The sequence below is a fragment of the Sorangiineae bacterium MSr11954 genome (genome assembly GCA_037157815.1).
Lineage (GTDB): Bacteria > Myxococcota_A > Polyangia > Polyangiales > Polyangiaceae > Pendulispora > Pendulispora albinea.
The window spans coordinates 5,954,530-6,012,200 of the sequence record CP089984.1; the positions used below are offsets into that span (position 1 = coordinate 5,954,530).

General features: G+C 67.0%; 45 protein-coding genes and 2 pseudogenes (2 of these 47 only partly in view). 32 read left to right on the forward strand and 15 right to left on the reverse strand.

Features of this window, described 5'->3' with window-relative positions; all coding sequences use genetic code 11:
- A protein-coding gene (locus LZC94_22920; protein WXB20064.1) for a M4 family metallopeptidase crosses the window boundary here: on the forward strand, nucleotides 1-218 show its 3' portion. The gene continues 1,246 nt to the left of window position 1, outside the view; only the last 218 of its 1,464 coding nucleotides appear in the window; its start codon lies off the left edge, out of view; it ends in the stop codon at nucleotides 216-218.
- Nucleotides 219-284: 66 nt separating this feature from the next.
- Here LZC94_22920 and LZC94_22925 read toward each other — a convergent pair whose 3' ends face one another.
- Nucleotides 285-1,541 carry a hypothetical protein gene (locus LZC94_22925; protein WXB20065.1) on the reverse strand — a complete coding sequence of 419 codons (1,257 nt, stop codon included), beginning with the start codon at nucleotides 1,539-1,541 and terminating at the stop codon, nucleotides 285-287.
- 498 nt (nucleotides 1,542-2,039) lie between these two features.
- On the opposite strand from LZC94_22925, the gene LZC94_22930 reads away from it, so the two are divergent.
- From LZC94_22930 to LZC94_22965, 8 genes and pseudogenes are all read left to right on the forward strand, one after another.
- Complete coding sequence (locus LZC94_22930; protein ID WXB20066.1) at nucleotides 2,040-4,232, forward strand: VCBS repeat-containing protein; 2,193 nt, start codon at nucleotides 2,040-2,042, stop codon at nucleotides 4,230-4,232.
- A 534-nt stretch (nucleotides 4,233-4,766) separates the two neighbouring features.
- Nucleotides 4,767-6,413 (forward strand): DUF3556 domain-containing protein, encoded by a 1,647-nt coding sequence (locus LZC94_22935; GenBank protein WXB20067.1) that lies wholly within the window; start codon nucleotides 4,767-4,769, stop codon nucleotides 6,411-6,413.
- Entirely contained in the window at nucleotides 6,410-7,864 is a 1,455-nt protein-coding gene (locus tag LZC94_22940; protein ID WXB20068.1) for an NAD(P)/FAD-dependent oxidoreductase, read from the forward strand. Before LZC94_22935 ends, LZC94_22940 begins: the two co-directional genes overlap by 4 nt.
- Nucleotides 7,865-8,072: 208 nt before the next feature.
- Nucleotides 8,073-9,956: a M4 family metallopeptidase gene (locus tag LZC94_22945; protein WXB20069.1), complete on the forward strand. Its 1,884-nt coding sequence runs from the start codon at nucleotides 8,073-8,075 to the stop codon at nucleotides 9,954-9,956.
- A gap of 291 nt (nucleotides 9,957-10,247) precedes the next feature.
- Complete coding sequence (locus tag LZC94_22950) at nucleotides 10,248-12,704, forward strand: phospholipase D-like domain-containing protein (protein WXB20070.1); 2,457 nt, start codon at nucleotides 10,248-10,250, stop codon at nucleotides 12,702-12,704.
- Nucleotides 12,705-13,152: 448 nt separating this feature from the next.
- Complete coding sequence (locus LZC94_22955) at nucleotides 13,153-13,539, forward strand: transposase (protein WXB20071.1); 387 nt, start codon at nucleotides 13,153-13,155, stop codon at nucleotides 13,537-13,539.
- Nucleotides 13,540-13,790: 251 nt separating this feature from the next.
- Nucleotides 13,791-14,858: pseudogene (locus LZC94_22960) on the forward strand (recombinase family protein).
- Nucleotides 14,859-15,378: 520 nt separating this feature from the next.
- Nucleotides 15,379-15,504 (forward strand): annotated as a pseudogene (locus LZC94_22965) (IS5/IS1182 family transposase).
- Nucleotides 15,505-15,591: 87 nt separating this feature from the next.
- Here the strand turns inward: LZC94_22965 and LZC94_22970 are convergent.
- Complete coding sequence (locus tag LZC94_22970) at nucleotides 15,592-16,689, reverse strand: beta-eliminating lyase-related protein (protein WXB20072.1); 1,098 nt, start codon at nucleotides 16,687-16,689, stop codon at nucleotides 15,592-15,594.
- 825 nt (nucleotides 16,690-17,514) lie between these two features.
- Here LZC94_22970 and LZC94_22975 point away from each other — a divergent pair.
- Both LZC94_22975 and LZC94_22980 read left to right on the forward strand, forming a co-directional pair.
- The gene (locus LZC94_22975; protein ID WXB20073.1) at nucleotides 17,515-19,020 is read left to right on the forward strand and encodes a hypothetical protein; all 1,506 of its coding nucleotides are present in this window, start codon (nucleotides 17,515-17,517) and stop codon (nucleotides 19,018-19,020) included.
- Nucleotides 19,021-19,030: 10 nt separating this feature from the next.
- On the forward strand, nucleotides 19,031-19,930 hold the full coding sequence (locus tag LZC94_22980) for a hypothetical protein (GenBank protein ID WXB20074.1): 900 nt from the start codon (nucleotides 19,031-19,033) through the stop codon (nucleotides 19,928-19,930).
- A 116-nt stretch (nucleotides 19,931-20,046) separates the two neighbouring features.
- On the opposite strand, the gene LZC94_22985 is transcribed toward LZC94_22980, so the two are convergent.
- Nucleotides 20,047-21,264, reverse strand: a complete 1,218-nt coding sequence (locus tag LZC94_22985; GenBank protein ID WXB20075.1) for an MFS transporter — start codon at nucleotides 21,262-21,264, stop codon at nucleotides 20,047-20,049.
- A gap of 193 nt (nucleotides 21,265-21,457) precedes the next feature.
- On the opposite strand from LZC94_22985, the gene LZC94_22990 reads away from it, so the two are divergent.
- The 5 genes from LZC94_22990 to LZC94_23010 all read left to right on the forward strand — a co-directional run bounded on the left by LZC94_22990 (nucleotide 21,458) and on the right by LZC94_23010 (nucleotide 26,148).
- On the forward strand, nucleotides 21,458-22,870 hold the full coding sequence (locus tag LZC94_22990; GenBank protein WXB20076.1) for a sigma-54 dependent transcriptional regulator: 1,413 nt from the start codon (nucleotides 21,458-21,460) through the stop codon (nucleotides 22,868-22,870).
- 128 nt (nucleotides 22,871-22,998) lie between these two features.
- The gene (locus tag LZC94_22995; protein ID WXB20077.1) at nucleotides 22,999-24,051 is read left to right on the forward strand and encodes a HAMP domain-containing histidine kinase; all 1,053 of its coding nucleotides are present in this window, start codon (nucleotides 22,999-23,001) and stop codon (nucleotides 24,049-24,051) included.
- Nucleotides 24,048-25,232, forward strand: a complete 1,185-nt coding sequence (locus LZC94_23000; GenBank protein ID WXB20078.1) for a response regulator — start codon at nucleotides 24,048-24,050, stop codon at nucleotides 25,230-25,232. The genes LZC94_22995 and LZC94_23000 overlap by 4 nt, the downstream gene beginning before the upstream one ends.
- 33 nt (nucleotides 25,233-25,265) lie before the next feature.
- On the forward strand, nucleotides 25,266-25,538 hold the full coding sequence (locus LZC94_23005) for a hypothetical protein (GenBank protein WXB20079.1): 273 nt from the start codon (nucleotides 25,266-25,268) through the stop codon (nucleotides 25,536-25,538).
- Between the two features lie 244 nt (nucleotides 25,539-25,782).
- Entirely contained in the window at nucleotides 25,783-26,148 is a 366-nt protein-coding gene (locus LZC94_23010) for a hypothetical protein (protein WXB20080.1), read from the forward strand.
- 365 nt (nucleotides 26,149-26,513) lie between these two features.
- Here LZC94_23010 and LZC94_23015 read toward each other — a convergent pair whose 3' ends face one another.
- The 5 genes from LZC94_23015 to phhA all read right to left on the reverse strand — a co-directional run bounded on the left by LZC94_23015 (nucleotide 26,514) and on the right by phhA (nucleotide 32,843).
- The gene (locus LZC94_23015) at nucleotides 26,514-27,359 is read right to left on the reverse strand and encodes a hypothetical protein (protein WXB20081.1); all 846 of its coding nucleotides are present in this window, start codon (nucleotides 27,357-27,359) and stop codon (nucleotides 26,514-26,516) included.
- An 810-nt stretch (nucleotides 27,360-28,169) separates the two neighbouring features.
- A complete protein-coding gene (locus LZC94_23020; GenBank protein WXB20395.1) occupies nucleotides 28,170-29,681 on the reverse strand; it encodes a hypothetical protein in 1,512 nt (503 codons plus the stop codon).
- Between the two features lie 96 nt (nucleotides 29,682-29,777).
- Entirely contained in the window at nucleotides 29,778-30,809 is a 1,032-nt protein-coding gene (locus LZC94_23025) for a hypothetical protein (protein WXB20082.1), read from the reverse strand.
- A gap of 327 nt (nucleotides 30,810-31,136) precedes the next feature.
- Nucleotides 31,137-31,862 (reverse strand): class I SAM-dependent methyltransferase, encoded by a 726-nt coding sequence (locus LZC94_23030; protein ID WXB20083.1) that lies wholly within the window; start codon nucleotides 31,860-31,862, stop codon nucleotides 31,137-31,139.
- 75 nt (nucleotides 31,863-31,937) lie between these two features.
- Nucleotides 31,938-32,843 (reverse strand): phenylalanine 4-monooxygenase, encoded by a 906-nt coding sequence (phhA, locus tag LZC94_23035; protein WXB20084.1) that lies wholly within the window; start codon nucleotides 32,841-32,843, stop codon nucleotides 31,938-31,940.
- A 104-nt stretch (nucleotides 32,844-32,947) separates the two neighbouring features.
- Here phhA and LZC94_23040 point away from each other — a divergent pair, with 104 nt between their 5' ends.
- The 3 genes from LZC94_23040 (at nucleotide 32,948) to LZC94_23050 (ending at nucleotide 34,741) form a co-directional block, all read left to right on the forward strand.
- Nucleotides 32,948-33,433 (forward strand): Lrp/AsnC family transcriptional regulator, encoded by a 486-nt coding sequence (locus LZC94_23040; protein ID WXB20085.1) that lies wholly within the window; start codon nucleotides 32,948-32,950, stop codon nucleotides 33,431-33,433.
- 276 nt (nucleotides 33,434-33,709) lie between these two features.
- Nucleotides 33,710-34,123: a hypothetical protein gene (locus tag LZC94_23045; GenBank protein WXB20086.1), complete on the forward strand. Its 414-nt coding sequence runs from the start codon at nucleotides 33,710-33,712 to the stop codon at nucleotides 34,121-34,123.
- A gap of 129 nt (nucleotides 34,124-34,252) precedes the next feature.
- Nucleotides 34,253-34,741, forward strand: coding sequence for a hypothetical protein (locus tag LZC94_23050; GenBank protein ID WXB20087.1), 489 nt, complete (start codon nucleotides 34,253-34,255; stop codon nucleotides 34,739-34,741).
- 26 nt (nucleotides 34,742-34,767) lie between these two features.
- Here the strand turns inward: LZC94_23050 and LZC94_23055 are convergent, their stop codons facing one another.
- Nucleotides 34,768-35,691: a transcriptional regulator gene (locus LZC94_23055; protein WXB20088.1), complete on the reverse strand. Its 924-nt coding sequence runs from the start codon at nucleotides 35,689-35,691 to the stop codon at nucleotides 34,768-34,770.
- A 73-nt stretch (nucleotides 35,692-35,764) separates the two neighbouring features.
- Between LZC94_23055 and LZC94_23060 the strand changes: the two genes are divergently transcribed.
- The 10 genes from LZC94_23060 to LZC94_23105 all read left to right on the forward strand — a co-directional run bounded on the left by LZC94_23060 (nucleotide 35,765) and on the right by LZC94_23105 (nucleotide 49,362).
- Complete coding sequence (locus LZC94_23060) at nucleotides 35,765-36,907, forward strand: serine/threonine protein kinase (protein ID WXB20089.1); 1,143 nt, start codon at nucleotides 35,765-35,767, stop codon at nucleotides 36,905-36,907.
- Nucleotides 36,908-36,918: 11 nt separating this feature from the next.
- Complete coding sequence (locus tag LZC94_23065; protein ID WXB20090.1) at nucleotides 36,919-38,409, forward strand: protein kinase; 1,491 nt, start codon at nucleotides 36,919-36,921, stop codon at nucleotides 38,407-38,409.
- Nucleotides 38,390-39,535 carry a PEGA domain-containing protein gene (locus tag LZC94_23070; GenBank protein ID WXB20091.1) on the forward strand — a complete coding sequence of 382 codons (1,146 nt, stop codon included), beginning with the start codon at nucleotides 38,390-38,392 and terminating at the stop codon, nucleotides 39,533-39,535. The genes LZC94_23065 and LZC94_23070 overlap by 20 nt, the downstream gene beginning before the upstream one ends.
- Nucleotides 39,532-40,962, forward strand: a complete 1,431-nt coding sequence (locus LZC94_23075; protein ID WXB20092.1) for a formylglycine-generating enzyme family protein — start codon at nucleotides 39,532-39,534, stop codon at nucleotides 40,960-40,962. The genes LZC94_23070 and LZC94_23075 overlap by 4 nt, the downstream gene beginning before the upstream one ends.
- 15 nt (nucleotides 40,963-40,977) lie before the next feature.
- Nucleotides 40,978-43,545 (forward strand): circularly permuted type 2 ATP-grasp protein, encoded by a 2,568-nt coding sequence (locus tag LZC94_23080; GenBank protein ID WXB20093.1) that lies wholly within the window; start codon nucleotides 40,978-40,980, stop codon nucleotides 43,543-43,545.
- Nucleotides 43,542-44,492 (forward strand): transglutaminase family protein, encoded by a 951-nt coding sequence (locus tag LZC94_23085; GenBank protein ID WXB20094.1) that lies wholly within the window; start codon nucleotides 43,542-43,544, stop codon nucleotides 44,490-44,492. Before LZC94_23080 ends, LZC94_23085 begins: the two co-directional genes overlap by 4 nt.
- Nucleotides 44,493-44,569: 77 nt before the next feature.
- Nucleotides 44,570-44,971 carry a hypothetical protein gene (locus LZC94_23090; GenBank protein WXB20095.1) on the forward strand — a complete coding sequence of 134 codons (402 nt, stop codon included), beginning with the start codon at nucleotides 44,570-44,572 and terminating at the stop codon, nucleotides 44,969-44,971.
- An 819-nt stretch (nucleotides 44,972-45,790) separates the two neighbouring features.
- Nucleotides 45,791-46,825: a dihydrodipicolinate synthase family protein gene (locus tag LZC94_23095; GenBank protein ID WXB20096.1), complete on the forward strand. Its 1,035-nt coding sequence runs from the start codon at nucleotides 45,791-45,793 to the stop codon at nucleotides 46,823-46,825.
- A gap of 122 nt (nucleotides 46,826-46,947) precedes the next feature.
- Nucleotides 46,948-47,922 carry an MBL fold metallo-hydrolase gene (locus LZC94_23100; protein ID WXB20097.1) on the forward strand — a complete coding sequence of 325 codons (975 nt, stop codon included), beginning with the start codon at nucleotides 46,948-46,950 and terminating at the stop codon, nucleotides 47,920-47,922.
- 42 nt (nucleotides 47,923-47,964) lie between these two features.
- Complete coding sequence (locus LZC94_23105) at nucleotides 47,965-49,362, forward strand: amidase (GenBank protein ID WXB20098.1); 1,398 nt, start codon at nucleotides 47,965-47,967, stop codon at nucleotides 49,360-49,362.
- 77 nt (nucleotides 49,363-49,439) lie between these two features.
- Here the strand turns inward: LZC94_23105 and LZC94_23110 are convergent, their stop codons facing one another.
- Nucleotides 49,440-50,021, reverse strand: coding sequence for a carbonic anhydrase (locus LZC94_23110; protein WXB20099.1), 582 nt, complete (start codon nucleotides 50,019-50,021; stop codon nucleotides 49,440-49,442).
- Nucleotides 50,022-50,687: 666 nt separating this feature from the next.
- Here LZC94_23110 and LZC94_23115 point away from each other — a divergent pair.
- Nucleotides 50,688-51,113 carry a VOC family protein gene (locus LZC94_23115; protein WXB20100.1) on the forward strand — a complete coding sequence of 142 codons (426 nt, stop codon included), beginning with the start codon at nucleotides 50,688-50,690 and terminating at the stop codon, nucleotides 51,111-51,113.
- Nucleotides 51,114-51,121: 8 nt separating this feature from the next.
- On the opposite strand, the gene LZC94_23120 is transcribed toward LZC94_23115, so the two are convergent.
- Together LZC94_23120 and LZC94_23125 are read right to left on the reverse strand one after the other, a co-directional pair.
- A complete protein-coding gene (locus tag LZC94_23120) occupies nucleotides 51,122-51,916 on the reverse strand; it encodes a helix-turn-helix domain-containing protein (protein WXB20101.1) in 795 nt (264 codons plus the stop codon).
- A 12-nt stretch (nucleotides 51,917-51,928) separates the two neighbouring features.
- Nucleotides 51,929-54,133 carry a cation:proton antiporter gene (locus LZC94_23125; protein ID WXB20102.1) on the reverse strand — a complete coding sequence of 735 codons (2,205 nt, stop codon included), beginning with the start codon at nucleotides 54,131-54,133 and terminating at the stop codon, nucleotides 51,929-51,931.
- Nucleotides 54,134-54,339: 206 nt separating this feature from the next.
- On the opposite strand from LZC94_23125, the gene LZC94_23130 reads away from it, so the two are divergent.
- Nucleotides 54,340-54,774, forward strand: a complete 435-nt coding sequence (locus LZC94_23130) for a MarR family transcriptional regulator (protein WXB20103.1) — start codon at nucleotides 54,340-54,342, stop codon at nucleotides 54,772-54,774.
- Between the two features lie 175 nt (nucleotides 54,775-54,949).
- A complete protein-coding gene (locus tag LZC94_23135; GenBank protein ID WXB20104.1) occupies nucleotides 54,950-55,822 on the forward strand; it encodes an SAM-dependent methyltransferase in 873 nt (290 codons plus the stop codon).
- On the opposite strand, the gene LZC94_23140 is transcribed toward LZC94_23135, so the two are convergent.
- The 3 genes from LZC94_23140 to LZC94_23150 form a co-directional block, all read right to left on the reverse strand.
- On the reverse strand, nucleotides 55,788-56,366 hold the full coding sequence (locus LZC94_23140) for an NUDIX domain-containing protein (protein WXB20105.1): 579 nt from the start codon (nucleotides 56,364-56,366) through the stop codon (nucleotides 55,788-55,790). The genes LZC94_23135 and LZC94_23140 overlap by 35 nt on opposite strands.
- Before the next feature lie 411 nt (nucleotides 56,367-56,777).
- Complete coding sequence (locus LZC94_23145; protein WXB20106.1) at nucleotides 56,778-57,194, reverse strand: hypothetical protein; 417 nt, start codon at nucleotides 57,192-57,194, stop codon at nucleotides 56,778-56,780.
- Between the two features lie 57 nt (nucleotides 57,195-57,251).
- Nucleotides 57,252-57,671 carry the 3' portion of an O-methyltransferase gene (locus LZC94_23150; GenBank protein ID WXB20107.1) on the reverse strand. It continues 249 nt past the right edge of the window, so the window shows 420 of its 669 coding nt (coding positions 250-669); its start codon lies off the right edge, out of view — the gene reads right to left on this strand; the stop codon is at nucleotides 57,252-57,254.

Below are 57,671 nucleotides of genomic sequence, written 5' to 3' on the forward strand. Positions count from 1 at the left end.
GAAAACACCCGCGCGGCAAGTCGACCACCGTGGTCACCGGCATCGGCATCGAAAAAGCGGCCCGCGTCTTCTACCGCGCCAACGACGTTTACTTTACGTCCAACACCACATTTGCGCAGGCCAAAAAGGCAATTGCATTCGCCGCCGCGGAGCTCGGCTACACCCCCGCGGAAATTGCGTCCGTGAACGACGCGTGGACGGCGGTCGGCGTTCCTTGATCGTCTTTCTCGTCTTTCGCGTCGTTTGCTTCTCTTCGTAACGGAGACGAGCGGCGCGCCGCACGTTCAGGGGAGCCACCATCCCACGAGCGGCGCGCTCATGCTCACCAGGATGGCAAGCGAGAACAGGATGGTCGCGCGCTCGCGCATCTCGGTGTTCGCCAGAAGATGGTTGCGGCAGCCCACGATGGGCGTCACGGCCACGACGGGCACCGCGCTGCTTCGATAGACGTGCACGAGCACATCCGAATGCATATCGCACAACGTGCAGGGGGTTCCGATTGGAATATCCGGCACGATGCTCGCGCGGACCCTTCGCGCGCCGGCCAGAACGAACATCCCCGCCCCGTCGTACGTTGCCTCGATGCCCGACAGGAGCTTCGTGCGAAGAACGCGCGCACGTCGCACCGCGCCAAGCAAGGCAAAGGCGCCACCGAGCCCCGCGAACCCGCCGACGATCCAGCCGAGCGGCGGAGAAAGGTACGCGGTAAAGCCCCCGATTCGTGTGCTCGGCAAAGGAAACGCATCGCCGTTGCGCGGTACGTGCCAGGCGAGATCCCGAATCAGCGTGCGGCCCACCCGCGCAAACACGAGCGAATGCTCCCGATCGACCCAGTAGCGGGTCGGCTCGCAGTTCGCTTTGTCCACGGGGGAAACGATGGCGCCTCCAGAGCCCTCCATGAAACGCGGGGATGCGGGGAGCTCCAGCTTCGTTTCGACATTTCCCCAATTGACGACGAGAACGCACGGGTTCGAGGACTCTCCCACATCGCCGTGGAGATCGGGAATGGGGCCTCGAACCACCATGGATGCCTTCATCGCAAGGGTGTCGCGCCCCCACTCGCTCGGTTGTTCTCTCGGGTCGTCTCTCTGTTCTTGGCTCTCGTTCAGGAGAAGACGATCTTGGTACGCATCGGGGCTGGGCAATGTCAGCGACTGGAACGTGCTCCGAATCAAGAGCGCCCATGAAGCAAGGAGGACCGCCAGCCATACCATGTGCAGCGCGCGCAAACCCAGCAGCTCGAGCAGCTCGAGCCCGCTCGCCCCAAACCACGCCGCCGCCGCGCGCACGAACAGCCCGAGCAAATAGATGATGCCCGCGAGGAGCAAATACGCGGCCCCCGCACCGAACGGGTAGATGATGGCGTCGATCGGCTCGGATCCCTGAAACCGCCAGGGCCAGAGCGGGCAGTGAATCGGCCATGAAAGGACCGCGCGGGCCGAGAGCAACGGGTACAGAGCCCACGGAATCAACGCCACGAGTGGCGCAAAACGCACCTCGTTTCGGAGCGACGACAGGTAGACCACCGTCAGCAAGATCACGGTGGGTATTCCGATCCAATCCACGAAAATCACGGCCAGGTCGAAGAGCTCATCGCCACCACCGATCGTGAGCTCGAAATAGGGTTCACGGCAGCATGCACGGGAAACGCACCTCCGAAGAAAGGTCGGAGTTAGAGCACATTCCGTTCCAGCCGAGCCTTGCGCGGGGCGCGACCGCACGCGGCCATCGCGTGAGGCACACACCGTTTTCATGCGGCGATGTGCGATCCGGGCGATCACCCGATGCGATCGTCGCGATCGCGTGCGACGTGCGCGCGGCGCGCTTTGCCGATTTGGTGTGATTCGTATGGCTCATCCGCGTCGCGCGCGGCGCGGATTGCCGTGTCACCGACGCCGAACGAAATCGTGCGACAGCGTCGGGCTTCGCGGCTCCAAGCGATGAAAGGAAGGTTTGGCAAAATGGAAAGGTCCAATGACCGCTCCTCGAAGGGTTTCGCTCATCCTGGTGGCAGGGTTGCAATCTCCCTCGTTGCATTCGTGAAAGGCTGCTGCCGTCTCGAACGAAGATGGCGCGTTCGTTCGCTCGGCCCGATCCTTCTCACCGGCGCTCTGGCCGCCGCGTGCTCGGCGGCCGACACCACCCAAGATTCGAGCCCGAGCACGGAGGCCATCGCCGCGATCCCGGCGGATCCGCTCTGCAACAATGCTTTGTTCGCGCCAGGGATCACGATCCCCGTCGCCAGCGCGAAGGGAGCGATCACCAAAGGCGACTTCAACGCGGACGGGCGGCTCGATCTCGTCGTCCCGGACTACTACAATCACAAGATCAACCTGTACCTGGGGAACGGGAGCGGTGCGTTCGCGGAGCCGCGCAGCTTTCCCACCGGCCGCTACCCGCGTGAGGCGGCGGTGGCCGATTTCAACGCCGACGGCAAACCCGATCTCGCGACGGTGAACTCCGAGGACGTGAGCATTCTGCTCGGCACCGGCAGCGGGGGCTTCGCGCCGGCCATCGCGTACGCCACGAACGAGAGCCCCACGTCGATCACGGCGGGCGACTTCAACGCCGACGGCTCGATGGATCTCGCGGTCTCGAGCCGGACGGCCCAAGGTTTCGGCATCCTCGCGGGCAGCGGAGACGGCACCTTTCATGGCACCACGCACTATCCGTTCGCCAACCCCGACGGCATCCGCGCGGCCGACTTCAATCGGGACGGCAAGTCGGATCTCGCCATCGTCAGCAACGGCCAATTGAACGTCCTGACGGCAAACAACGACGACAGTTTCACGGTCGCCGCCACCTATCCTGCCACCGCCTACGAGCTGGCCATTGGTGACCTCAATGCCGATGGCAATCCCGACCTGGTGGGCGCCGACAAAAGCAATATCCATGTCCTTTTGGGCCTCGGAAACGGGACGTTTGCCCCACGAGCCACCTACTCGGCGGGGAGCAACCCGCTGGATATCGCGATGGGGGATTTCAACGGCGATCACAAGCCCGATCTGGTCGTTTCGAGCTACGAGAGCGGCGACGCGAGCATCCTGTTCGGTCGGGGGGACGGCTCATTTTCGTCCCCGAACAGTTATCCCTCGGGCGGCACCGAGTCCGAGTCGATCGTGGCGGGTGATTTCAACCTGGACGGCCGCTCCGACTTTGCGGTCTTGAACAACGATCCGGCGACCCGACCTACCATCCACGTCTTTCAGTGGGCTCGACTCGGGACGCTCTCGCAGAAGACGAGCTACCCGCTCTCCGCCAACGCAAACGACGTCGCGACGGCCGACTTCGACGGGGACGGGAACCTCGATCTCGCGGTCGCGGGCTCCTACCAGCTGATGATCTATCCCGGAAAGGGAAATGGGACGTTCGGGACCCAGCGCGCGTATTCGCTCAGGGACATACCGGGGGCCGTCCGCGCGGCCGATTTCAATGGGGATGGTAAGCCCGATCTCGTACTCGCCTATCCCAACGCCAAAAACGTGAGCGTCTTGCTCGGAAACGGCGACGGGACCTTTGGCGCCGCGGCCAACTTTCCGACCTTCACCCGCACCGGAGCCATCGCAACCGGCGACTTCAACGCGGACGGCAAACCGGACCTGGCCGTCACCCTGGCCAGCACCGACAGCGTCGGCATTCTGCTGGGGAACGGGGCGGGCCGATTCTCCCCGATCACCACATACCCGGCCGGGGACATGCCGGGGTCGATCGCCGCCGCCGACGTCGACTCCGACGGGAAGCTCGATCTCGTGCTCTCGACGACGGGGAATGTGAGCGTCCTCTTGGGCAATGGGGCGGGGCGCTTTGGCCCCCCGCTCCACACCCCGACCGGGGGTCAAACATACCGGCTGACAACAGGCGATTTCGACGCGGACGGTAAGATCGATCTCGCTGTCACCGTATCGGAGGCCGTCGCCATCTTGCAGGGCAACGGAAATGGGACATTCTCGGTCTCGCCCACGCGATATGCGGTCGAGCGCTACACGGGAGATATCGGGGCGGGCGATATCGACGGCGATGGAAAGTTGGACGTGCTCGCGATCGGCAACAACAAGGTGAGCATCCTCCTCGGGGACGGGAGCGGCTCCTTTCAGCAGCCGATCCATCACCTGGTCGACCGAATCGTGTGGAACCTGGCCGTCGGCCGCTTCAACGGGGACAACCGCTCGGATATCGCCATCGTCTCCGGCGGCCATGTGAACGTCTTCCTCGGCGCCAACTGCGCCCTCTAACCAAATCGCCACTCCCCGCGGCGCGGCCTCGCTCGACCTCCGGGAGTGCCGTACGCACCTCCACCTGGCGAGACCTCGCGCGAACGCCTCCGGTCCCTCGTCGACCGGCGCCGCCGTGAAGACCTCGTCGATTCCCGCCGGTGACGTGCGCACCTCCAACCGACGAGCCCCTTACGCAAACGCCTCCGCTCCCTCGTCGACCGGCAGCGCCGTGAAGACCTCGTCGATTCCCGTGACGTGCGCACCTCCAATCGACGAGACCTCGCGCGAACGCCTCCGGTCCCTCGTCGACCGGCAGCGCCGTGAAGACCTCGTCGATTCCTGCCGGTGACGTACGCACCTCCAATCGACGAGACCTCACGCAAACGCCTCCGGTCCCTCGTCGACCGGCGCCGCCGTGAAGACCTCGTCGATTCCCGCCGGTGACCTACGCACCTCCGACCGACGAGACCCTCACGCAAACGCCTCCGGTCCCTCGTCGACCGGCGCCGGCGTGAAGACGTCGTCGAACACCGCCGGTGCTATCCTACCGCGATGAGCTTCCTGGCTCCCACACCCCCACCCTACGATCCGCTGGCGTGGGCGAAGCTCCCGCTCCCCGAGCGCGCGCGAATGGTGTGCGAAGCCTGGAGCATCCAGGGATACGGCACGCCCCTGGGCGTGTTCGTGTTTTATGCGCTCAAGGTGGCGCTCTATGTTGGCGTCTGGATCGCGTTCTGCAGCGTGAGCCCCGCGCTGGGACCGCCCTCCGCGATCGCAGCGTGGTGGCTGCACCCGCTGGCGTTTCAAAAGGCCATCGTCTGGAGCCTGCTCTTCGAGGTGCTCGGATTGGGCTGCGGCAGCGGGCCGCTCACGGGTCGCTATGCGCCTCCCGTGGGCGGCTTTCTTTATTTCCTGCGCCCGGGGACGACGAAGCTCCCGCTCGTTCCAAAGCTGCCCCTGCTGGGCGGCCGCACGCGCGGCGCGATCGATGTGCTGCTCTATGCGGCGCTGCTGATCGCGTGCGTCCGCGCGCTGCTCGCCCCCTTGCCGGCCCCCGCCGATTTTCTGCCCATCGCGGCGCTCGTGCCCTTGCTCGGCGTCGCCGATAAGACGATCTTCCTGGCGGCGCGCGCCGAGCATTATTGGGTGACCGTCCTTTGCTTTGCGTTTGCCCCCTCGTGGATCGCGTGCGCCAAGGCCGTGCAGCTCGCGCTGTGGTTTTGGGCGGGGTTCTCGAAGCTCAATCATCACTTTCCAACTGTGGTCTGCGTGATGACCAGCAATGGCCCCTTCACCCGGTTTCCATGGCTGCGCCGCCGCATGTACCGGAGCTACCCGCACGATCTGCGGCCGTCGGCGCTGGCCACCGCGATGGCGCACGTCGGCACCGCCCTGGAGCTCGGCGTTCCGCTCGCGTTCCTCCTCACACCGCTCGGCGCCACGCCCCTGGTGGCCATCGTGCTGATGCTCCTTCTCCATGGGTTCATCACCAGCAATGTGCCGATGGGCGTCCCCATCGAGTGGAACGTGGCGGTCGTCTACGGTGGGTTCGCGCTCTTTTGGGCCCACCCGGACGTGTCGCTCATGACCATGGCGCCGCCGGCCATCCTGATTTTCTTGCTGGTGATGCTGGTGGCCCTGCCGCTCGCCGGAAACCTGGTGCCCGAGAGCCTCTCGTTTCTCTTGGCCATGCGCTATTACGCGGGCAATTGGGCGTATTCGATCTGGCTCTTTCGCGGCGAGGCGTATCGGAAGCTCGATCGGCTGGTGGGGAGCAGCCGCTGGGTGTACGAGCAGCTCGCGCGCTTTTACGATCCGGCCACCGTGGTGGGCCTGTTTGGAAAGGTCATGGCGTTTCGCATGATGCATTTGCACGGCCGCGCCTTGCCCATCTTGGTCCCCAAGGCCGTCGATCGGCTCGAAGACTACGAGTGGTGCGACGGCGAGATCGTCGCGGGCCTCGCGCTGGGCTGGAATTTCGGCGATGGGCACCTCCACTCCGAGCAGCTCCTCGCCGCGATTCAGGAGCAATGCAGCTTCGAGGCTGGCGAGCTTCGGTGCATCTTCGTCGAGTCGCAGCCGGCCTTTCGCTCGACCCTCGCCTATCGCATCGTCGATGCCAAGACCGGCGCCCTCGACGCGGGCCGGCTGTCCATCGCGGAGCTTCGCGCGCGGCAGCCCTGGGGTCCGCCGGCATGAGCGACGAGGCCGACGCCGTCGTCATCGGCTCGGGCCCCAACGGGCTCGCGGCGGCCATCGTCCTCGCGCGCGCGGGCGCGTCGGTCCGCGTGCTCGAGGGGACCGATGCCATCGGCGGCGGCATGCGCACGCGCGAGCTCACCTTGCCGGGCTTCCACCACGACGTATGCTCCGCGTGCCATCCGATGGGCGTCTTGTCGCCGTTCTTTCGAACGTTGCCGCTCGACGAGCACGGCCTCCGCTGGGTGCGGCCGCGCGCTTCCATCGCGCACCCGCTCGACGGCGAACCGGCCGTGATCCTCCGGCGTTCGCTGGCCGATACGTCGCGCGCGCTCGGGGTGGACGCGCGCGCCTACGAGGCGCTCCTCGCGCCGTTTCTGGGCGATCCGCACGGCCTGCTCGCCGACATCCTCGGGCCGCTGCGCGTTCCGCGGCACCCCTTTCGGATGCTCCGCTTCGCCCTGCACGCCCTGCGCTCGGCCACGGCGTTTGCGCGCGGGCGGTTTCGCGGAGCGCGGGCGCGCGCCTTGTTTGCAGGTTGCGCGGCGCACTCGGTCTTGCCGCTCGAGCGCGCCACCACCGCGGCGCTCGGTCTCGTCTTTTGCATCACCGGCCACGTCGACGAATGGCCCGTCGCGGAGGGCGGCTCCTTTGCCATCGCCCGCGCGCTGGCGAGCCTGCTCGCGTCCCACGGAGGCCGCATCGAGACGGGCCGCATGGTCCGCTCGCTCGACGATCTGCCGCCCGCGCGCGTCTACCTGTTCGACACGAGCCCCGCGCAGCTCGCCGAGATCGCCGGGCCCGTGCTGCCCGCGGGCTATGTCCGCCGCCTGCGCCGCTTCCGCTATGGGCCCGCGGTGTTCAAGATCGATTGGGCCCTCGACGGCCCCATTCCCTGGAGCGATCCGGCCGTCCTCGACGCTTCGACCGTGCACCTCGGCGGCACCCTCGCCGAAATCGCAGCCTCGGAGAGCGCCATCTGGCGCGGGGAGCACCCCGAGCGCCCCTTCGTGCTGCTCTGCCAGCAAAGCCAATGCGATCCCACGCGCGCGCCGCCCGGCAAGCACACCGGATATGCGTATTGCCATGTCCCCGAGGGCTCCACCGCGGATCTCACGGACACCATCGAACGCCAAGTCGAACGCTTCGCCCCGCATTTCCGGGACCGCATCCTCGCCCGGCACATCCTGCGCGCCCCCGATTTCGAGCGCTACAACCCGGCGTTCGTCGGCGGTGCCATCACCGGCGGCGTCGCCGATCTCGGCCAGCTCTTTACCCGCCCGGTGGCGCGCTGGAACCCTTACACCACGCCAAACCGGCGCATTTTCCTTTGCTCCGCCGGAACGCCCCCGGGCGGCGGCGTCCACGGCATGTGCGGCTATCACGCAGCCCGCGCCGCGCTCGCGCGCATCGAACGCCTGCCCGCGGCCCCGCTCGCAGACAACCGTTAACGCGCACGGCGTATTCGGTGCACGGCGGAAGAACGGCACCCGCGGTTCCATCGGCGGAAGTACGAGTTCCGCACCTGTTTTCGGGAATGCCGGCCGATTGCCGAACGTCCGTGGGGCGACATCCGGCGAGGCCTGCATCGCGCGAAAATTATCCGATGTGCGGAACATGGCAGTCTCATGGCATTGCGATTGCTGAGCGGAGCCGCTCATGAGCGTTCGCACACTACGGATTTGGATGGTGACGGCATTTGCCGGCTCGGTGCTGACCGCGTGCATCGGCATCGCGGGATGCGGCACCAAGGGGTCGAGCGAGGAGCAGGGCTCGGCGCTCCGGGCGGGCACCGGGACCGATTGGATCCTCGACGTCCACCCCGTCTTCCAAACCGTACGCTTTGCGGTGCCCAAGAGCGAAGGCGTCACCCTCCCCAGCGAGCGCACGCCGGCCGACGCCGTATTGGCCTTGCTCGATCAGTACAAAGACGTATTCGGCATGAAGGACCCCAAATCGGAGTGGAGGCTCACCTCCACCAAGCCGGGCGACCGCGGGTTCACGCATTTGCGCTTTCAACAGACGAGCCGCGGGGTGCCGGTCTTCGGGAGCGATTGGACGGCCGCCATCGATCCTTCGGGAAAGCTCACGTCGATGAGCGGTGTGTACGTCCCCGGCACGGACGCCGCCGACATTCAGCCCACCAAGAGCGCCGACGCGCTGGCCGCCGCCGTTCGAGCCGACGTGCAAAAGCGCATCCCGGGGCTGGGCGCCGCCGATATCGACACCAAGGTAAACGCGCAGCTGCTCATCTATGCCGCCGAGGGCATCGCGCCGGCCTTGGCCATGGAGGTCGCCAGCACCGCCAGGAACGGCGCCGAAGTCGATATCGACCATTACTTGGTCGACGCGCGCACCGCCGCCATCCTCCTGCGCGCGCCCGCCCTGATGAGCGAGTACGCGCAAGGGTACGGGGCGAGCCATTATCCGCCTTACAATGCCTCGAGCAGCAAGGTGAGCTTTCCGGTCAGCAAGGGCAACGGCGCGTGGAAGCTCGACGCGACCACCAAGAGCGCCAATGTCCGCATCGTGACCGACGTCAAAGACAAGGACATCGTCTCCGGAAAAGATGCGACCTTGGAGGCCTCGAAGGTGCCCGTCGATTGGGTCGACGACACCACCCCCAAAGGCGCCGCCGTCGACTCGCAAGCGCACTTCGCGGCCGTGGTGGACGCCTACAAAGACCTCTATGGCCGCAACTCGTACGATGACAAAGGCGCCGAGATCCGCGCATCCATCAACGACAACGTCGCCGGCTCCGTGAACGCGTTCTTTCTTCCGGGGAGCACGTCCGGAGGGTGCACCGGGCGCTTCGGCATCGGCGATGGCGACAAAGATTATTATCCGCTGGGCGCCTCCGTCGACGTGCTGGCCCACGAGTTCACCCACGGGGTGAGCCAATGCACCTGGGGCGGCAGCGCGGGCAGCTACACGGCGGCCGCGACCAACGAGGCGATGAGCGATATCTTGGCCGTGTTCATCAGCGGCCGCATCGAGGGTGGCAAGCCCACGTCGGTCGGCCGCAACATCAGCAAGGGCGACTCGCGCATCATCCGCCAACTGGACAATCCAAAGTGCCCGACCGTCGACGATCTCGACACCTGCGCGCCCCGCAGCCGTCGCTACGAGCACGAGGAGCACTACGCGAGCACCATCGTCTCCTATGCGTGGTACTTGATGACCTTTGGCGGCGCGCACAAGACCACGCAACAAACGGTGGCGTGCCCCATTGGATGGGAAGCCTCCGGCAAGCTTTGGTACGACGTGGAGACCAAGGATCTCTCCAAGAGCCCCGATTTCAAAGCGGTCGCCAATGCCACCTTGGCCGCGGGCAAGCGGCAGAAGCTCCCGCTCGACGCCATCGCGTGCGCGTGGGTCGCCGTAAAAGTGATCACCGCCGACGACGCGAAGAAAGACTGGAACGTGACCTGCGCGGGCGCCGACGACGCGGGCGCCTCCGACGCGGGGACCTTCGGCGATGGCGGCGTGCTGGTCAAGCCGGGGACTTCCCTCGTGTGCCCCGGATCGAGCCATTTGAACTGAGGTACGAATCGACCCTTGGGATCGCGCAGAGCTCCGAAGCGCGCGATCCCAGGATCCGCGCGATCCCAGGGTCCGCACCATCCCAGGATCCGCACCGTCCCAGGAACCGCGCGATCCCAAGGGCGCGCGGATCGGCATGGCACACGGCGACACGGTCGTATTTTCATGTGCGCTCGATGATTTGCGCGGCGGAATCCGCGCAAGCACGCGCGCCATCGCGCCCACGACGAACGGCACATCGCATGCGAAAGGCGCCCGAGCCGGCGCGCGATGCGTCGGGGGAGGTTTGCGATGGTGAAAGATCGATGGAGATGCGCGGCGCGCGTCGTTCGTGGTGGTGTGGTCACATTTGCGTTGTTGGCGGGCGGTGCGGGCTGCTCCGGCGCTGGGGACGCGGACGACGGGAGCCCCGAGGGCATCGGCGGCGCTCGCGCGGCGCTGGGCGTCGACGGTGATGGTGCTGCGGACCGCGGCGTCGACGGTGATGGGGCTGCGGATCGCGATACCGCCGGGGATGTCGTTGCGAATCGCGCCGCCGGGGGTGTCGTGGCGGAGCCGCTCAAGCTCTTCGTCATGGGCGCGAGCCTCGATGCGGTGGCCTCCGATCGCGGCCATGGGTTCGTGGCGATCGGCTCCGGGCCCGATGGATTGCTGATCGCACGGATCCGGGGCGCCAAGGTCACGGAGGAGGCGGGCCCCGATCTCGCGGCCATTTTCGGCTGCACGAAGGTGAGCATCCTCGAAATCACGGGCCTCAGCGTGACCCGTGAGCGCCAGGGCCTCGCCACCGGGACGATGATTTGCGAAACCCCCGAGTCGTGGACGAAGCGCGCGCTGGTCCTCGCCTACGACAAGGGCACATGGACACCCCTGACGTCGTTGCCCGTCGACGGCGCCTTCCGCCCGGCGGGTGTCACCTGCGACGAGCATCGCGGGTGCCTCGTGCTCGGTCACCAATTCCGCGGCGGCGTCATCCTCGACCCCACCGCCGATTCGGCGATATCCGTTTATTCATGGAAGCACGGGGTCTTCACCACCGAGCTCGATGAGTGGGAGACCAGCCCCGACACCCTCTATTGGCCGCGAACCATCGCCACCCGGGGCGACACCTGGTTCATCGGAGGCGAAGAGCTCCGCAACGACGGAGCGCACGGCCTTTCGCGGCTTCGCACCGCCGGGACATGGTCGAGCCCCGACGCCTCGCACCTGCCGTTGCTCCTTCGTGCGCACCCCGTCCAAAACCGCATTCACGCCTTGGCCGTCGGCACCGATGGCTCGACGCGGCTCGAGCGCGTGGGCACCGACGGCCGCTTCACCGACGTCGCGCGCTTCGATGCGCGCCTCTTCGATTTTACCCAGCTAGGCAGCAAAACGCTGGTGGTGGGCCAGCGCGATTTATCCCCGGGGTATGTTCCCTATGCCGCCTTGGGCACCAAGGTCCTGACCATGCCGGCCTATGGCGACGGGAGCGCCATCCACGCCGTGGCCGCGGCATCGGATGGCGACGTCGCCATGGGCGTGGGCCGGCAAACGGCCAATGAAGGCGCCCCGCGCCCGAGCGCCCCCCTCATCCTTCGCATCTCGAGCAGGCCGCTCGGCGTCGCGGACGGCGTCCTCGGTGCGGACGGCCCCGTGGAGGCCGATCCCCACGCCACCTCGCAACGAGCGATCCACACCGCATCGACCACCGTGGGCGGCTATCCGGTGCACGTTCATTTCAGCAACCCGCCCGCCTTTGGCGGCGACGATCCAACGATCCTCGACGAGGTCGTCCGCCTCCTCGATGCAACCCCGGCCGGCGAGACGGTCCGCGCGGCCATTCATAGCCTCACGGCAAACGCCGTCGCCAATGCCCTCGTGGCGGCGAAAAACCGCGGGGTGAACCTGAAGATCGTCGAAGATGGCTCCGACGAGTTCGACCCGGACACCTCCCCGCGCGAGCTGCACGCGGCGCTCGGCGCCAACCATGTCTTTTGCGGCAAACGGGTCAAAGACGGCAACTTCGGGTGCATCACCACCGATTCGAGCGGCATCATGCACACGAAGCTCATCACCTTCAGCAAAACGAAAGATCCATCGGGCGAGCTCCGCACCAATGTGAGCTGGTTCGCTTCGGCCAACATGACGTATGCGTCCGGCTCGAAGATGTTCAACAACGCCATCACCGTCTACGGCGACAAGGCGCTCTACGATCACTTCGGCGGCTACTTCGGGCACCTCTTTGCGCAGAGGCACTATAGCCAAAACGACTATTACGATGCCGCTTCGCATCGAGGCTACTTCGAGGGGACCACGGCGCGCGTCTACACGTCCCCCGAGCAAGACGGCGATCTGGTCTACAATCGACTGAACGATATCGTCGCCGACTCGAGCTGCCGCATTCGCGTCGCGCAAGCCGCCATCAACGATTCGCGCATGAAGCTCGTCGATCTGCTCGTCGCCCGTAAACGCGCCGGCTGCCTCGTTTGGGTCGTGGTCGATGGCATCGAGAAGGACGCCCTCGCCAAGTTGAAGGGCGCGAACATCCCCGTGCGCCGGCACGTCGTCCACGACAAAATGGTCCTGGTCAACTCCAAATTCGGCGACTCCACGGCCAACCGATTCCTGATCTTCACCGGATCGCACAATTGGACGTACTCGGCCAATTACCGCAACGACGAAATCTTCGTTCGCCTGGAGAGCAAAGATCTTTATGATGCATTCTACACGCACTTCAACGACGCCTACAACGCCGGCACGCCGCTCTAGGGGGTGTCCCTAGTTCAGCGAGAAAAAAGCTGGATCATCTCGATCACTTAGCGAGGCGGATGCAGGAAACTGTTGTCTCACCGCGGCAAGCATGATCAAAAATCCGGATGCACCGACACGCGCTCACCGATGCCCAGTGGCGTCGGCTGCAACGAGTCCTACCGAAACAGAAGACGGGGCCCGCCTCGGAGTTGGGTGACCGGCTCTTCATCGAGGCGGTGCTCTATCGCGCAAAAACGGGCCTACCGTGGCGTGATCTCCCGGAGCGATTCGGTCCTTGGAAATCGGTCTACAACCGCTTCTCGAACTGGGCACGGAAAGGACACTGGGCAGCGATCTTCCGCGAATTGCAGCTCGAGTTTGACGACGTCGGCTCCATCGTCGATGGATCGGTCGTCCGCGCTCACCAAGATGCGTCGGGCGGAAAAGGGGGATCAAACGAAATGCTTTGGGCCGCTCTCGAGGAGGTTTTTCGACCAAGCTTCACGCCGTCGTCGACACGAAAGGGCGGCCCATCCACATCGCGCTCACGCCGGGGCAGCGGCACGAAATGATGGCTGCGGACGAGTTGCTGCAGCACGCCAGAGGCAAGGCGCTCATCGGCGATACGGGATATGACTCGAATCGCTTCCTTCAAGCCGTACACGACAAGGGCATGAAGCCCGTCATTCACCCGAAGCCTGAGCGCCTTGTGAAGCCACGCCTCGCACGAAAGCTTTATCGGCGACGCTACCTCGTCGAGGAAGCCCAGACGCAAACCGTAAAATCTTGGTCCGCTTCGCGCTGGAGCGACGAGTTTTCAAGCTGGTTCGTCGATCGCGACATCGCGGCGTAGCCGAAAACTTGCCCTGCGGCGCGAGTCGTGATGGGGCTCCCTCGCGCGGGGAGGCCATCGGCGATGGCGAAGCGAAAATGGAAGGTCGAGTTACGCGCGAGACCGCAATCCGACGGTTTGGAACGACTCGGGCAGGTGGTGAAGCTCGTGATCGTCCGAGAGGCCGCCGCCCGCGCAATGCAAACGGACAACAACGAGAGGTCGAGGCTCCTCATCCCCACGAGCGTCGGCGTTCTCGAGGAGCGTGATGCATGAAGAACCGAGCGGCGCTGTACGCGCGCGTTTCAACGGCGCGCCAGGAGCAAGAGAAAACGATCGGCTCGCAAGTCGAAGCGATCGAACGCGCGTGCGCCGCTGGTGGCGTGAGCATCGCGCCGGATCGGCGCTATGTCGATGAAGGATTCAGCGGGTCGCGTTTGGACCGCCCCGCGTTCGATGCACTTCGCGACGCCGCGGCAGATGGATTGATAGATGTAATTTACATATATTGTCCTGATCGGCTCGCGCGAAGTTACGTCCATCAGCAGGTCATCCTCGAAGAGCTCACCAAGCGTGGGGTGCGCGTACACTTCGTTGAACATCCTGTCGGCGAGCGTGCGGAGGATCGACTGCTTGTCCAGATGCAAGGCGTGATCGCCGAGTACGAGCGTGCCAAGATCCTGGAACGTACGCGGCGAGGACGAATGCACAAAGTGCGCGAAGGTCGAATGCTTCCTTTTGGAATACCGCCGTACGGATACGCGATCGTCAGGACGAAGGCCGTGCCCGGTGGAAGCATTGTGATCGACGAGGTCGAGGCGCAGAATGTCCGTGCGATGTATCGATGGGTGCTCGACGAAGGGCTGAGTGCACGGCAAGTCGCCAAACGATTGAACGCGCTCGGCATCAAGCCGCGCCGCGCCAAGATCTGGGTCGCAGGCAGCGTGCACGTCATCCTGACCAACGCTGCGTACACGGGCATGGCGACGTACGGCAAACGCGAACCCGCAGAGCCAAAGCGTCCGCGTCGTCCTGGTGGATATCGTAAGAACGCGAAGAGCTCGCACGTCATCCGCCCGCGGGCGCAATGGCTACACGTTTCGATTCCTTCGCTCGTTACCGAAAAGGATCAAGAGTGCGTGCGGACACGGCTGGCGAAGAACAAAATCTGGGCGCCACGCAACGTGCAGCATGACTACTTGCTGCGGGCTCTCGTCACGTGCGGTGAGTGCGGTTGGAAGATGGCGTGTGGGCACCAGTCGAGCGTGTGCAAGCGCTACGAGTATTTTTACTATGAATGTGCTCGCCGCGATCCTGTCGACACCGGGCGAATGAGCAAGTGCACCGCCAAGCGCGTGCGCGCAGAGGAACTCGACGGTGTTGTGTGGGACGCGATTCGATCTTGGGTGCAGAGCCCCGCAATGCTCCAACGCGAACTCGAACTATGGCGAACAAGTCGTCAAGCCGCGTCGAGCGTTGCCAAGGAGCTCGCGCGCCTGGAAGGAGCGAGACGACAACTCGAACTCCAAGTCGAGCGATTGATCGACGCATACCAACGAGGAGCGATCAGCGTCGAGCAACTGAAGTCCCGACGCGAGAGACTCGACAGTGCCATGGACTCCGTCAGCCTCCGAGGCGAGGACTTGATTGGTCAGCAGATGGACTCCACCCGCGTTACACGCATCGCCGATGACCTCGCGGCCTTCGCCTCGACACTCCGCAAGGGATTCGACAAGCTCGACTTCACCGAGCGCCAAAGGATCGTCCGTCTTCTTCTTGAGCGCGTCGTCGTTACCGGCGACAAGCTCACGATCGAGCACGCTATCCCTCTGTCAGGACGATTTGGTGGTTTGCGTCAAGGTGATCGAAATCTTCTTCCACAGCCTCAAACGCTTCCGCGCCATCGCGACCAGGTACGACAAGAGCGCCCGCAACTATCTCGCCCTCGTGCAACTTGCCTGTGCCCGGCTCTGGCTGGAGAACTAGGGACACCCCCTAGGCGTCACGCGAGCACGGGCATGAACGCGAACGCGAGCACGGGCGCGAGCGCGAGCAGGGGCGCGCGCAACGGAGCTACGAAACCAGCGCCAACACGGCCGCAGCCATTTCATCGTCCTCGAGCCCATCGCTCGATGCGCTGAGGTGCAGCTCGGCATCGCAATATCCCGGCACGCGGGCAGGCCGGAAACCGTGGGTCACCCAGATCCGGCGCTCGCGGGCGATTCGATCGCGCTTTTCATTGAGCTCCTTTCGCTCGCCGCGCACATAAATGTGAAAGAGGTTCGTGGGGGTCGGCACCGGTGAAACGATCAGGCGCGGATCCTTCGACAGTCGCTCGCTCAGCCTCCGCGCGCGGGCCACCCACGTCGGGAGGCGGGCGAGCGTATCGTCGATGCGCATGGCCGCCGATGCCGCGTACGGAAAGAATCCGAACAGGTTGCCACCGTGGCGGTGCCGCCACACGCGCGCGTGGGCCATCAGCTCCGCCGGCCCCGCCACGATGGCTCCCCCCAGCGCGCCGATGGTTTTGTACAACGAGACATAGACCGAGGAGCAACCCGCGCAAATCTCGGCCAGGGAGCGCCCATAGCCGGGCGCGCACTCCCAGAGCCGGGCTCCGTCGAGGTGCAGCGGGATGCCTCGCTCGCGGCACGCGGCCTTTACGTCCTCGAGCTCGGCCCACGTTGGAAGGTACCCCGTCCATCGCAAGGGCAATTCGACGGAGATCACCGCGAGCGGCTCGCTCGCGTGCGCGCGCTTCACGTCCTCGGCGAGGATCCCGCGCTCCCACGGCGCGAGCAGCACGCCGTGGAGCCCACCGAGCACCTCGAACGCCGCGTCCTCGTCGAGCAAATGATGCGACGAGGGATGCAAGCCCACGGCCCGACTGGCGCCGCGCTCGGCGTGCAACCGCAAAAGAACGAGCTGCCCCATCGTGCCCGTTGGCATGAAGCACGCCGCCTCGAACCCGAGCAGCGCCGCGACCTTCTTCTCCAATGCCTGAACGAGCTCCCCTTCCCCATAACGGTCCGCCGTCACACCTTCGCGCTGGCACCATTGCCCAATGCGCACGAGCTCCGCGCCATCGGTGACATTCGCGCGAATCACCAGCCCGCCGCGGCAGCTCCGCAACAAGCGATCCCGCTCGCTGCCGGCAACGGGTGCCTTCACCGGTGGAGTCGCGGGAACGACAGCAGGAGCCGCACATGCGGCCCCCGACGAGAGTGCACCACCGATTCCGGCAGCCATCGAGAGCACCCAGTCGCGTCGAGAGAGCATCACCCCCATGGGTATGCCCACTGCGCCGCAAGCACAAGTGCCCTCCCCTGCATCGAAGCGACGATTGCGGGCGTCCGATCAACATCTACGGCCGTCCCGCGGGCAGCGGCGAAGCGCGATGACCGAAAGACGACGTCATCGGTGCAACGTCGAAACGGATCGGAGCTCTCGGCCTGGTCCTACGCGACCGGGCGCACGCGCGCTCCAAATGGCACCCAAGTCGACGTAGGAATCCAAATAAAGGATGAATACCAATGACCTCTCCGGGCTCAATATAGAATTAAAATTTTCGGTTTCCGCCCGAGCGGCTCGTCGACGCAGCGTGGAGTTTGCGCACATGCCAATCGGCGAGGCATCCATGGGTGGCCCGTTCATGCCGATCACGTGGCGGTCGCGCGCAACGAAGACGATCGGGCGCTCACGACGGGTGTCCTCGGCGCACGGTGGTCGGCGAGGATTCACGTCATGGTCGAGCGCGCGCGATGGCGCGCATCGCCCGGGCCCAGCCTGTTCGACACCGGATCCCATGTTTTCGCCAGGTGCGATGGGACGAGGATGCGACCCGCGCTCGCAATTTCGTACATGGCGAGGTGGCGGCTGACGGAATTCGCCAGGTGAGCGTCCATCTTCGACGGCTCGCCGGCTTACGCCTGGGCGGGCCGCTCGAAACGAGAGGAACAGCGTGGGAACGCGGGTTGCACCCGTGCAGTCGCACACATGGTCTGGTACGATCCGAAGCTGCAAAAGGTCATCGTTCGCGTCGTGTACGATGGCCCGGCACATGCGGGCAAAAGCACGAATGTGAGCCAGCTCGCCGCGGCCTTTACCCCACTGCGGCGAGGCGCGCTCATCGCGCCCGAGGAGCGCGACGACGGGCGCACCCTCTTCTTCGATTGGCTGCACCTCGACGGCGGCATCATCGCGGGCCACGGTCTGCGATGCCAGCTGGTGACGGGCCCCGGTCAGTCGATGCTGGCGCACCGGCGCTGGCATCTGGTGGGCACGGCCGACGTGCTCGTCTTCGTCTGCGACAGCACCCCCGAGGGCCTGCGCGAGGCGCGCTGCTCGTTGGAGTTGCTCCGAGCGCGCTATTGCGACGTCGGGCATGGCCCAGCCCTCGTCATCCAAGCGAACAAACAAGATGCGGCGGACGCCTTGGCCCCCGAAGAGGTGGCGCTCGCGCTCGATCTCGGCCCCGATATTCCCGTGGTCGGCGCCCGAGCCGTCGCGGGCATTGGAGTTCGTGAAACCGCCGTCGTCGCCATTCGCGCGGCGGCCGATATCGTGCAGCAGCTGGTGCTCACCAAGGGGATCGAGGCGCTGGAGCCGCCCGACGAAGGCGCGGACGCGCTGCTCGCCGATATGAAACGACTCCGCGCGGCGCGGCGCGCGAAGCCCCGGCGCGGCGCGCGCTCCCCCCGAGGGCTCACCGTGAGCGGAGCCACCTTGCCGCTCCCCCACGCGAACCTCCCCGAGGGCTACATCTGGCCGGCGGCGCGCGGCCGGGCCATCGTGGAGACGCTCGAGTCGGCTTATTCCGAGGCACGTATCCATCGACGCGAGGGCCGCCATCGGCGGACCGTTTATCGCGTGGGTGAGCTGATGCTCGAGCCCTCCGTGAGCGCGTACGAAGATGGCGCGAGCGCTCGGGAGGCCATGTCGGCGCTCGCGCGAAAGAAGGTTCGATTGGGCGACTTGTGCGCGAAGGATACGGCGCTGGCGATCACCGCCGATGCCGAGGGTCGGTTCTGGGTCTGGACGATCGCGCCGGCCCTGCCCGAGATGGAGGACGTCGCGGGATCCGCGGAGCGCGCCGAGCTGCTCGGCCGCGCGTTCGCCGTCTCGCTTCGAGCCGCCTACACGAGGTCCGTCGCGCTGATCGCCGATCCGGCGTGGCTGGCGAAGACCGCGGAGGGCTTCGCGTATTTCGGGGAGATCACGCTCGATGGTGAGCCCTTGAAGGCAACCCTCGCGTCCATGTTGGAGAGCTCGCGCCGCGCGGCCTCGGGCGCCGTCGACTTCGAGCGCACGGCGGCGGCCTTTTGGAGCGCGGCGAACGCCGATCGCCCTTTCGAAGAGGCGGTGCGCCGCGCGCTCGAAGCGTTTGCGGCGGAAGACGGCTCCGCGAGGGGCTCGGCCGCGGGTCGATGGCTGGCGCTTCGCGCGCCGCACGCAGGATCGCAGCACGACAAGGTCATCGTGACGTCCACCTTGGGTCGGTGAAGGGGGTACTATGTTGGAGGAGGAGCGAGAGAGCGAGAAGGAAACCGAGACCGAGGCCGAGGGCGCCGAGGTGCCGGAGAAAGAGCTGGGCTGGGCCAGCCGAATGATGGTCGACAGCCTGCGAAAGCAAGGGTGGCTGGTCGCCGTCGAGCGCCGGGCGGCGCTGGTGACCGATCTCGAGGAGCAGGCCACCACCTTGCGCCATCACGTCGCGGGGCTCGAGCAGGAGCTCATCCTGCGCGAAGCCGAAATGCGCGATCGGACGGCGGAGCTCACGAAGGTGCGCGAGGGTATGCTGCGCGATAAATCCCGGCTTCAAGAGCGCATCGATCACCTGACGCGGGAGCTCGACGTGCGCGCGCACGCGCTCGCCAGCGCCATGACCAGCCAGGAGAGCCTGGAGGACAAGGTGCTGGCCGCCGAGGCGGCGCGCACGCGCCTCGAGAGGGAGCTCGTCGATCACGCGACCACCACCATCGCGCTCCGCACGACGCTCGCGGCGCGGGAGCAGCAGCTCGTGCGCACCAGCCGCGAGCTGGAAGAGGCCAAGAAAAATGGCGCCAGGGCGCTGGGCGAGAAGACGGAGGCCCAGCGGCAAGGCGACGAGCTCACCGCAAAAGCCGCGCGCGAAAAGGCGGAGCTCACCGGCCTGCTCGCCGCGCGCGACGCGCGCATCGCGGAGCTCGAAGAGGCGCTCGTGGACGCGCTCGCGGCCCGCGAAGCCGAAGAAGCCCTGCCCGATCCGGACGAGCGGATCGCCAGCCTCGTCGTGGAGCTCGAGGAGCGCGACGCGCTCGTGGAGGAGCTCGAACGCGCCCTCACCGCGCAGCGCATGGCCATCGCCAAACGCGACGCAACCTTGGCCGCGCTGGGGGCCTCGCCCGAGAGCGCGCTCCCCGACGCGTTCTAACTCCTTCTGACGTCTTCTGACGTCTTCGAACGCTTTCTAACGCCCTCGAACACCTTCTGACGTCTTGTGACGTCTCGTAACGTCTTCGAGCACCTTCGAGCTCGAACTGGTTTCCTCTAACCCTGAATCGGCGGCTCGGTGGCGACATGCCGCTGCAGAGCCGCCGCCTCGTCGCGCGTGCGCTTGATCAAGACGCCGGCGCTGACCAAGAGCCATACGAGGATGGCCGCCCCGCCGACCACGAACACCGCGCGGTACGCGGTCACGGGATCGGTCGCGCGTTGAACGGACGCCGAGACGATCCCGGCCGCGGTCGGGCCCAACAACATGCCAAGGCAACCGGCGCCGTGGATCGAGGCCATGACCGTCGCGCGCTCCTCCGCCAGGCCGAAGGTGGTCGCGTACGATAGAACCGGCACGAATATCATCGACGAGCCAATCCCGAAGAGCAGCAGGCTGGCGCCGATCCCGTTGCGCGGCACCCATCCGAGCGCGACCAGCACCGCCGCGCATGCGAGCGCACCGCCGGCGAGCACGGCAGCACGTGGAACACGATCGAGCATGCGCCCCGCAGGGTATGCGAAGAGCGCAAATGGAATCGTGACCAGCGAAAAGAGAATACCAATGGTGCGATCGGAATAGCCGTGCGCGCGATGCGCAAAGAGCGCGAACGTCACCACGATGCAGCCGATCGCAAATCGCGCGACGAAGGCCGCGCCCAGGGCCATCCAGAGATCGGGCTCCCGAGCAAGGATGAGCCGGATCGTCGCGGCCCTCGGCCGCGATCCATGCGCAGCCGAGGCGCGCTCGCCCAAGGTGGCGGCGACGGCCAGCGCCAGAAAACTAGCGGCTGCAAATGGCAACCGTGCGTCGAACGACACCAACAATCCGCCCAAGAAGCTCCCGCACGCAATTGCGGAGACGACCGATAATGCCGCCATCCCCGTAACCCGCCCGCCGTCGGTATTTGCACGGGCGACGGCGTCGCCCATCAGCATGGAAGCGGCGCCGACGTGCATGGCGCCTTCGAGGGTCCGCAGCACCAACAACGGATAGGTCGGGATGCGCAGCGCGAACGCCGCGAGCAGAATGGCATCGAGGATGACGATGAGCACCAGCAGCGCGCGCCCGCGGCCGCGCGCATCGTCGGCGCGTCCGAGCCATGGGGCGCCAATGGCTCCGCCGAGCATGTTGGCGGCCATGAATGCATGCATCGCGCCCTCATTTCCGCCATGGTACATCGCGAACAGCGGCCGGATCGCTGGAGTGACCAGGGTCGCTGGTAACATCTGCGCAAAAAGGCGCAGGCAGAGTGGCATGAGACGAGCTTGCATCCGTTTGCGCTCAGCAACCCGTATGCCCTTCGTTGGTGCGCGATCGGAGCTCGTCAAGATGACAACGAACGTTATTCCGGCGTGGCGAAAACCGCAACGCGGGTTACATCCTAGGGACCCGTGATCGGCATATCCCATCTTCGCGCCCTGCAGGGGGTCGGAGCGCAGCAACCCGGTCGTCGGAGAAGGTAAGATGTCAGAGGATAGCCGCTATGATTGGGGCGGGTCGCGCGGAGCTCGTCGCGGGCACGTCGGATTGATCTCGCGCTCGGCGGATCTGCTCGAGCGCGTCGAGTCGGTGGCGGCGCAGTGCGGGACCGTGGTGAACGTGGCCTCGGACGTGGCGTCGGCGCGCGAGCTGCTCATCGCGCCCGACTACGCCGTCAAGATCGTCGACCGCGTCTCGCTGGGTCTTTTGCCGGGGGCCGCGTGCGCCGGATGCGCCGTGCTCGATACCGTCTTTCGTGAGGCGACGATCTCGTTGCTCGTGGGCCCGCGGGCCGGAGACGACGCCGGCACCATTCAACGTTACGCACCGACGGAGCTGGAGCCGCTCGTCCACGAGGTGCGATCGATCCTCTTGCGCAACGAGGGAGCCAAGACGCTCGAGCTGGAGATCGTGGGCACGTCGGCGTCGATTCGAGCCGTGCGCGAGCAGATCGAGCTCGTCGCGCCGTACCGCGAGATCTCGGTCATGTTGCTCGGGGAGACGGGCACCGGCAAAGAGCTCGTCGCCCAAGCGATCCACCGGCTCGGCGCCCCGCCGGGCGCGCCGTTCGTGGCGATCAACTGCGCCGCGGTGCCGGAGAGCCTCTTCGAAAGCGAACTGTTCGGGCACGAGGCGGGCGCCTATACCGGCGCGCGCGGAGCACGGGTCGGGCTGTTGGAAGCAGCCGGTCAAGGTGTCGTATTTCTCGACGAGGTCGGCGATATGCCCCTCGCGTTGCAGAGCAAGCTGCTTCGCGTGCTGGAGACGCGAACATTCCGTCGGGTGGGAGGGACGCGCGACTTGCCGCTCCAGGCGCGCGTCGTCTCGGCCACCAACGCCGACTTGGAGCTCGTGCTCCGCCCCGATCTGCTCTATCGGCTCGCCGGCTTCACCATACCGCTGCCGACCCTGCGCGAGCGCGGCGACGACATCGCGCTGCTCGCGTGCGTGTTCCTCAAGCGATTCTCCGAGCGGCACCGTTTGTCGGTGAAGCGATTCTCCGAGGCGGCGCTCGCCCGGCTGCGCGCCCACCCTTGGCCGGGCAACGTGCGCGAGCTGCGCGGCGCGGTCGAACACGCCGCCATCCTGTCCACGGGCCCCTACCTCGAGGACGCGCACGTGGCCCTGGCCATCGCGCCATTCCTGCGCCGGGAGCGTCTCCCGCCGGCGGCAGGCTCCGGCGCCTACCCTGCCGCCTATCCTGCCGTGGTGGCCTCCGTCGCGGCCCGTCTGGGCGAGAGCTCCCTCGAGCGCCCGCGGCTGCGCGATCTCGAGCGCGACATGATCCTCCGCGCGTACGAGGACGCGAACCACAAATTGAGCGGCGCCGCGCGCTCGCTCGGCATCCCGCGCTCCACCCTTCGCGACAAGCTCCGTCGCTTCGGGGTGCTCACGTGATTCGCTGACGGAAGTCGCGCGGGAGGTGCCGGAGTTCGACACCCCCCGCGTCGGCTTTCGCCACCGCGCCTGCGCGATTCCCCTGCGCGCACGTTGGTGCGTCTCGTGCAATGAGACCGCTCGCGCGCATGATCCTCGAATCGACGGAACACCATGGTGACACCGCGTGGACTGGGACGCACATCGCCCTGGAGCACGTGGGCGCGGCCCTCGCCGTTTGTACGAAGGACGGAGAGCTCGTCGGAGCGACACCGAGCGCGCGCTCGCTCCTCCAACGCGTGGGGATCGCGACGGACATGCTCCCTTGCCGGCTCCCGCTCCTCTGGGATCGGCTGCGATCGGCGGCGCCCGGGGAGGCCATCGATTGGCGGCCGCCGCACTCCGAGATCGACGGCCTGCGCCTCGGCTGCACACGCCACGCGCTGGGCGACGAGCACATGGTCGTGGTCATGCGCGAGATCTCGGACAAGCACATGGCGCTGGCGCAGCAGCTGCACCGCCAGCGCCTGGAGGCGACGGGGCGCCTGGTCGCGCAGATCGTTCATGATCTGCGGGCTCCCCTCGCGAGCATCGTCTTCGACGCCGAGGTGATGGCCGGGCGCGGCGCGGAGCTCGATGCCTTGGGGCTGCGCGCGACGGTGGACACGGTGCGGAGGGCCGCCGATCGCCTGCGCAAGGCGGTCGATGGCTTGCTCGATTTCGCCAAGCTCGGTCCCCCGGCCGAGATGGACGCCGACGTCGCCGAGGCCGTCGAGCGCACCATCAGCCTGCTCCGCCCGGCCGTGCGCGGCAGCCCGCACCGCATCGAGGTGGCGCTCGGCGCCGAGCGGCTGCGGGTGCGCGCCCCGCCGCTGGTGGTCGAGCAGATCCTGGTGAACCTGACCTTGAACGCGATGGAAGCGGCGCGCCGATCGCTCACCGTGCGCATCTCGGCGGTGCGCCGGGGCGAAATGGTACGCGTCACCGTGGAGGACGACGGGCCCGGAATGACGGCCGAGGCGCGGGCGCGGGCCTTCGAGCCGTTCTTCACGACAAAACCCAAGAACAGCGGCCTCGGTCTCACGTCGTCGCGGGACGCGGCGCTCGACTCGGGGGGCGATCTCCGGCTCGAGCCCTCCGACGTGGGGGCGAGGTTCGTGCTCGTGCTCCCTTCGTCGAAGGAAAGGAGCCACTGGAGGTGACGTCCGTGCTCGTCGTCGACGACGACGCTCAATTCCGGTCGACCTTGGTGCGTCACCTCTCGGAGCGAGGATTCGAGGTCGAGGAGGCGCAAAACGTCGACGAAGCCATCGTCGTCTTCGGCCGCCGCGGGCTCGACATCGTGCTCACCGATCTTCGCTTGGGCGCGCGCGATGGGATCGACCTCATCGCCACCTTGCGCAGCCGCGCCATCGCCACCCGGACCATCCTGATGAGCGCCTTCGCCACCGCGCGCGATTACCAGACGGCGACCGAGCTGGGCGCCGTCAAAATCTTGTGCAAACCCTTCACCCCCGAGGAGCTCCTCGCCGCCATCGCGCAGGCGGCCGACTGCAGCACCGGATTTCGCGGCAGCGTCCACGGGCTCTCGCTGGTCGATATGCTCCAGATGTTCCACCTCGCGCGGCGCTCGATCGCGCTCACGGTGGGCGAGAACGTGACCGGCTATGTCTCCATGCAGGCGGGCGAGATCATCCACGCCGAGAGGGGCGAGCTCTCGGGCGAGCCCGCGCTGCGCGCCATCCTCTCCGCGCAATCCGGCTCCGTGTCGACCTCGCCGTTGGGGCCGACCCCGCAGACGATCACCCGCAGCTTCTCGTCGCTCCTGCTCGATCTGCTCCGGCAAATCGACGAGTCCGCGCGCACCGCCGACGGGCCGCGGCGCAGCGACGATCCCTTCGCGGCGGCGGGCTGGGACGAAGAGGAGCACCTCCGCGATTCCGAGTCGAACGAGACCGAAGAAAGAGGAAAAACGATGGGAAAGATCGATGACGCGTGCCGAGAAGTCGTGCGAAAGGTGGATGGCGCCGTGGCCTGCGGTGTCGTCGATCTGGATACGGGGATGCTACTCGGTATCCACAACGTCTCGCCCTACACGCAGACCTTGAACGAGATCGTCGCCGCCGCCACCATGGATCTCTTTCGCGGCCCGAACGTGGGGCGCATCGAGCAGCTCGTCCGCGCCCACCGCAAAATACCGGAGAACGGGGCCCATTACTTTCAAGAAATCCATATGACGTCCGAGCACAACTACCACTTTGCAAAGACGATCAAACAGAACCGCGCCGTCATCATGCTGGTGACCAAGAAGAACACGAACGTTGGATTGGGCTGGGCCCAGCTCAAAGAGTCCATCCCGCTCGTCGAGCCCCTCGTCCCCTGACCGATCCGCGCGCCCGCGGCGTGCTCCGACTCCATGGGCTCGGCGACGAGCCTCGAGAAAAGGCTTATTTCCATGAATTTCGATCATGCGCGCGCGAACGCATCGCGCTCCGTTTCCGCATGCGTGGCCGCCGGTCTGGTCGATCGGACGATCGGGGCGCGGCGCGGCCCGAGGCCTGCGTTCATCGTCGTGTCGGTGTCCGTGATGGCCGTGATGACGGCGGCCGCGCGCCCGAACGGCGACGCGCGCGCGCAGAGTAATCGAAGTAACCACACAATTGCGATCGACCCTGGGATCGCGCATTGACAGAGTGCTAATTGAATATCATCTTATCGACATCGAACGCCGGACGCGCGCACGCGTGGCCCAATCGCGTGACGAGAGAGCGTGACGAAAGAGCGTGACGAGAGAGAGCGTGACGGGAGACCGTGACGAGAACGCGGGCGGGCAAGCTCCGTTGGGAGCCAAGGCCCGGCCGGCGGGGCGATGCAAATTCGGATAACGAAATCCATTCAAAGCAACCAGCCAATTAGAACGGAGACGAGGAGTCATGGCAAATAACATCAAAGAATCGCTGAGCAAGCTCGAAAGCAGCGACGGCTTCATCGGCGCGGCGGTCGTCGACTCGGAGAGCGGCATGTGCCTCGGCAGCGTGGGGGGCGGTCCGATCAACCTCGAGCTCGCGGGCGCAGCCAACTCCGAGGTCGTCCGAGCGAAGCGCAAGGCCATGAAGGCGCTCAATTTGCGCGACGACATCGAGGACATTCTCATCTCGCTCGGGAAGCAATACCATCTCATCCGCCCGCTCAAGAGCCGTCCCGGTATCTTCTTTTACTTGGCGCTCGATCGCGCGAAGGCGAACCTCGCCATGGCGCGCTTCGGCCTCTCCGAGGTGGAGACGGAGATCGTCCTCTAACGAAACCTCGTTTCCTTCGTTACGACGAGGAGACGTGGCCCGGCGGGCGCGAGCACACGGCAGCCCGCTGGGCCAATGTCGGATCCGGAGCGCGGCGAGGAGCACGAGATCCATGGGGAGAACGAAGGCGTCGCGCGCAAAGGTGGCGATCACCCGCTGGGGCTCGATCGCAAACGTCCCCAGCGCGCCCCCGAGACGCGGCGCATGGGGGGAAACGGGCCGGGGGTGCGCCTCGCGGGCGACGCGCCCGCCCGGTCGAGGGTGGCGCGTGCGCGGCATGCACCGCGTCGCTCGCGGGGGCCGGTGCGCCCTCGGCTTCATCGTTCCAGAAGGCCGCCGAGGCTCGTTGCGCACCCGCCATTGATTTACGGCTCGAGGGTCTGGCCCGCCTTCGGGCCATCGGCCCATACGTTCCCACTCCAGACATTGCCTGCGTTGCGGGGGAACCAGTAGCCCACGGGGCCATTGAAGCCGCCGTTGGGCCAAAGGGCGGTGGAGAACTGGTTTCGGGTGAACCGGATATGGGTGGCCGTCGAATCGCCGCCGTATACGGTGAGCGAGCCGCCGGCGAGCCAATTGTCGTTCACCTCGACGTCGTTCTGGTGGCCGCTGTCGGGGGCGATATAAATCGCCGCGGTCGCATAGGCCTTTCCGGTCTGGTTGATGACCGTGTTATGGCGGATCGCGATGGGCCCGCCGCCCGCATACACGTAAATGTCTTGGGTATGGGCCCCTTGGAACGAGGACAAATCGTGAAAATAGTTGTCGTGGATGGATCCCGCGCTGACGTCCACACCGTCCTTGAACCCCGAAATGTCGTTGAAGGCGACTTCCATGGTGCCGGCGCCGCTCGTTTGCTGGCTGATGCCATAATCGTAACCACCGTTGTCCGGCCCCTGCCCGGGTACGGTGTCGATTTTGTTGTGCAGCACCTTGAGGCCGGTGATGTTGGGCTTCGTGGCACCGTATTTGATGCCCCACCACGTATTCGAGCGAAGATGGCTGTTCTTGATGGTCACGTCGTTGGCTTCGATATCGATGCAGCCATCGAGATCGACGGAATCGACCACCGTACCGTCCGCGGTGATCATCCAATTGCACGAGCTGGACGATTTGCGTGTGAGCGTCGTGCCGGGCGGGATGCCCGTGTTGGTCGAGTTCGGGTAACCCGCGCGAGGTGCTTCCGAATCGGGGGTGCTCGCGTCGCGCAATTCGTTATTTATCGGTTCGTTGCCGTCGGACGGGAAAGGGCTCGCATCTCTCGACTCACCGGTGCCAGACGAATCGGGTGAGGCGGACGTGCTCGAGCACCCCGCGCTGAGTGACAGCAGAATGGCTAGCGCAAAATGCGTGGCCGGAGTCGGCTTCGGCTTCGATCTCGATATCGAAGAAATATGGACCATATGGAAAGGTCTCCCATCGCGCGGATCGCGTTTGGACGACGAGGCAAAAGGCGCTCATCGTATCGTCGTGCGACCATAGATGACCTCACACGGAAGTCCGATGGGATATTTCGTTTCCCACGGGCGTTCGCACCAATTCGAACTTCTACACGAACCGATGCGCCTGCGCCGAATGCGGTAAAACTCCGTTGCGGTCGCACGACTCGAGCGACGAGTGGCGATGCCGAGCGGGGTAAAACTCCGTCGCGGTCGCACGACTCGAGCGACGAGTGGCGATGCCGAGCCGGGATAAACGCCGTTGCGGTCGCACGACTCGAGTGACGAGTGGCGATGCCGAGCGGGGTAAACTCCGTTGCGGTCGCACGACTCGAGCGACGAGTGGCGATGCGGCCGTGCCGTGGGCTTCGTGTGCGGTCGCTTCGAGGGTGCGTAAGCACCGCTTCCCTTTGAGGACGTGCAAACGCCGGTTCGCCATCGGCGATACCGGCGTTCCTCGGGTGCGCTAACGGAGCGATAGCGGCGTTCCCCGCGCAGGCGTTACGGAGCGATACCGGCGTTCCCCGCGCAGGCGTTACGGAGCGATACCGGCGTTCCCCGCGCAGGCGCTACGGCAACGCCTTAATGGCCTTGGCCTCGCCGCTCAACCCCTGGCCGCCGTCTCCCTGCCCCTCCCGGCTCGGCGGAGCCGACTCCTTGGCGGCCTTCCCCTTTGCCCCGCCAGGTCCGCCCAGCCCCTTTGCGCCGAGTCGCACGCGCGGGCTCGTATCGGCTTCCGTCACCTCTGCGCCGTCGATCACGGGCTTGATGCCTTTGTAGCCGAGTCCGAGCGACAAACCGCCGGCGCCACCGCCACCACCGCCCCCGAGCCGCCGACTCCCCCAGGGCCCCGTCGCAACTGTCAGTCCCCACGCCGACCCCTTTCAATGCAGACCCCAACTGCCCCACCTGCCCAGCGCCGCCCTTGCCGCCGCTCTTTCCATCAGATGCTTGCAAAGTGCATGCATCTAAGGTCACCTTCGTTTGGAACACGAGGAGCGCAATGCTGGAGCCTCCGGCACCGCCGCTTGTTCCACCCAGACCACCGCAGCCACCAGCGCCCCCACCACCACCGATTTGAGTGTAACCGGCGCCGCCACCGCCACCTTGAGCCGTTCGGCCATTGCCGCCACGCTCCCCCGACTGAGGCCCCCAGCCCTGCCCGGTCAAGACCCCCGGAATGGACGCCCCACCGCCGGCGGCGCCGCCCGCTCCGAAAGCACCTGGAAGCGCGGGTCCCCCGCAACCCGCTCGGTTCACATCGCCACCTGCACCCGTGTAACCGGGCGGATACTCGTCCAGCTTCGGCTCACCCGACCCACCGTCGGCGCCGACTGCTCCGCCCGCGCCCCCCACGCTCGCCGCCATCCCCGCCGGGCACGTATTTCGGCTAACGCCGCCGCCGCTTGCCCCGTTATTGCCATTCGGCGCTGGCTGATCGTATTTGCCCTGAGGTTCTCCCGCAACCCCCTCGGCCCCCGCCTCCGCCGCGAACGTTACCCGCTTGAACGCCACGTCCTTCGACTCGGTCACGCGGCCCGCGATGCTCGAGCCGCCCGGCGCGGTCGCGGCCTTGGACTTGAAGGTCAAATCCGCAATCGTAATGGGGTTGGCCGTATGGTCCACGAGGAGCGCCGGCGTCGCGTCGGGCGATTCGATGATGACCGAGGCGCCGTCGGCGATTTTCCACGAGCCACCCGCGCACTGGAAGCCACCGTAGAGGCTCACGCTGCGGGCGCTGATGGTCACGGGGCCCGAGTAGGTCCCATCGCAAATGTAGATGCGCTTCTTGACCGTGCCCACCTTTTCCAGGGCGACCGCGATGCTGGCCACGGGGCTGGCCTGGGTGCCCAGGTTGGTGTTGACGCCGAAGGGCGAGACGAAGACGCCGATTTCGTCGTGGATGCAGGCGGGGTTGTCCTTCGGATCTTTGTCCAAGGTTTCGCAGCCGGGTACGCCGGCGTGACCGCCGTCGAAGGGAGGATCGCAGCGGTGGAAATCGCACGAGCCTGCGTTGTCGCAGGCGATGAAGACCCCGCCCGCGACGGCGATTCCCGCGAAGCACACCAACGATCCGACCAACCAGGTTCTCATACGGCCTCCAAAGCAATCCAAAGTACGCTCGGCGAAACTCTGTCGTGAGATAGTGGGGTAGTGCTCATCACGGTGGGCACCGCGGGGTCGCGACGATTAGAATCGGCCCGAAAGGCCCACTCCGCCCGCGTTGGGCGCGACGATGGGATACAGCTGTGCGCTCGGCCCCTTGTTGGGCTTGGGCCAGGCGAAGAACAGAACGCCGGCCGCGATCAGCGAGGCTCCGCCGACGGCGGCGGACACGCGCGACAAGGTGAGCCGCGAGCTGTGATCGTCCTCGAGCTGGCGAACTCGGGCACATTCGGCGGAGGTGCTGCCATTGCAGGAGCCGCCCGGGACTTCGAGCCCCTGTGCGTCCTTGGTGGCGTTGTTGGCGCTGATTTGGAATACGCCGAAGCCGGCGAGGCCCGCGACGCCCACGGCGGCGAGGCCGATGGTGGTGGCCACGCAGGCGCCCGACTGGGTGCAACCGAGGCCGGACGAACGGGGCACCGGGCGGGGCTCGGGCTCCGGCTCCTTGGGGCCCTGCACCGGTTGTACGACGGGGGCTGCGATGGGGCGCGGGTCTTCGAACTTGACCACCGAGACCTCCCCCACCTTGACATTGACGCTGCGCTCGCGGCGCTGGCCCGCCAGCTCGAGAACGACTGTATGCGTGCCGGGGCTCAGCTCGACGATGTCTTCGACGCTGTAGCCCTCGGGGTAGGCGGCGTTATCAATCGAGAGCACGGCGCCGGAGGGCGCGTGCACCTCCAGAGCGCCCAGGTTCTCCCGGGCGGACTTGAGGTGCTTGTTGCGCGCCTCGGTCCTCTTTTCTTCCGTGACGGAAGGATCGTTGGTCGCCAGGTAGGTATGGATATGGCGCGCGGCCGAAAGATACTGCCCCGAGCGGATCTCGAGGACGAACAGGTTCCAGAGGACCTTGGGGCCGGGGCACAAAACGTAGGCTTGCTCGATGGCGATGCGGGCGCCGTCGTTGTTCGGCGGCTTGGCGTTCGCCAAACGAAGCGCTTCTTCGGTTCGTGCGAGCGCGGCCTCGCGCTTGGGCCCGGGCTCGCACGCATGGGCAGTGCCAAGCTTTACGAGGGACGCGCCGATGAACAGTGCGGAGAAGACGAGGGCTCGCATAGGTGCCATAGGTGCTGAGGGCGACCATATCATCATGTCGAACGAATCGGCGGTACGCTCGGCACGTCCGTTTGCGCGATCGACACCCCGTCTGGTGCGAAGACAACGCCGCGGCACGCGATCGCTTTGCCAGTGAGACGCTCCCCTACCCAGTCGCCCCAACGCTTCACCCCGCTGCAACCGAGGCGCTCGGGCGCGCGCGCCGTCGGGCACATGGCTCCAACCGAGGCCAGCGATGACCCGGCGGCCGCCGATATGCGATTAGATCTGCGCGCAATGCGCAATTACGGTATTGCGGTATGACGGTATGGCCGGATCGAGGACGATTCAGCGCCGGCGGCAGAGAAATACTTCATCGCTCTCGCCATCGCCGAAGGGGCGCTCGATGATTTCGACATCGTAGCCCGTGGATTCGAGGAGGCGGGTCCAGGTGGCCCGGGGGAAGAGCCCGTGGATGTGCCGATCGTGAACGACCGAGACATCGTGGCCCTCGCGCAAAAGAAACGCATAGTCCGTGATGCACGCGTCATCGGTGGGATCGGGATCCCAATGCCAGGCCACGCCCTGCATGGCGAGCGTGCCGTCGTTGCCGTCCAGGTGATCGGCACCTTCCTGAAACCCCTCGCGAAAACCATCGGGCGTAAAGATGGCGGCGCCGCCGGGGCGCGTGTGCTCGAAGGCCGTGCGGATGGCGGCCTGCAGATCGGCCTCCGTCGTCATATAGGTGATGCCATCATGGGCCAAGACGACATCGAACGTTCGGCCGAGACGCAAGGTACGCATGTCGCCCTCGATGTGCTCGCACTCGGGGTTCGACGCGCGGCTCAGAGCCAACATATCCTTCGAAAGGTCGGCGAGCGTGCACCGAAACCGGCGCTTCAAGTGCACGGCGTTGCCGCCCGCCCCGGCCCCCAAATCGAGCAAGGTCTCCACCTTGCCCGAGGCCGCGCGCTCGAACGCGTCCTGGAAACAGTCCGCCTCCGCGAGGTGATCGGCGGGCGGATCCACCAGGTGGTACCAACGAACGAGGTCACGATAAAGACGGGTCTCCATTGGAGCAGACTACCGCCACCGTACGCCCGAAAGGAAGGAGAGGAAGGAGCGCGATGAAGCCGCGCGGCCTGGCGATTAGAAATCGGCGCCGGTCGCCCAGCCTTCGCCCGTGCCGCGTTGGTCGACGCGATCGCTCGGGAGGACGTCGCCGGCAGCAAAGGGGGGCAGAGGGCGCAGCTTCGCGTAAACAGGGGTGAGATCGGGGCGCGTGGCCTCGAAGAGGGACTCGAAGCTGTCGATGATGAAATAGGTCTTTTGGTAGGTGTCGATGCGGTAGCGCGTGCGCATCACGCGCTCCAAATCGAAGCCAATGCGGTTTGGCGCGGGCGATTCGAGGCTGTAAATGGATTCGGATTTGGAGCTGACGATGCCGGCGCCGTAAATGCGCAGTCCTTCGTTGGCGCGAATGAGCCCGAACTCCACCGTGTACCAGTAAAGGCGGGTCAGGTTGGTGAGCGCCTCGGGGCCGATGCGCGACGCTTTGACGCCGCCGCACCCGTAGGCGTGCACGTAATCGGCAAAGACGGGGTTCAAAAGCAGCGGGACGTGCCCGAACAAATCGTGGAAGAGATCCGGCTCGGAGATGTAGTCGAGCTGCTCGGGCTTTCGGATCCACCAGGTCACCGGGAACCTTCGCTTGGACAGGTGCTCGAAGAACACAGCCTCTGGAAGCAGCCCTTCGACCCCCACAACCTCCCACCCCGTGGCGGCGCGCAGGACCTTGTTCAGATCCTCGAAGCGCGGAATCCGGTCGGGGCGCATGCCGAAGCGCTCGGTATTTTCCAGGAGCTCGCGGCACGCGCGGCCGGGCAGCACCTCGCGCTGGCGCCGGAAAAGAGTGGCCCAGACCTCGTTGTCCGTGCGCGAATAGGTCGACCAAGGCTGCTCGACCACGTCGGTCGTATACACGGGCACATACCCGCGATCCGTTTGTTGATGCTCAATCCGACGGGGCTGAAGCGGCTCAAATGGCGTGTCCATGCTTCAACCATAGCGCGACACAACCGCAATTTCCTTGCTTCCTTGCCGACATTTGGCCCGTTTGGGCAATATTATTGCTATTCACAGCCACTCGAGGGCATAAAATGACCGAACCACGACTGGACAGCACGGATTTGCGCATGCTCGAGGTTCTGCAGCGCGAGGGGCGCATCACCAACGCCGAGCTGGCGGAGCGGGTGAACATCTCACCGTCGCCATGCCTGCGCCGCTTGCAGCGGCTGGAGTCGGACGGGGTGGTGACGGGCTACCGCGCGGAGCTCGATCCGCGCAAGGTTGGCCTGGGGCTTCAAGCGTGGGTGCGCGTGCAGCTCGAGAAGCACGGCACGGCGGTCATCGACCGCTTCGTGGAGCGCGTGAATGCGTGCGACGAGGTGCTCGCCTGCTTTGCGCTCACCGGGGATCTCGATTACCTGCTTCAAGTCTATGTGGTCGACCTCGACCATTTCTCGCGCTTCCTGCTCGATAAGTTGCTCAACGACGCCGGCGTCGCCGATGTCAACTCGAGCTTCGTGCTGCGCACGGTGAAGCAAGCGCACGCCCTGCCGCTTCACCACCTCGAGCCGCGCTGACGTCGTGGGCCGCGCCGGTGGCGCGGTCGTCCTTCGATCGCAGCGGCATGGCGCGGGAGGCGTGGGTCGCCATCGGTCGACGTCGATTTTCGAATTTTTTCGTGCGCCGGGGGAGCGGGGCGCGCGTCTCTTCGTTGAAGCGCAAATCACTGCCAGGGCCGACGTGCTCGATAAACGCCACGTCGACGTGTGCGTGGCGGTGACGTGCGCGGCTTAGGGGGCTTTCGATGGCGAAAGACCCTCGTCGCTTTCGACGCATAGGAGACGCAAAACATCATGAATCGTATCGTCAGGACCATCGCCGTGGTCGGGGCCGTTGCCATTGCTGCACCCGTGTTCGCCGTGGGGCTCGAAGGGTGCAAAAAGAAGAGCAAAGGCGGCACGTCGCAGCCCTCGAAGCCGCCCCCGCGGACGGACGCTGGAAAGAAATCGGCGCTGCTCCCCAGGGCTGGGACCACGGCGCTGAGCCATCGGCTCGAGGCGCAGGATACGGGCGCCGAGGTGGAGGGGATCATCTGTGACGCGGACAACGAAGGCACCGCGTGGTGCAATGACGAAAACCACATCACGGTGTGCGTGAGCGGCCACTTTTACAAGCTCGCGTGCTCGAGCACCGGCAAAGGCAATGTGTGCGCGGAGGAGGTCGACAACAGCACCGTCGACTGCGAGCCCGTCGAAGAGACCGAGTAGCGCCGCAACGACGATCGCGTCGCGCGGTCTCACCTGCGCCCTTCGTGCGGTCTCGAGAGGGACCGCGCCGCATCCGTTTCCGCACGTCCGCTCCGCCGGAGACCAACCTTTTGCAGGATACGTAGCCCCATGCACCGTCGAACGCTCGCCCACCCGGGCGGCCTGTGCGCTGCTCTCTCCTCGCTCTTGCTTTTGGGCGCCGCCCAAATGGGTTGTTCCGGCGGCGGCCCCACGGACACGTCCAGCCAAGCGCCTCTCGACGAGGCGCCGTTTTTGGCCATCAAACGAACGGCCGCGGGGAGCTCCTTCTACCTCGCCGTTCACAAGCGGGTGCTCGGCGAACGCTGGTTCTTGACCGGGCCTTTGCAGCAGATGTTCCCCGGCGTCGTGAGCAAAGGCGCCGCGGGCGCGCTGGGGATCCGCGTGGTGACCTTTCGCGTGCGGGGCGGCCGGCTGTTCATGTTCGGCGCCTCCGACAACTACGCCTCGTCGGGCACGTTCGACCCGGCCTTGGTCGTCGATTCGTACCCCATCGTCTCCAAGGACAGCACCGCCGACGCGCTCAACCTGCGCGACCACTACGTGCTCGTCGATCCCGCGCCCGGCCGCTCCGACTAGAGCTCTGTCTCGTTCATCGCTGCTCGCTACTCGGTGTTCTTCGTCTCGTGGAGGACGCGTTGCACGCTGACGTCGAATTGGCTCAAGAGGGTGCCCATCAGGCTCTCGAACTCCGCGTGATCGAGCTGGAGCCGCTCGGCGAGGAGCTTTCGCATCCCGACGAACAGCGCGTCGCGCGCGCTCGCGAGCCGCCGCGTGACGGTGGCGCGGTGCACGCCGAAGATGCGCGCCACGGCCTCGGCCGAGAGCCCATCGGCGACCGTGAGCCGCAGGACGTTGCGCTCCTCGGCGCTGAGCAAGTGGAGCGCGTCGTGAAAGGCCAGACGGAACGCGTCGCTGTACTGCGCGCGCACGTGCTCCATCTCCGGATTGTCCGCGGCCGCGAAGGTGAGCAGCGCCTCTGCGTCGCGATCGGCGGCCCCCTTGCCGGCGGCGCCCGAGGAGCGCTGCACGCTGAGCGCCGTGCGCGTGGCCGCCACGCGAACCCACGCCGCGAGCGGCCCCCGCCCCGCGTAGAGCGCGATCTTCGGGGCGCGGTTGCTGGCCGCGTCGGCCACGAAGAGCTTCTCGCGCAGCAGCTGCTCCACATCGGCCGGCTCCACGTGGCTCATCTTGGAAGCGCGGACGTGGAGCGACGCGGGCTGAAGGTAGACGCGGTCGAAATGCGCCAGCGCGCGCGTGTTGCCGCGGGCACAGGCGAGGGCGAGAAAGAGATCGGCGGCGAAGAGCCGCGAGAGGGTCTGGGCAAGCTCGCTCGCGGGAACGGACGCGAGGTGCGTCGCGATGTGCTGCATGAAGTCGTCGTCGTGGATGTCGATCCCCGGCCAGGTGCTGCGCGCGGTGGCCAGGAAATTCTCGAGGAGCGATTCGAGGTTTTCGATGCTTCGGAGCTCTTGGACGAGCCCGGCTTCGGCATGCGCAAAAAGAGACTCCGCGAGACGAGTGGCCATCCCCCCGAATGTATCTCATTCGCTCGACCGAGCGCCCAGAGACCGAACAAAGTATCTTGTGGGGGGCTCACACATGAGACAACGACAACACCCCGACCCGGGGACGGCTCGCGCGGAGTGCTTGGACGAGAATCAACTGGTCGCGCTGTTCGACGGGACCGAGCAGGACCCCGCGGTTCATGCGCACCTCGATATCTGCCCCGACTGCCGCCGGGTGGTGGCCGAGCTTGCTCGCGAGCTCGCCGCCGAAGAAGAAGCGGACTTCGCGCGCCAAGGCGGCGCGGCGCACCGCGACGATGGGCTCGTGTCGGGCGAGTTCGATGGACGCGCCACGTGGCGAGGCGCCATCGTGGGCGGACGCTATCGGCTGCTGCGCTTTCTCGGAGAAGGCGGGCTTGGCATCGTTTGGTCGGCCGCCGATCAGGGCGGGCCGGACACCGCGCGCGAGGCGTTTGCGCTCAAGTTCCTCAAGGCGACGGAGGCCGCGCGGGCCAAAAGGTTCGTACGCGAAGGGCGCGTCACGGCGGCGCTTCGCCACCCGAACATCGTCCACGTCCACGACGCGTTCGAGGCGGAGGGGTTTCCGCCGGTCATCGTGATGGATCTCCTCCAAGGCGAGACGCTCCGCGCGTGCATGCGGCGCGTGGGGCGGATCGAGCTCGCGCCGACCATCACCGTGCTTCGCTCCATCGTGTCGGCGCTGGGCGAGGCGCACGCGCGCGGCGTGGTGCACCGCGATCTCAAACCCGACAATGTCTTCTTGAGCGAGACGCAGGCCGGTGGCCGGATCGTCAAGGTGCTGGACTTCGGGCTCGCCAAGCTGACCGCGCTCGAGGGGGGCTTTGCCGCGACCTCACCGCTCACCAACAGCGGACACATCGTGGGAACCCCCACGTACATGGCGCCGGAGCAAATCTTCGGCGAGAAGGACATCGACGCGCGGGCGGACATTTGGTCGCTCGGCGTTCTGGCGTTCGAGTGCCTCTCGGCGCGAAGGCCCGTCGAAGGCCGCACCTTGGGGCATGCGCTTCGCGCCATTTCCACCGGCAAGCTCACCCCGCTTTCGGAGGTCGCCCCCGATCTGCCTCCTGCGATGACCGGCTTGGTCATGCAAATGCTGTCGATCGACCGGTCGCGCCGGCCCTCCTTGTACGAAATCTGGGAGCAACTGGGGGCCATCGGTCGGTACGGTGGTGGTTCGCTGGACCTGGGGTAACATGACCGCGCTTGACGCACCCCGCCCCTGCCCCGCTCTCCGCCTCCGTCACCTTGGCGCATGGCACGGTCGTTTTCGGCCGCTATGTGCTCGACGAGGTCCTCGGCGAGGGTGGGATGGGCACCGTGTGGGCCGCGCGCCACACCGTCACCCGCAAGCCGGTGGCGCTCAAGTTTCTCAAGCGCAAAGGGGCCGAGCACGCGCACCGCTTCTTGCGCGAGGCGCGCATCGTCAGCGCGCTCAAGCACCCCAACGTGGTGCAGGTCTACGACGTGCTCCAGTTCGACGACGACACGCCGGTGATGGTGATGGACCGTCTCTTTGGTGAGTCGCTGGGCGCGCGCCTCAAACGCGATCGCACCCTGCCGCTCCCGGAGGTCGCCTCCATTGCCCTGCAGGTCGCCGATGTGGTGGGCGCGGCCCATCAGCAAGGGGTCGTGCACCGCGATTTGAAGCCGGAGAACATCTTTCTCAGCCGCGAGCCACCCGACTCGCGCAGGCCCTACGACTGCGTGAAGGTGCTCGACTTCGGCATCGCCAAGCTCACCGCCATGGATGGCGACGCCGCACAAACCGCCGTGCTCACCGTCACCGGGGATCTCATGGGCACGCCGTATTACATGGCGCCCGAGCAGGTGTTCGGGGAGCGCGCCATGGACCATCGCGCCGACATCTGGTCGCTCGGCGTCATTCTCTACGAGTGCCTGTCCGGCAAGCGGCCCTTCGAGGGCGAGAACGTGGGCCAGGTGCTCAAGGGAATCACCTTGGGGGCCATCGCGCCCCTCGAATCCTTGCGCCCCGATCTGCCCGAGGAGCTGACGGCGCTGGTCGGGCGCATGCTCGCGCGCGATCCGGAGGCGCGGCCCAAGAGCCTGGCCGATGTGGCCATCGTCTTTGCGCCGCTGGCGGGGGTCGCGGTCGCGAGCGGCTTCGCGGGTTCGTCCGCGCCCTCGCTCGGCGCGCCCTCGCTCGGCGCGCCCTCGCTCGGTGCGCGCCCGGCAAAGCTTCGTCTGTCGCGGAAACATGGGGCGCTCGCGGCGGTGTTGGTCGCGAGCATGGCCGGCGGTGCGGTGCTCTGGCGCGCGCGCGCCGCGGCGCCGCCCGATGCCGTCGAGGGGCACGCGACGGAGGAGAGCTTTGCGCCGCACGCGGGATCGGGGCGGTCCGAGCCGCAGCCCGTGGCAAGGTCGTCGTCGCCGCCGCCGGAGACGTCCTCGCCATCCGCGCTGTCGCCGCCGTCGGAGGTCGCCGCGCCGGGCGCACCGCTGATCCGACCCGCCGCGACGGCGGTGGCGCCCGATGGAAGCGCCGCCCCGCAAGGCGCCAAGCCGGCGACCGCGCGCGGCGCGCCGGCGGGTGCGCATACCTCGGCGGGCAAGCGCTCCGCGGGGGCGGTGGCTGCGCCCGGAGCGAAGACCACGCCGGACTCGCCGCCGGCGCCGGCCTCGAGCGGCGCGACCCGGTTGCCGGGCGGAGTGTACGGTGAACCACCGTATCCGTAGCGGGGTGATCGCGCTCGTTCTGCTCGCGAACGCGCTGTTCGCGCGCGCGCCGGCCATGGCGCAAACGGCGCCGAGCACCGGCTCGAAGCCCTCCGGCAGCTCCGGAACCGCCAGCTCCGGCAACGCCAGCTCCGGCAACGCCAGCAGCTCCGGCAACGCCACTAGCTCCGGCAACGCCAATGGGACCGGCACCGCCAGCAGCTCCGGCGAGGAGGCGCGCGCCGAGTTCATGCGCGGCACCGCCCTCGTGACGGAGGCGCGATGGGCCGAGGCGCTGGCGGCCTTCGAGCGGGCCGCCGCGCTCCGCCCGCATCCCATCACGACGCACAACATCGGCGCCTGCGAGCGCGCCATGGGCCGCTACACGCGCGCCTACCGCACCTTCGCGCGCGCCCTCGAGGAGAACCGGCTCACGGACGAAAAGGCGCTCCCGGCGAGCCTGGCCACCGAGGCCAAGGGCTACCTGGCGGAGATCGATCGGCTGCTGGTGCGACTCACCTTGGACGTCACACCGGCCGGGGCGCGCGTGACCGTGGACGGACGCCCGCTCGAAGCCGCGACCAACGCGCGCGGCGAGCTCGAATACGTGGGCGGCATCCGCCCTCCGGGCACGGGGGATCTCATTCCGCAGGGCGCGTTCGTGGTCGTGCTCGATCCCGGCGTGCACGTGTTGACGTTCGCGCGCCCGGGGTTCGAAGATGCCATCGTGCACCGCACCCTCTCGCCCGGCAAATCGATCGCGCAGAAGATCGAGCTCACCGAGCTGCCGGCCTCGATCCATGTCTCGTCGAACCGCCCCGGCGCCATCGTGCGCGTCTCGGGGATGGACGTGGGCCCCACGCCGGTCGACGTCCTTCGTCCCGCGGGCGACTATGCGGTGGTGGTGCGCAAGGAGGGCTTTCAACCCTACGAGGCGCGCCTGCGTTTGCGCGCGGGTCAGGAGACCGATCTTCGCGTCAGCTTGGTGGAGGACAAGAGGTCGTCCATCTTCGAGCGCTGGTGGTTTTGGACCGCGGCCGGCGTGCTCGTGACCGGCGCCGTCGTCGGCATCGTGGCGGCCACGTACCCAGGACCGCGCGAGCCGGTGGGAACGGGGACCCTCGGGTGGGGCACCAACGTTCCATGACCCGACCCGTTCGCTCGGCGTGGGGGCTCGTCGTCGCGGCGGGCGCAATGTTCCCGAGCGGCGCGCTGGGCGGGTGCTCGGATCGGCCGCCCGAGGGGCACATCGTGCTCCACATCGACACCGACGCGCCCGTGCCCTCGATCCTTCGTCCGCCGCCGGTGCCGCGGGCCGCGGGGATTCGCCCGCAGCTCGACTTGACCCGGACCCCGGCGCTCTTCGATCGGCTGCGCGTCGAGTTCTACTCACGGGTCGACGAGACGCCGTGCAGCACCTGCGTGGGCGATTTCCAGCTCGACGAGGGCACCTTCAGCCGCGGCGCCACCGTCACCGCGCGCGGCAACGTCGATCGGGTGCGGGTGCGGCTCTATCGCTCCGCCGATCAGAACGACGGCGATATCACGCCCGGCACCACCGTGGAGGTGGTCGCACGCCTCCCGCCGCACGGCGAGGAGAACGCGGTGCACGCCAGCGTCTTCCTCGCGACCGAGACCATGGGGCAGCCCACGGGGAAGCTCGATGCCCCCATCCCCGCGAGCTTGGACCTCCCGGAGAAGTCCAAGGTGGGCACCTGGAAGCCCGCCAAGCGTACGAACTGTTTGACCGCCCCACGAAGCGGAGAAGTGTGCGTCCCGGGCGGCGCGTACATCATGGGCGGGGGGGCGCTGATTCAAACGATCCCCGATCCCCGCCAGCTCGGCCAGCGTATCGCCACCATTTCGCCCTTCTTCCTCGATAGCCGCGAGGTGACGGTGCGCGCCATCCGAGGCTGGCTCGAACGCACGCGCAAGCCGCCCGAGAGCGTTCTGGAACGCTGGAACCGCCTCGATGGTCCCGAAGACAACCATTGCACCTACGACCGCGACGACGCGCTGCCCATCAACTGCATCGCCAAAGAGGCCGCGCGCGAGTATTGCCAATCCCTGGGGGCCGACCTCCCCACGGAGGGCGAGTACGAGTACGTCGCCGGCGGGATGACGTCGCTGCGCTACGTCTGGGGCAAGGACAACCCGGAGTGCCACAGCGTCATCTGGAACCCCGAGACCGAGCTCACGCCGAATTGCCCGACCGTCTCGAACCCCGTGGCGTGGGCGGAGAACGACGGGAAGCGCACGCGCGACCAGCTCGTGCTCCCCACGGGGACCATCTACGATCTCGCGGGGAACCTCTCGGAGATGGTCCTCGACGTCGCCGCCACCGAGAAAGACCCCTGCTGGCCCGAGGGCGGCAGCCGCCTGATCGCCAACCCCCTCTGCACGAAGCCGAGCCTGCGCCCCGATCTGGAGCCCTTGATCGTGCTGCGAGGGGGCAACTGGACCGCGCAGAACGCGATCCTCCTGCGGGCCGCGCTCCGCGCCTTCGTGGACAGCGGCCCTCCACCCGCGGGCTTGTACAGCACCGTGGGTTTCCGCTGCGCGCGCCACCTGTAGCCGAGATCGCCCACCATGTCCGAGAGCCTCTGGTCGCACTACACGCCATCGCCCTCGCGCTACGACGAGATGCTCGGCGGCGCCGGCGGCGGCGAAGTTGAAGCGGGCCCGCGCGAGCCCCGCCCCCACTGGCGCGCGTTCCTGTCGCATATCGCGGCCCTGTCGCCGGAGACGATGCAGCGCCGCAGCCAGTTCGTGAGCGACGCCATCGCCAGCGACGGCGTGACGTACAACGTCTACGCCGATCCCAAGGGCGCGAGCCGTCCTTGGGAGCTCGACCTCGTGCCGCTCATCCTGCCCGCGCAGGAGTGGCGCGCGATCGCCGCCGCCGTCGCCCAGCGCGCGCGCGTGCTCGACGCGGTGCTCGGGGATCTGTACGGACCGCAGACCTTGCTCGCCGAGGGCCTGCTCCCGCCGGCGCTCGTCTTTGGCCAGCGCGCCTTTCTCTGGCCCGCGTGCGGCATCGCCACCGGCGCGGGCGGCGGCGTATCCATGCACCTGTATGCGGCCGATCTGGCGCGCTCGCCCGATGGACGATGGTGGGTGCTGGCCGATCGCACCGGCGGCCCCTCGGGCGCCGGTTATGCGCTGCAGAACCGCATGACCCTCGCGCGCGCCTTCCCCGACGCCTTTCGCGCGCTGCACGTGGAGCCCCTGGCGCCGTTCTTCAGCGCGCTGCAAGACTCGCTCTACCGCCTCGCGCCCACGCGCGGCGAGGCGCCGCTGGCCGTGCTGCTTACACCTGGGCCGTACAACGAGACCTATTTCGAGCACTCTTTTCTCGCGCGCTACCTCGGCTTTCCCCTGGTGGAGGGCCAGGACCTCATCGTGCGCGGAGACTGCGTGTACCTCAAGACCTTGCGGGGCCTTCGCCGGGTGCACGCCATCCTGCGCCGCCTCGACGGCGACTTTTGCGACCCCGTCGAGCTCCGCCCCGACTCGGCCCTGGGTGTGCCCGGCCTCTTGCACGCCATCCGCGCGGGGAACGTGGTGGTGGCCAACGCGCTCGGGAGCGCCGTGCTGGAGACGAGCGCGCTCGCCGGGTTCTATCCCGCCATCAGCCAACGGCTCTTCGGCGAAGAGCTGCTCATGCCGTCGATCGCCACCTATTGGTGCGGCGAGGCCCCTTCGCTCGCGTACGTGATCGAGCACCTGGACGAGCTGGTCATCAAGCCCGCGTACCCCACCATCCGCATGGAGGCGGTGTTCGGCCACGAGCTCGACCAAGACGCCCGCGCCCACCTGATCCAGCGCATTCGCGCCCAGCCCCACGCCTATGTCGCCCAAGAATGGGTGCGCCTCTCGCACGCGCCCACCTGGGGCCATGGCCCCGATCGCCTGCTCCCGCGCTCGGCCACCTTGCGCGTCTACGCGGCGGCCACGCCGGGCGGCTACACGGTGATGCCCGGCGCGCTCACCCGGGTCGCGCCGTACGATGGCGACGTGGTCTCCATGCAGTGGGGCGGCTCGAGCAAGGACACCTGGATGCTCGCCGATGGCCCGGTGGCGCGCGTCCCGTTGCGACGACCCCGCCTGCGCGCCGAAGACGTCGCCCGCAGCGTGGCGTTCATCCCCTCGCGGGTCGGCGAGAACCTCTTTTGGATGGGGCGGTACGCCGAACGGTGCGAGGGCATCGCCCGCCTCTTGCGCGCGGCGCTGGTGCGCACCGCCGACGCGGCGCCGCAATCGGGGCCCGCCTTGCAATCGCTCGGATCGGTGTGCGAGCGGCTTCGCATCCTGCCGCCGCGCTCCTCGCCGTCCGGCGAGGCCGCCTCCGCCCCCGACTTCGTGGCCGCCGTGATCGAGCCGCACGTGCCCGGCGGGCTCGCCGCCAACGTGCTCCGGCTCCACGCGTGCGCGAACCATGTGCGCGAGCGCATGTCGACGGACAACTGGCACCTCTTTCAGCGGCTGCACCACAGGCTCTTCGGCCCGGAGGCCGGCGCCGGGGCGAGCCCGGAGCTCGCGCGCGAGGCCTCGCTGGGCGTCGCGCTCGAAGCGCTCGACGAGATCATGATGGGCTGCGTCGCCTTGGCCGGCTTTGCGCTCGACGACATGACCCGCGACGAGAGCTGGTCGTTCTTGCTCCTCGGCCGGCGCCTGGAGCGCCTTCTGCACGTCGCGACCGTGGTGGCGCACGTCGTGGGGCTGCCCCCCGGCGAGCGTACGGACGCCTTGGAGTGGCTGCTCGAGGCGACCAACAGCATCGTCACCTTTCGCGCGCGCTACCGACGCGCGCCGGAGCTCTTGCCGGTGCTCCACCTGGTCGTCTTCGACGGCACGAACCCGCACGCCGTCGCCTTTCAGCTGCGCGATCTCTCGGTCACCTTCGCGCGCACGGCCGCCGAGCTCGGACGCGACGGCAGAGGCAACGTGCTCGCGCCGCTCGAGGACGCGCTCCTTCGCGCCCCGCTCGCGGGCTTCGAGCCGGAGTCGGGCGAGGTGCTCGAGGCGGCGTGCGCGGAGCTCGGCGCCCTGCTCGATCGCGTGGCCCGCGCGGCGTGGAGCCTATCCGACGAGCTGCAGAGCCGCTTCTTCACCCACGCCAAGAGCCCCTTTGCGCTTGGAATCGAGGAGCCGTGATCCGCGAGTACGTCGTCGTTCACGAGACCCGTTACCGCTACGAGCAGCCCGTGGGCCTCTCGCGCCAGATCGTGCACCTCGCGCCGCGCACCACCACCTGGCAGACGAGCCGCGCGCACAGCTTGCGGGTCTCGCCCGATCCCGGGGTGCGGGCTACGGGCGAAGACGTCTTCGGCAACCCCGTCACCTCATTTTGCCTCGAGACCGAGCACGCGTCCCTCACCGTGCACGCGGAGTCGCGGGTCGAGGTCTGCGCACGCGTCTACCCCGAAGACGCGGCCTCGCCGCCTTGGGAAGAGGTGCGCGCCCGCCTCGCCTATCGAGCCGGCCGCCGCCCGCGCCCCGCGGATCTGGACGCGGCGCGCTTCCTCTTCGAATCGCAGCGCGTCCGCAACAAGCGCGAGCTCGCCGCGTGGACCTCGGCCTGCTTTCCGCCGGGCACCCCCCTGCTCGCAGGCGTGCGCGCGCTCCAGGATCGCATTCGCGCCGAGTTTGCGTTCGACCCCAAGGCGACCACCGTCTCGACACCGGTGATGGACGTTTTCGCGCACCGCCGCGGCGTGTGCCAAGACTTCGCGCACCTGATGCTCTCGTGCTTGCGCTCCATGGGCCTGGCCGCCCGCTACGTGAGCGGCTATGTGCTCACCCGCCCGCCACCGGGGCGGCCCCGCCTGGTTGGTGCCGATGCCTCGCACGCATGGGTCTCCGTGTACTGCCCCGACCATGGTTGGGTCGATAGCGATCCAACCAATGGCGTTTTTCCAAACCTCGAGCACATCACCCTGGGGTGGGGCCGCGATTACGACGACGTCATCCCCCTGCGCGGCGTTCTTCTGGGGGGCGGAGAGCATACGCTCGACATCGCCGTCACCGTGGTGCCGGCGGCCGACTACGAGAGCGTTTTCGGGGGCCGCTCATCCGTTGCCGAAACGGAGCATCGCTCTTAAAGACGAGGTAAGAGAGCCAGGTTGGAACCAGGGAAGAACTAGGATAGAGCGCCAGGAAACCGAGAGAAACGAAGGCCATGGTTTACACCGCCGACGAAGAGCAAGCGAAGTACGGAGCGTGGATTGCCGAGCTCGAGTCCCGCCGTGACTCGCTCGACAACAACCGCCGTTACATCAACGTTCTCTTTTTGCTGGCCGCGATCCTCGCGCCCCTGGGCCTGTTCATCTCCAAGTGGGTCGCCCTCGGCGTCGCCGCCTTCTGCATCGTGTCGGCCATCATTGGCCGCTACCTCATCATGATCTACCGCTGGGACTACAAGCTTCAGATCGAGCGCGCGCGCGCCGATGCCGAAAAGCTCGCCCACTACCGCGCCTCGCCCGAGAAGTTCGATCTGCCCCAAGACGCCGACGACGAAGAGCGCGCCCGCTACAAGAAGCACCGCATTCCGCGCCGCGCCGTCTGGCGCCTGCGCCCATAACATCTGTCTCGATCCACTCGGCCCGCCGATCCGCTCGGGCCCGCCGATCCGCTCGACCCGCGCTCACGCGGGCTTCTTCTCGATTCGCCCGGCCTCGGGGCGCCTTCGCGTTTCCGGCGAAGATGATCAGGAGAAGCGAGAGAAGAGAGGTGAAGAAATCGTCCCGCAAGGGTATCCGCAGATATCGGTGCGAGCCCACATCGTACCGCTCGCTGCAAACCCACTCATCCGGAACGATCCAATGTCGTATACCATAGTTTCGGTCCGTCGCTCCATGAATTGAAAGCGTCCTCTCGAGGTGCCTTTTTTTAGGGCGCGAAACCGAGGTGCCGCCAATCGCGGTCGCCCACGATCGCCGGGAATTCATGCGACCAATACGTGTGTCTGCATCGAAACGCGGCGCGTCACCGTGATAAATTATTTTGGACCGAAGATTATTGACTCCTCAATTGCAAAATATGCTAAGCACCGCGTGGCATTCCGGACGAGTGGGTTTGCAGTCGTGCGATGTGGGCACGGGCATACTGCGGATACCCTTGCGGAATTAGGTCCCCGTGAAAGCGCGAGTCCGATGTCATTTGATGTCAATCGGACCCGCTGGTGATGTCACTTCGCATCAGGTGTGAGGTCGAGCCTTTCTGTCTCGTTGGGTTGGGTCGTGGGGTTCAATCGCCACGCGTAGTGCGAAAGCTCGGGAGGTTTACGCCAATGAAATTGGAGTCTCCTAATTCCGGCTCGCGCGCCGGTTGCGCACGGGTTGTTCCGCCCATTCCGCATGTTGGAACACATCAACCGAATACATCGGGCCGCATCGATGTGGTGAGTCCGGTCGGTGCGGTCGGCAGCGCAGCGCTCGGCCGGGGCGCCCCCGCGCACGCCATTCGAAAAGACGAGTCGGGCTCCGACGTCAGCCCCCGCTCGCGGCGCAAAGGATTGCGCGTGGTTTGGCGCGGCGTCATCTCCGCGATCACGACCCCCTTCAACGCCGATCTAACGGTCGATCATGGCCTGCTCGCGGCGCATTGCCGATGGCTCGCGGAAAATGGGATCGTCGGCATCTTGCCGATCGGTTCACTGGGAGAAGGCTCCACGTTGTCGCACGCCGAGAAGCGCCAAATCCTGGAGACCTGCGTCGGCGCCGTCGGCGACCATGTTCCGGTGCTTCCGCGCATCTCCGCGTTGGGCACGCCGGAAGCGGTCGCGCTGGCAAAGCACGCGCGCGCGGTGGGGTGTCGCGGGCTCATGGTGACGCCGCCTTATGTGCACAGCGGCGATTGGCGCGAGATTCGCGCGCACCTGTCGGCGGTGATGAGCGCCACCGATTTGCCATGTTTGCTTTACAACCACCGCATGCCCAATCGGATCAATTTTCTCCCGGAGCAAATTGCATCCCTGGCAAGCGATTTCCCCAACCTCGAGGCCATCAAGGAGCCGAGCGTCGACGTCCGCCGGCTAACGGCCATTCGCACCGCGCTGGGTGAGCGGCTCGAGATCCTCACGTGCGTGGAGGACGCCATCGTCGAGGGCATCGGCGCCGGGGCAACCGGTTGGATCGCCTGCCTCGTCAACGCCTTCCCCGCCGAATCGGTCGCGCTCTTTCGCTACGCCGTCGATGGTCGAAAACGGGAAGCCGCCGCGCTCTACCGATGGTTCCTGCCCTTGCTCCGCATGGACACGGCCCCTAAATACGTGCAGCTCATCAAGCTCGCGCAGGAGCGGGTCGGCCGTGGCTCGTCGCGCGTAAGGCCGCCGCGCCTCTCGCTCGAGGGCGACGAGCTACGGGCCGCGCTCGATACGATCGACGGCGCGCTGGCCACGCGCGCAGGCGCCGTTCCGGCATCCGCCTCGGCGTAGCGCGCTCTCGCATCCTCACCTATCGCATCGGCGCGTGAGCGCGTGACCGTAGGAAACGCGGGAACGTGGGGTTCGGCGCGAATGTCACGACGCGGCCGCGCGCCCGTCGTAACATTCGTGCCATGACGAAGCACGAGCGCATCACGATCGACAGCGACATCGCGCCGGAGTTCACCGCCTGCTACCTGCGGATCGCCGGCGACGAGTGCGCGTTCATCGAGACCCATACGCCCTACGCGCACCCCCGCCTTCTCTCTGCGCTGGCGGCAGCGGGGAAGACGCCCGAAGACGTACGCTGGATCATCGTCACGCACGCGCACCTCGATCATGCGTCGGGCGCCAGCGCCATGGTCGCTGCGTGTCCGAACGCCACGCTCCTCGCCCACCCGCGCGCCGCGCGCCACCTGATCGATCCGGAGAAGCTCGTGAAGAGCGCCACCGCCGTCTATGGCGCGGAGAACTTCCACGCGCTCTACGGCGACATCGCGCCCATTCCCAAGGAGCGGGTGCGCGCGCTCGAAGATGGCGAGAGCGTCGCGCTGGGCGACGCGACCCTGTCCGTCTTTCACACCGCGGGCCACGCGAACCATCACTTCGTGGTGGACGATCCGCGGCTGGAGACCGTCTACACGGGCGATACCTTCGGCGTCATCTACCCCTCGCTGCAACGGATCGCCAAGCAGCGCGGCCGCGCGGGCTTCGCCCTCCCCTCCACCAGCCCGACCAACTTCGACGCCGCGCTCGCAAAAAAGAGCATCGAGCGCGTGCTCGCCCTCGGCGAGCGCTTCGTGTGCCCCACCCACTACGGCGCCTACGACACGGGGCGCGAGCTCGCCCCGCAGCTGGTTCGCTTCATCGACCGCGCGGGCGCGTGGGTCGAAGAAGCGGCCCGGGGCGACGAGTCCATGGAGACGATGAGCGCGCGCTTCGCGGGGCTCTGGGAGGAGGCCATCGCCGAAGAGGCGCCCGAGCTCGGCGAGGCCGAACGCAAGCTGCTGGCCCTCGACATCAAGCTCAATGCGCAGGGATTGGCCTTCGTCGCCGGCGCCAAACGGGCCGGGACCGCGGAAAAAAGCGCCGCGCCGCGCGCTCCGTGACGAAATTCAAAACTGAGGATGGCCTCATGTTATGTTAATCGCATGGACGACGTTCTCGATGCGAGCGCGCTTGCGCAAGTGAAGCTCCTGGAGTCCGGCCACGTCACGAGCGAGGAGCTCGTGCGCGGCTATTTGGATCGCATCGAGCGGCTCGATCCACACATCCACGCGTTCGTGACCGTATCGCGCCGCCGGGCGCTGCTCGACGCGCGCTGGAAGGATCTGCAGCGGCGACGCGCGCGCGGGCAAAAGCCCATGCCGGCGTTCTTCGGCGTGCCCATCGGTATCAAGGATTTGAACATCGTGCGCGGCACCACCACGCGCTGGGGCTCGCGCGCGGCCATGCCCGTGCTCCTGCCGGTGGACGACTTCACGGTGGCCCCGCTCCGCCGGGCGGGCTTCGTCATTTTGGGGAAGCTCTCGACCTCGGAGTGGGGGGCGATGCCGGTCACCGAGCCGGACATTCATCCGCCGACGCGCAATCCATGGTCGCTCGGGCATAGCGCGGGGGGCTCCAGCGGTGGCTCGGGCGCCGCCCTGGCCGCGCGGATGCTCCCCGTCGCGCAAGGCTCCGACGGCGCCGGATCCATCCGCATCCCGGCGGCGTTTTGCCATTTGGTGGGGCTCAAGCCCTCGCGCGGCCGGGTGCGCAACGCGTACGGGATCAACGATCGCCAGCTGCTCTACACCTCGGGCCCGATGGCCCACACCGTCGATGACGTGGCCGCGATGCTCGACGTGATGTCCGGCTCCACCTACGGGCGGCCGCACTGGGCGCCTCCTCCGGCGCGCTCCTTTGCGGAGCTCGCGCACGAGCCGCTCCCGCGTTTGCGCATCCGCTACCTCACGCGCACGCCGTTGGCTCCCACGCACCCCGAGATCGCCGCCGGGGTCGAGAAGGTGGCGCGCACCTTCGCCGAGTTGGGGCACGAGGTGGAAGAGGGCTCGCTGCCGGACACCACGCTCGAAGAAATCGTGCCCCTCTGGCAGCACTTGATCGGCGCCATTCCCCTCACCCGCTGGGAAAAAACGCAGCCGATCACCCGCTGGCTCGCCGAAGCCGGCCACAAACTGCGCGGCAAGGACGTGAGCGCGCTGCACGCCGCGCTCGCCGGTCGCTACCTGCGCGTGCTCGAGGCCGTCGATCTCTGGATCACGCCCACCGTCGCGCAGCCCGCCCCCACCATCGGCGCCTACCGCGATCTCCCGCCCGAGCAAGCCTTCGCCGCCGCCGCCGAGCTGGGTGGCTACACGGCGGTCTTCAATGTCACGGGCCTCCCCGCCATCAGCGTTCCGCTCGGCCTTACCCAGGACGGGCGGCCCATGGGCCTCCAAGTCTCGGGGCGCATGTTCGACGAGGGCCTCCTTTTGGCGGCGGCGCGCCAGCTCGAACAACTCTTTCCCTGGAACGAGCGCCGCCCCCCGCAGCTTCCGTCGTAGACGACCGCGAGGGGCGCGCAGGACGCAAGCGCGGAACGCGTTGGCGCGACGAACGGGCGCGGGACGCGTTGGCGCGACTAACGGGCGCGGCCGGCTTGGGTGGCCTCGGGCACCTCGATGAGGCGGCCGCTCTCGACTTGGTAGACGTAGCCGTAGATGGGGATCTCGCCGGGGACGAGGGGGTGCGTGCGGATGCGTTCCACGTCGGTGGCGACGCTCTCGGATTGGTTGCGGATGGTGAGCCAGTCGATGAAATCACCCTGGCGCGAGCCCTCCCGTTTGCCGCTGTCCTGCCATTGCTTGCCGTCGTAGCTCGAGGTCTTCAAGCTGGAGGCGAGCAGATCGCGGATGATCTCATCGGTGAAGAGCTCCATGCCGCAGTTGCTGTGGTGGATCACGAACCACTCGCGGGTGCCCAAGAGCTTGTACGAGATGACCAGCGAGCGGATGGCATCGTCGCTGGCGCGGCCTCCGGCGTTGCGGATCACGTGGGCGTCGCCTTCGTTCAGGCCCGCGAGCTTCGCCGGGTCGATGCGCGCGTCCATGCACGTGAGGATCGCGAACTTTCGGGCGGGGGGCAGCGCGAGCTTCCCCTTGTCGCCAAAATTCTTGGCGTAGGCCGCGTTGGCGTCGAGCACTTCCTCTCGAATATGGCTCATGACCGTCCTCCTCCGCAGAGTCGACTCTGTTATTGCGGACAGATCATTCGTTAAATTGAACAAGTGTCAAGCTGACGCACGCAACCGAAAACGCCTCGGACGAACACACGCGCTTCGCCGCGCATCGCTTCGCTCGTCGCGCTTCGCCCGGCCCGCATCCGTACATCGCGCACCGCTCATCGCGCACCGACCGCGACCCCGCGCGCGCGCACAAAAGAAAAAAGGCACCACGCAGGGCCCGGGGGGGGAGAGCCAGCAGCGTGATGCCGGCCAACGTAATTGCGAGTCGCGTGCCAAAGGTTCGGCTTTCACTTTTTTCGAACTCTTGTGATCGCGCCCGCTTCACTGCATTGCAGAGCTGCGATCCGCCCTTCCAACTCTGCGAAGCGCGCGCATCGACGAAATGCCGCAACGGCCCGCACAAACGGTGCACAACGCCGAGCGCAACCGACGCGCACGCCGAGCGCGCGCGATGCCCACGCCAAGCGCAAGCGATGCTCACGAAAGCCAAGCGCAAGCGGCACACCGCCCAAGACGAGCGCAAGCGATGCGCGCAACGTGCGCAAACGATGCGCGCACCGAGCGTCAGTGGCACAAGCGTCACAACGCATTACGGATGAGGTAGCAAAAGCTTCGAGGCTTGTGCTCTTCTCATCGGTGAACGCCATGATTCACATTCGCGAGATCGATCACGTGGTTCTACGGGTCGCCCACTTGGAGGAGACCTTGCGCTTCTACTGCGAGGCCCTGGGCTGCACCGTGGAACGTCATCAAGAGGCCATTGGGCTGATTCAACTCCGCGCCGGAAGCTCGCTGGTCGACCTCGTCCCCATCGATGGAAAGCTCGGAAGCGCCGGCGGCGCCCCGCCTGGCCGCGAGGGGCGCAACATGGATCATTTCTGCTTTCGCATCGACCCGTTCGACCCGGACGCGATCCGCGCGCACCTGGCAAAATTCGGCATCGATGCGGGCGATGTCAGCCCGCGCTTCGGCGCCGAGGGCAACGGCCCCTCGATTTACGTCACCGATCCCGAAGGCAACACCGTCGAGCTCAAAGGCCCGCCGTACCCGCCCGCGCCCGCGGCGACCTAGCGACCTCGTTAGCCCACGAGCTGCGCGATCAAACGGCCCGCGTCGCGCTCCGCGCAGGCGGCGGCCACCACGTCCTCGTCGGCCCACCGCGCCATGTACGCGAGCAGGCGTGCATGCTGCGGTCCGCCCGGGTGAACGTGCACCAGAAACATGCGCAGCGGACGCCCGTCCGGCGTGTCGCCGAGGAGCGGGCGGCGCAAGGTGACCACCGCCGCGCACGGGGGCGCGCCGGGCATCACCGCGTGCGGAACGGCGAGCCCTCCGCCCACGCACGTGGCGCACTCCCGCTCCCGGCGCCGAACCCGCTCGCCCAGCTCCGCAGCGGAGAGCCCCAAAGGCGAGGCCAAGCGCGCCGACGCCACGTCGATGGCATCGTCGATGTCGCTGCAGGAGAGCCCCAGGATGGCGCGGCTGGGTGAGAGCATCGCACGAACCGCCAGGGCCTCGGCGCGGGTGGCGCCCGGCATGGGGAACTCACGCTCGACGAACGCCTTGATGCGCGCGAGATCCATCGGCCCCAGATCGCGCTGAAAGATCTCCAGCAAGAGCGCGCGCGCCGCCGGGACGCGCTCCAAGTAGTCCGTCGCCAGGGAGCCCACCTTGTCGGCGAGCTCGATGAGGGTCGCGGGAGGCACCCCCAGCTCGCGCGCGATGGTCGCCAGCCGGTCCGGCGTGGGCGGACCATCGTGCCCATTTTCGACCCGACTCAGGTACGCGTTGGAGACCCCGATGCGCTCGGCCAGCTCCCGCAGCGAGAGCCCCGTGTGCATGCGCAAAAGCCGAAGGGTCGCCCCAAAGTGCATCGATGGGGCGCCTTACGACTCCGGACGCGGCGCGACGCCCGCGACCCCCGAAAAGGACGCCTCCGCGAGCCGCGGGGCATGGCCGGGCTCCGCGGCACGCTCGGACCGCGCGGGCTCGGTGACCCCGCTCCCCTTGCGAACGACCAGCACGGACGCGGGCGACTGCTTCAAGATCGCCTCGGACTGAAGCCCGAAGGTGCGGTGCGCGAGCCCCCAGCTCTCCCCCACGCCCACGAGCACCAGATCGTAGCCCGCACGGCTCTCCACGATGACCGCCTCCTCGGGTGACTCGTGCTGCACGACCTCGAACGATACATCATAGGGCCGGTTGCGTCCGCGCTCTTGGAACTCCTCGCGCACCCGCTGCTCGGCACCGAGCCGCTCCCCCGCCCCGTCGGGCTTCACGATATGGAGCACCACCACGTTGGCCCCCGTGCTCTCCGCGATGCGCCGGGCCAGATAGAGCGCCGCGCGATCGTGCTCGGACCCCAAGTACGGCACCAGCAGCCGCCCGATGCGCTCGAGCCCCCGATCGACGAAGACCCCCACGTCGGAGGGCGTGCCGAGCATCACCTCGTGCACCGTGCCGCCGAGCATCGAGGCGGTCAGGATCGGCTTGTGCCACCCCAGGAGCACCAGGTTTGCGTGCTTCACTTTGGAGACATCGCAAATGTCGCGTCCGGGCAGGTCCGACAGGAAGGAGAGCGGGCGCACATTCACGCCGAGCTTGCGCGCCGTGTCGAGCAGCGGCACCAGCGCGGCCTCTTCGCCCGAGGGATCGCCGCCCGGCCCCGCAGCGTCCTTGTCCAAAAAGAACGAGCCGCGATCGGTCGCGCGCCGCAGACGAAGCGCGTAGAGCTTTGCGTCCACGTCGGGCGCGCCTGCGATGGCGGAGCCGAGGGTGATCAGGCCGGGGCCCGATCGCTCGTACGCCACGCACACCAAGGCGGTGTACGGAGCTTGCTCGTCTGGCGCGCCCGCGGCCGCGGCTACACCATCGGCGGCGGGTGCGCCCGCGGGCTCGCCGGGCTTGGCCTCGTCTTCTTCCTGCGGATCGGTGAGCTCCTGGGCGAAGCGCTCGATGGGGTACGTGAGCTGGAGCAGCGGCGTGGTCATGAAGGTGGTGATCAGCGCCATGAGCACCAGCATGGTGAACAAGGTGGGCGAGATGACGCCGAGATCGAGCCCCATGTTGAGCACGATGAGCTCCATCAGCCCGCGCGTGTTCATCAGGATGCCGATGGCGCTCGACTCGCGCCACCCCAGCCCCGTCAGGCGCGCGGCCACCGCGCTGCCGCCGAACTTGCCGAGGCACGCCACCACGGTGATCGCCGCGCAGATGACCCAGCTCCCCGGCGTGTCGAGCAGCCCGATCTGGGTGCGCAGACCGCTGTATGCGAAGAAGAGCGGCAGGAGGACCACCACCACCAGATCTTCGATCTTCTCGGCCAGCGCCGCGGCCAAGCCGCCGTTCTTGGGGAGCACCGCGCCGAACAAGAAGGCGCCGAAGAGGGCGTGAATGCCGATGAGCTCCGTGAGCCAGCTGGAGACCAGGAGCAGCACCATCACCACTGCCACGATGTTCTGGGAGAGCCCGAGGCGCGTTCGATCGGCGAACCGCCCGAAGAAGGGCCGGATCACCCACACCATGAAGCCGATGTACACGAAGGCGAAGGCCGAGGTGCGGATGGCGCCCGCCACCCCCGACGCGCGCACGATGGAGACCACGAAGGCCAAAATGCACCACGCGGTCACGTCGTCGACGGCGGCGCAGGCGATGGTGATGGCCCCGAGCTTCGAGCGAAGGAGCCGCCGCTCGACCAAGATGCGCGCGAGCACCGGGAAGGCGGTGATGCTCATGGCCACGCCCATGAAGAGGAGGAACGAGCTGAATGGCACGTTGGCCGGGGCTAGGCGCGGATACAGATAGAGCGCCAAAATGCCGCCCAACAAGAACGGCAGGACGATGCTCGAATGGCTGATGGCCACCGACGTGTGCGCGCGGCCGCGGAGCAGCTTTGGATCGAGCTCCAGCCCGATCAGGAACATGAAAAAAATCAGCCCGACTTGGCTCATCATCCCCAAGAGCCCCATGGACTCCTTTGGGAAGAGCGCCGCCGAGAAGTCGGGCGCGAGCCAGCCGAGGAGCGAAGGGCCGAGCAGAATGCCGGCCGTGATCTCCGCGATGACCATCGGCTGCCGCAGACTGCGGGTCACGAGCCCGAGGACCCGCGAGGCAACGATGATCAGCGCAGCTTGAGCGATAAAGACCGGAAGCGGTCCGTGAAGGATCCCAGCCACCCCAACGTGGTAGGTGATAAGGGCTGACTTAGCAAGGCGATGAGCCTATTTTGGCCACTTTCGTACCTCCACCGTACCGAGCCCTTGACCTTCCGAGGCTCGTTTACTACGAACTTCGTATCATGTCCTTGGACCGCGACGTCGAAGAATTGAATGCCGCGCTCCATGTGCTGCTGCTGCGCCTGAACCTCGCGCGGCTCGATCTTTGGTCGGACAAGCTCGTGGGTATCAGCTTCCTCGATCTGCACGCGCTCTCCTTCGCAGAGGAGAAGCCCGATCACACCTTGGCCGAGATGCGCGAGTTTCTGCAGGTCCCGCAGAGCACCCTCACGAGCATCATCGACCGGCTCGAGAAGCGCGAGCTTCTGATGCGCACCATCCACCCGACGGACAAGCGCTCCTACCGGATCGCGCTCACAGAGCGCGGCCTCGACGTGCAACGCGAACACCACCGGGTCGAGCGCATGTTGATGCGCAAGATCCTCGATGCGCTGCCCGACCCCGACGATCGCGCGGCGTTTCTAAAGCTCTTTCGAAAGATCGCGCGCAAGGTCTAATCGCGCGGCCATTGCGGCTCCCCACCCCGACCCTCGAGGGGGAAGGAGCAGTCCTTGTCATCGCACGAGCCCCTCATCCCCTCATGGGGAGAGTCGGGCGGGGGGCCTATGCAGCCTATAAAACGAAGTTCGTAGTATACGATATTCATTCAATTACACAACCAAAGGAGCCCTCATGCTGTCTGCCTTACGCGACGATCTGGCCACGGATCTCTCCTTCATCGAAACCACGGCGCTGACCATCGCGCACTACCGCGCCCTCGAGAGCGCGCGGCCCGATCGGCTCTTCTTCGACCCCTTCGCGTCGGCCTTCGTCGAGGCGGCGGGGCGCGCCGGTGATTCGGCCAGCCAGCTCCCCGCGGCGCCGGCCGATTACTTTGCGGTGCGCACGAAGTACTTCGACGAGTACGTGGAGCGGGCGTGCGCCGCGGGGTGCCCGCAGGTGGTCATCTTGGCGGCGGGGCTCGACGCGCGCGCGTTTCGTCTCGCGCTGCCGCCCGAGGTTCGGCTGTTCGAGGTGGAGCTCGCGACGATGCTGCGCTTCAAGGAGAGCGTCCTCGCCAAGACGCGCGCGCGCGCCAAGTGTGACCGCATCCTCGTCCCCTCCGATCTGCGCGACGATTGGCCGGCGGCGCTCTCGCGGATCGGTTTCCGCCACGATGTACCGACGGCGTGGCTGGTGGAGGGCCTCCTCTTCTACCTCACCAAGGCCGACGGCGACCGCTTGCTCCAGCGGATCGCGCGGCTCTCGGTCCTGGGGAGCCGGATCGGGCTCGAGCACGTGAACCAAGCCACCCGCGACGGAATGGCGGCCACCTTGGCGGCGTTGGCCGCGCGCGGTGCGCCGTGGCAATCGTCGGTGGAGGATCCGGCCGCGTGGCTCGCCGGGTTGGGATGGAACGCGCGGGTGAGCGATCAGGGAAAGCTGGGCCGCCGCTATGGACGTGCGCCCGCGCTGCCCGCGGCCGACGACCCCGGCAGCGGACCGAAGGCTTGGCTCGTCGAGGGATGGCTCATCGAGCCGGGCGCGCGCGCGGATCGTCCTTGAGCGCCGCCCGAATCACCGCCGCGACGATCTCCGAGTGCGCATCGGGCGCGAGCCACCTCGCGTCGAGCACCTCCTCGGTCTGCAGCACCATGCTTCGCTCCGTCCCGACCATCTCGAAGAGGAACCGAAAATCCCAGTGCGCGTGCTCCGGCTCCCCCTTTCGCGGGTTGGCCGGGATGACGTGGCAATCGATGTGAATCGGTACCTCGCGCCAAAGAGCAGGCACCCGAACCTGCTCGGGCGATATCCCCGTCTCCTCCAATAGCTCGCGCAACGCCGCGTCGAGCAAGGTGCGATCGCCCGGCTCCAAGTGGCCGCCCGGCATCAACCACCGCCCCAGCGCGCGGTGGCGCACCACCAAAAGACGCCCCTCTGGATCGAGCACGGCGGCGCCCACCGTCACATGGCCCCGAGGCTCGTGGCGTGATGTCACGCTGGCACCATCCGCGATGAGCGCGCGCAAAGGATCGAGGGCGCTCGCCCGTTCGGGAAAACGCGCCGCGTAACCATGGAGAACGTCGAGGAGCGTGCCGGCAGCCATCATCGGTCGCGGCCTCGTTTATCCGATGGCCGCGCGGAAAGCGCGCGCAAAGTTCACGCAAGCTCGCCCCGCGCACACGAAGGACGCGCGGCCGCGTCCGTTGACGCGCGAAAGTCCGTGCGATACGCCGGACGAACTCGCGGGGGGGAGCGGCAACGTGCGCGTGTGCACCTGCGAATTCTTTCGACCCGGCGGGGGAAAGGTATTTGCCGTGAGCACCTTGGAGAAGCTGGAGAAACAAGACCAGAAGAACCAGGAAGAGCCGCTGGACGAAGGGGACCACGCGCCCTTTCACATCGATCAGCCGGCGCCGTCGGAAATTGGCATTTGCGACACCGTATGGTTCGAAAATCGAAACGATCGAACGTACGGCATCACCACCCGCGCCTCGCCCAGCGATTCGACGAAGACGAACTACACGGTGTCGGCCACCCGCGACGTGCTCGAACCCGGCCAGGACGTGGGCGTCGACGTGCACGTCCAGTACTGGGACGAACGGCTCGAGAACGACACCCGGGTCGGAAGGATGTCGATCTCCTTCAAGCAGATCGACGGCACCGACCGGGCCTCGGCCCAACGCCCGAGGACGCCATCGGCCAACAGCCCGCCACCTCCACCCGGCCGCGGGGCCTCGCCCTCGACGATCTCCTCCTCTTCGTCTGGGACAACGACGCCGTGGGCGCCCTCGGCCCCCACGGGCTCGGCGCCGAGCACCTGGCCAAGCTCGAGGCCGACGGCGTTCGCACCACCGACCAACTGCTCGCCCGCCTGGGCATCGCGGCGCCGCACCACCTGCGGACGCTCGCGTCGCGCCTGCGCAAAGGGCCCCACGCCGCCCTGCTCGAAGCGCTCGTGGCGTGGGACCGCGCGAAAACCCGTACGACGATTTCAGCCCGTGACCAGCGCGATCGCCAGGCCGTCGTAACCCTTGACCCCCACCGTCTGGATCGCCGTGGCGCTCACCCGGGGCTCCGCGGCGATCCGCTGGTAGAGGCGGCGCACGCCCTGGACGTTGGGATCGTGGCTGTCGGCATCGACCACCGCCCCGCGGCGAACGACATTGTCCACCAGGATCAAGCTGCCAGGACGGCTCAGCTTGAGCGCCCAATCGAAGTAATCGGCGTTGCTCTTCTTGTCGGCGTCGATGAACACCAGATCGAACGGACCGCCCTTTTCGGCCTCGAGCACCGGCAAGGTGTCGAGCGCCAGACCGAGGCGCACGTCGACCACCTTGTCGAGCCCCGCGCCGGCGATGTTGCCGCGCGCCACCTCGGCGTGCTTTGGATCCGCCTCCAAGGTGATCAAGCG

Excerpts from the sequence above, each read along its gene's own strand:
- LZC94_22935 (WXB20067.1), top strand. The coding sequence starts at position 4,767 with ATGAGCTTCCTGGCTCCCACACCCCCACCCTACGATCCGCTGGCGTGG.
- LZC94_22940 (WXB20068.1), top strand. The coding sequence starts at position 6,410 with ATGAGCGACGAGGCCGACGCCGTCGTCATCGGCTCGGGCCCCAACGGG.
- LZC94_22945 (WXB20069.1), top strand. The coding sequence starts at position 8,073 with ATGAGCGTTCGCACACTACGGATTTGGATGGTGACGGCATTTGCCGGC.
- LZC94_22950 (WXB20070.1), top strand. The coding sequence starts at position 10,248 with ATGGTGAAAGATCGATGGAGATGCGCGGCGCGCGTCGTTCGTGGTGGT.
- LZC94_22975 (WXB20073.1), top strand. The coding sequence starts at position 17,515 with ATGGTCTGGTACGATCCGAAGCTGCAAAAGGTCATCGTTCGCGTCGTG.
- LZC94_22980 (WXB20074.1), top strand. The coding sequence starts at position 19,031 with ATGTTGGAGGAGGAGCGAGAGAGCGAGAAGGAAACCGAGACCGAGGCC.
- LZC94_22985 (WXB20075.1), bottom strand. The coding sequence starts at position 21,264 with ATGCAAGCTCGTCTCATGCCACTCTGCCTGCGCCTTTTTGCGCAGATG.
- LZC94_22990 (WXB20076.1), top strand. The coding sequence starts at position 21,458 with ATGTCAGAGGATAGCCGCTATGATTGGGGCGGGTCGCGCGGAGCTCGT.
- LZC94_22995 (WXB20077.1), top strand. The coding sequence starts at position 22,999 with ATGATCCTCGAATCGACGGAACACCATGGTGACACCGCGTGGACTGGG.
- LZC94_23005 (WXB20079.1), top strand. The coding sequence starts at position 25,266 with ATGGGCTCGGCGACGAGCCTCGAGAAAAGGCTTATTTCCATGAATTTC.
- LZC94_23010 (WXB20080.1), top strand. The coding sequence starts at position 25,783 with ATGGCAAATAACATCAAAGAATCGCTGAGCAAGCTCGAAAGCAGCGAC.
- LZC94_23020 (WXB20395.1), bottom strand. The coding sequence starts at position 29,681 with ATGAGAACCTGGTTGGTCGGATCGTTGGTGTGCTTCGCGGGAATCGCC.
- LZC94_23025 (WXB20082.1), bottom strand. The coding sequence starts at position 30,809 with ATGCGAGCCCTCGTCTTCTCCGCACTGTTCATCGGCGCGTCCCTCGTA.
- LZC94_23030 (WXB20083.1), bottom strand. The coding sequence starts at position 31,862 with ATGGAGACCCGTCTTTATCGTGACCTCGTTCGTTGGTACCACCTGGTG.
- phhA (WXB20084.1), bottom strand. The coding sequence starts at position 32,843 with ATGGACACGCCATTTGAGCCGCTTCAGCCCCGTCGGATTGAGCATCAA.
- LZC94_23040 (WXB20085.1), top strand. The coding sequence starts at position 32,948 with ATGACCGAACCACGACTGGACAGCACGGATTTGCGCATGCTCGAGGTT.
- LZC94_23045 (WXB20086.1), top strand. The coding sequence starts at position 33,710 with ATGAATCGTATCGTCAGGACCATCGCCGTGGTCGGGGCCGTTGCCATT.
- LZC94_23050 (WXB20087.1), top strand. The coding sequence starts at position 34,253 with ATGCACCGTCGAACGCTCGCCCACCCGGGCGGCCTGTGCGCTGCTCTC.
- LZC94_23055 (WXB20088.1), bottom strand. The coding sequence starts at position 35,691 with ATGGCCACTCGTCTCGCGGAGTCTCTTTTTGCGCATGCCGAAGCCGGG.
- LZC94_23060 (WXB20089.1), top strand. The coding sequence starts at position 35,765 with ATGAGACAACGACAACACCCCGACCCGGGGACGGCTCGCGCGGAGTGC.
- LZC94_23075 (WXB20092.1), top strand. The coding sequence starts at position 39,532 with ATGACCCGACCCGTTCGCTCGGCGTGGGGGCTCGTCGTCGCGGCGGGC.
- LZC94_23080 (WXB20093.1), top strand. The coding sequence starts at position 40,978 with ATGTCCGAGAGCCTCTGGTCGCACTACACGCCATCGCCCTCGCGCTAC.
- LZC94_23090 (WXB20095.1), top strand. The coding sequence starts at position 44,570 with ATGGTTTACACCGCCGACGAAGAGCAAGCGAAGTACGGAGCGTGGATT.
- LZC94_23100 (WXB20097.1), top strand. The coding sequence starts at position 46,948 with ATGACGAAGCACGAGCGCATCACGATCGACAGCGACATCGCGCCGGAG.
- LZC94_23105 (WXB20098.1), top strand. The coding sequence starts at position 47,965 with ATGGACGACGTTCTCGATGCGAGCGCGCTTGCGCAAGTGAAGCTCCTG.
- LZC94_23110 (WXB20099.1), bottom strand. The coding sequence starts at position 50,021 with ATGAGCCATATTCGAGAGGAAGTGCTCGACGCCAACGCGGCCTACGCC.
- LZC94_23115 (WXB20100.1), top strand. The coding sequence starts at position 50,688 with ATGATTCACATTCGCGAGATCGATCACGTGGTTCTACGGGTCGCCCAC.
- LZC94_23120 (WXB20101.1), bottom strand. The coding sequence starts at position 51,916 with ATGCACTTTGGGGCGACCCTTCGGCTTTTGCGCATGCACACGGGGCTC.
- LZC94_23130 (WXB20103.1), top strand. The coding sequence starts at position 54,340 with ATGTCCTTGGACCGCGACGTCGAAGAATTGAATGCCGCGCTCCATGTG.
- LZC94_23135 (WXB20104.1), top strand. The coding sequence starts at position 54,950 with ATGCTGTCTGCCTTACGCGACGATCTGGCCACGGATCTCTCCTTCATC.
- LZC94_23140 (WXB20105.1), bottom strand. The coding sequence starts at position 56,366 with ATGATGGCTGCCGGCACGCTCCTCGACGTTCTCCATGGTTACGCGGCG.